General features: G+C 45.7%; 47 protein-coding genes, 1 pseudogene and 1 riboswitch (1 of these 49 only partly in view). Of the genes and pseudogenes, 36 read left to right on the forward strand and 12 right to left on the reverse strand.

Annotated elements, in window-relative coordinates; translation table 11 throughout:
- The 9 genes from HNQ81_RS10355 to HNQ81_RS10395 all read left to right on the forward strand — a co-directional run.
- Positions 1-298, forward strand: partial view of a hypothetical protein gene (locus tag HNQ81_RS10355; protein ID WP_183351059.1) — the 3' portion only. Its footprint begins 677 nt before the window's first position; the window shows 298 of its 975 coding nt (coding positions 678-975); the start codon falls outside the window, past its left edge; the stop codon is at positions 296-298.
- A gap of 105 nt (positions 299-403) precedes the next feature.
- Positions 404-805: a single-stranded DNA-binding protein gene (locus tag HNQ81_RS10360; RefSeq protein WP_183351061.1), complete on the forward strand. Its 402-nt coding sequence runs from the start codon at positions 404-406 to the stop codon at positions 803-805.
- Positions 726-1967, forward strand: coding sequence for a DUF6094 domain-containing protein (locus tag HNQ81_RS10365; RefSeq protein ID WP_183351064.1), 1242 nt, complete (start codon positions 726-728; stop codon positions 1965-1967). Before HNQ81_RS10360 ends, HNQ81_RS10365 begins: the two co-directional genes overlap by 80 nt.
- Before the next feature lie 77 nt (positions 1968-2044).
- Entirely contained in the window at positions 2045-2614 is a 570-nt protein-coding gene (locus HNQ81_RS10370) for a hypothetical protein (protein ID WP_183351065.1), read from the forward strand.
- Positions 2615-2703: 89 nt separating this feature from the next.
- Positions 2704-5079 carry an SNF2-related protein gene (locus HNQ81_RS10375; protein ID WP_183351068.1) on the forward strand — a complete coding sequence of 792 codons (2376 nt, stop codon included), beginning with the start codon at positions 2704-2706 and terminating at the stop codon, positions 5077-5079.
- 82 nt (positions 5080-5161) lie between these two features.
- A complete protein-coding gene (gene radC / locus HNQ81_RS10380; RefSeq protein ID WP_183351071.1) occupies positions 5162-5644 on the forward strand; it encodes a RadC family protein in 483 nt (160 codons plus the stop codon).
- 87 nt (positions 5645-5731) lie between these two features.
- Entirely contained in the window at positions 5732-6559 is an 828-nt protein-coding gene (locus HNQ81_RS10385; RefSeq protein WP_183351074.1) for a DUF932 domain-containing protein, read from the forward strand.
- A 181-nt stretch (positions 6560-6740) separates the two neighbouring features.
- Positions 6741-7511 carry a ParA family protein gene (locus HNQ81_RS10390; RefSeq protein WP_183351076.1) on the forward strand — a complete coding sequence of 257 codons (771 nt, stop codon included), beginning with the start codon at positions 6741-6743 and terminating at the stop codon, positions 7509-7511.
- Positions 7501-7785, forward strand: a complete 285-nt coding sequence (locus HNQ81_RS10395) for a hypothetical protein (RefSeq protein WP_183351078.1) — start codon at positions 7501-7503, stop codon at positions 7783-7785. Before HNQ81_RS10390 ends, HNQ81_RS10395 begins: the two co-directional genes overlap by 11 nt.
- Positions 7786-8060: 275 nt before the next feature.
- Here HNQ81_RS10395 and HNQ81_RS10400 read toward each other — a convergent pair whose 3' ends face one another.
- Positions 8061-8837: an NERD domain-containing protein gene (locus HNQ81_RS10400; protein ID WP_183351080.1), complete on the reverse strand. Its 777-nt coding sequence runs from the start codon at positions 8835-8837 to the stop codon at positions 8061-8063.
- A 119-nt stretch (positions 8838-8956) separates the two neighbouring features.
- Between HNQ81_RS10400 and HNQ81_RS10405 the strand changes: the two genes are divergently transcribed.
- From HNQ81_RS10405 to HNQ81_RS10475, 15 genes and pseudogenes are all read left to right on the forward strand, one after another.
- Complete coding sequence (locus tag HNQ81_RS10405; protein ID WP_183351082.1) at positions 8957-9139, forward strand: hypothetical protein; 183 nt, start codon at positions 8957-8959, stop codon at positions 9137-9139.
- Positions 9140-9344: 205 nt separating this feature from the next.
- A complete protein-coding gene (gene mads1 / locus HNQ81_RS10410) occupies positions 9345-9536 on the forward strand; it encodes a methylation-associated defense system helix-turn-helix domain-containing protein MAD1 (RefSeq protein WP_183351084.1) in 192 nt (63 codons plus the stop codon).
- Positions 9537-9586: 50 nt separating this feature from the next.
- Positions 9587-12859, forward strand: coding sequence for a helicase-related protein (locus HNQ81_RS10415; protein WP_183351086.1), 3273 nt, complete (start codon positions 9587-9589; stop codon positions 12857-12859).
- On the forward strand, positions 12856-13518 hold the full coding sequence (locus HNQ81_RS10420; RefSeq protein ID WP_183351088.1) for a DUF4391 domain-containing protein: 663 nt from the start codon (positions 12856-12858) through the stop codon (positions 13516-13518). The genes HNQ81_RS10415 and HNQ81_RS10420 overlap by 4 nt, the downstream gene beginning before the upstream one ends.
- A 32-nt stretch (positions 13519-13550) precedes the next feature.
- A complete protein-coding gene (locus HNQ81_RS10425) occupies positions 13551-15533 on the forward strand; it encodes a DNA methyltransferase (RefSeq protein ID WP_183351090.1) in 1983 nt (660 codons plus the stop codon).
- A complete protein-coding gene (locus HNQ81_RS10430; protein ID WP_183351091.1) occupies positions 15530-16567 on the forward strand; it encodes a virulence RhuM family protein in 1038 nt (345 codons plus the stop codon). The genes HNQ81_RS10425 and HNQ81_RS10430 overlap by 4 nt, the downstream gene beginning before the upstream one ends.
- Positions 16564-19653 (forward strand): type III restriction-modification system endonuclease, encoded by a 3090-nt coding sequence (locus HNQ81_RS10435; RefSeq protein ID WP_183351093.1) that lies wholly within the window; start codon positions 16564-16566, stop codon positions 19651-19653. The genes HNQ81_RS10430 and HNQ81_RS10435 overlap by 4 nt, the downstream gene beginning before the upstream one ends.
- Entirely contained in the window at positions 19641-21845 is a 2205-nt protein-coding gene (locus HNQ81_RS10440) for an ATP-binding protein (protein WP_183351095.1), read from the forward strand. Before HNQ81_RS10435 ends, HNQ81_RS10440 begins: the two co-directional genes overlap by 13 nt.
- Positions 21842-22243 (forward strand): annotated as a pseudogene (gene sbcD, locus HNQ81_RS10445) (exonuclease subunit SbcD); the annotation flags it as partial. The gene HNQ81_RS10440 and the pseudogene sbcD, both read left to right, overlap by 4 nt.
- Before the next feature lie 172 nt (positions 22244-22415).
- Positions 22416-23885 carry a DUF2779 domain-containing protein gene (locus HNQ81_RS10450; RefSeq protein ID WP_183351100.1) on the forward strand — a complete coding sequence of 490 codons (1470 nt, stop codon included), beginning with the start codon at positions 22416-22418 and terminating at the stop codon, positions 23883-23885.
- Positions 23886-23939: 54 nt separating this feature from the next.
- On the forward strand, positions 23940-25130 hold the full coding sequence (locus tag HNQ81_RS10455) for an SIR2 family NAD-dependent protein deacylase (RefSeq protein ID WP_183351102.1): 1191 nt from the start codon (positions 23940-23942) through the stop codon (positions 25128-25130).
- A gap of 10 nt (positions 25131-25140) precedes the next feature.
- Positions 25141-26913, forward strand: a complete 1773-nt coding sequence (locus HNQ81_RS10460) for an ATP-binding protein (RefSeq protein ID WP_183351104.1) — start codon at positions 25141-25143, stop codon at positions 26911-26913.
- Positions 26914-26935: 22 nt separating this feature from the next.
- Positions 26936-27148, forward strand: coding sequence for a KTSC domain-containing protein (locus tag HNQ81_RS10465; protein ID WP_183351106.1), 213 nt, complete (start codon positions 26936-26938; stop codon positions 27146-27148).
- 149 nt (positions 27149-27297) lie between these two features.
- Positions 27298-28542, forward strand: coding sequence for a metallophosphoesterase family protein (locus tag HNQ81_RS10470; RefSeq protein WP_205240123.1), 1245 nt, complete (start codon positions 27298-27300; stop codon positions 28540-28542).
- 4 nt (positions 28543-28546) lie between these two features.
- Positions 28547-30991: an AAA family ATPase gene (locus HNQ81_RS10475; protein ID WP_183351108.1), complete on the forward strand. Its 2445-nt coding sequence runs from the start codon at positions 28547-28549 to the stop codon at positions 30989-30991.
- Between the two features lie 314 nt (positions 30992-31305).
- Here HNQ81_RS10475 and HNQ81_RS10480 read toward each other — a convergent pair whose 3' ends face one another.
- From HNQ81_RS10480 to HNQ81_RS10530, 11 genes are all read right to left on the reverse strand, one after another.
- Positions 31306-34455 carry a conjugal transfer protein TraG N-terminal domain-containing protein gene (locus tag HNQ81_RS10480; protein ID WP_183351110.1) on the reverse strand — a complete coding sequence of 1050 codons (3150 nt, stop codon included), beginning with the start codon at positions 34453-34455 and terminating at the stop codon, positions 31306-31308.
- A gap of 7 nt (positions 34456-34462) precedes the next feature.
- On the reverse strand, positions 34463-35911 hold the full coding sequence (locus HNQ81_RS10485) for a conjugal transfer protein TraH (RefSeq protein ID WP_183351112.1): 1449 nt from the start codon (positions 35909-35911) through the stop codon (positions 34463-34465).
- Positions 35893-36828: a conjugal transfer protein TraF gene (locus HNQ81_RS10490; RefSeq protein ID WP_183351114.1), complete on the reverse strand. Its 936-nt coding sequence runs from the start codon at positions 36826-36828 to the stop codon at positions 35893-35895. Before HNQ81_RS10490 ends, HNQ81_RS10485 begins: the two co-directional genes overlap by 19 nt.
- Entirely contained in the window at positions 36788-37330 is a 543-nt protein-coding gene (locus HNQ81_RS10495; protein WP_183351116.1) for a S26 family signal peptidase, read from the reverse strand. Before HNQ81_RS10495 ends, HNQ81_RS10490 begins: the two co-directional genes overlap by 41 nt.
- Positions 37305-37637, reverse strand: coding sequence for a hypothetical protein (locus tag HNQ81_RS10500; RefSeq protein WP_183351118.1), 333 nt, complete (start codon positions 37635-37637; stop codon positions 37305-37307). The genes HNQ81_RS10495 and HNQ81_RS10500 overlap by 26 nt, the downstream gene beginning before the upstream one ends.
- Positions 37634-38407, reverse strand: coding sequence for a TrbC family F-type conjugative pilus assembly protein (locus HNQ81_RS10505; protein ID WP_183351119.1), 774 nt, complete (start codon positions 38405-38407; stop codon positions 37634-37636). The genes HNQ81_RS10500 and HNQ81_RS10505 overlap by 4 nt, the downstream gene beginning before the upstream one ends.
- Positions 38383-39342 (reverse strand): TraU family protein, encoded by a 960-nt coding sequence (locus HNQ81_RS10510; protein WP_221270858.1) that lies wholly within the window; start codon positions 39340-39342, stop codon positions 38383-38385. Before HNQ81_RS10510 ends, HNQ81_RS10505 begins: the two co-directional genes overlap by 25 nt.
- Positions 39296-39946, reverse strand: a complete 651-nt coding sequence (locus HNQ81_RS10515; protein ID WP_183351123.1) for a hypothetical protein — start codon at positions 39944-39946, stop codon at positions 39296-39298. Before HNQ81_RS10515 ends, HNQ81_RS10510 begins: the two co-directional genes overlap by 47 nt.
- The gene (locus HNQ81_RS10520) at positions 39936-42482 is read right to left on the reverse strand and encodes a TraC family protein (protein WP_183351125.1); all 2547 of its coding nucleotides are present in this window, start codon (positions 42480-42482) and stop codon (positions 39936-39938) included. Before HNQ81_RS10520 ends, HNQ81_RS10515 begins: the two co-directional genes overlap by 11 nt.
- A 3-nt stretch (positions 42483-42485) precedes the next feature.
- Positions 42486-42902 (reverse strand): TraV family lipoprotein, encoded by a 417-nt coding sequence (locus HNQ81_RS10525; RefSeq protein ID WP_183351127.1) that lies wholly within the window; start codon positions 42900-42902, stop codon positions 42486-42488.
- Between the two features lie 395 nt (positions 42903-43297).
- Positions 43298-44290, reverse strand: coding sequence for a sirohydrochlorin cobaltochelatase (locus HNQ81_RS10530; protein WP_183351129.1), 993 nt, complete (start codon positions 44288-44290; stop codon positions 43298-43300).
- A 116-nt stretch (positions 44291-44406) separates the two neighbouring features.
- A riboswitch (cobalamin riboswitch) is annotated at positions 44407-44591 on the reverse strand.
- A gap of 253 nt (positions 44592-44844) precedes the next feature.
- Between HNQ81_RS10530 and HNQ81_RS10535 the strand changes: the two genes are divergently transcribed.
- The 12 genes from HNQ81_RS10535 to HNQ81_RS10590 all read left to right on the forward strand — a co-directional run bounded on the left by HNQ81_RS10535 (position 44845) and on the right by HNQ81_RS10590 (position 57374).
- Complete coding sequence (locus HNQ81_RS10535) at positions 44845-45879, forward strand: energy-coupling factor ABC transporter permease (protein WP_183351131.1); 1035 nt, start codon at positions 44845-44847, stop codon at positions 45877-45879.
- 83 nt (positions 45880-45962) lie between these two features.
- Positions 45963-46772 carry a cobalt ECF transporter T component CbiQ gene (gene cbiQ, locus HNQ81_RS10540; protein WP_183351133.1) on the forward strand — a complete coding sequence of 270 codons (810 nt, stop codon included), beginning with the start codon at positions 45963-45965 and terminating at the stop codon, positions 46770-46772.
- Positions 46772-47533 (forward strand): energy-coupling factor ABC transporter ATP-binding protein, encoded by a 762-nt coding sequence (locus HNQ81_RS10545; protein ID WP_183351135.1) that lies wholly within the window; start codon positions 46772-46774, stop codon positions 47531-47533. The genes cbiQ and HNQ81_RS10545 overlap by 1 nt, the downstream gene beginning before the upstream one ends.
- 391 nt (positions 47534-47924) lie before the next feature.
- Entirely contained in the window at positions 47925-48503 is a 579-nt protein-coding gene (locus HNQ81_RS10550; RefSeq protein WP_183351137.1) for a DUF5666 domain-containing protein, read from the forward strand.
- Positions 48504-48566: 63 nt separating this feature from the next.
- Positions 48567-49241, forward strand: a complete 675-nt coding sequence (locus HNQ81_RS10555; RefSeq protein WP_183351139.1) for a response regulator transcription factor — start codon at positions 48567-48569, stop codon at positions 49239-49241.
- Positions 49238-50641, forward strand: a complete 1404-nt coding sequence (locus HNQ81_RS10560) for a sensor histidine kinase (RefSeq protein ID WP_183351141.1) — start codon at positions 49238-49240, stop codon at positions 50639-50641. The genes HNQ81_RS10555 and HNQ81_RS10560 overlap by 4 nt, the downstream gene beginning before the upstream one ends.
- Before the next feature lie 216 nt (positions 50642-50857).
- Entirely contained in the window at positions 50858-51523 is a 666-nt protein-coding gene (locus HNQ81_RS10565; RefSeq protein WP_183351143.1) for a cytochrome b/b6 domain-containing protein, read from the forward strand.
- Positions 51524-51584: 61 nt separating this feature from the next.
- Entirely contained in the window at positions 51585-51941 is a 357-nt protein-coding gene (locus tag HNQ81_RS10570; protein WP_183351145.1) for a hypothetical protein, read from the forward strand.
- Between the two features lie 7 nt (positions 51942-51948).
- Positions 51949-54504, forward strand: coding sequence for a cation-translocating P-type ATPase (locus HNQ81_RS10575; protein WP_183351146.1), 2556 nt, complete (start codon positions 51949-51951; stop codon positions 54502-54504).
- Entirely contained in the window at positions 54498-55289 is a 792-nt protein-coding gene (locus HNQ81_RS10580) for a hypothetical protein (protein ID WP_183351148.1), read from the forward strand. Before HNQ81_RS10575 ends, HNQ81_RS10580 begins: the two co-directional genes overlap by 7 nt.
- Before the next feature lie 4 nt (positions 55290-55293).
- Entirely contained in the window at positions 55294-56388 is a 1095-nt protein-coding gene (locus HNQ81_RS10585) for a metallophosphoesterase (RefSeq protein ID WP_183351150.1), read from the forward strand.
- Positions 56389-56714: 326 nt separating this feature from the next.
- Entirely contained in the window at positions 56715-57374 is a 660-nt protein-coding gene (locus HNQ81_RS10590) for a tellurite resistance TerB family protein (RefSeq protein WP_045706594.1), read from the forward strand.
- Positions 57375-57671: the final 297 nt, after the last annotated feature.

Raw genomic sequence — 57671 nt, forward strand, 5'->3', positions numbered from 1 at the left:
AGAGGTTCCGCACCTGGCAGCGAGTGTCAATGAATTGCGGGAACTGCAAGCAAACGAGAAGAAGTTCAAGGATAAGGTTAATCCTTGCAAGCAAAAGATTTTTGCCATTGTCCAGAAAAGAGGATCCATCAAATCAGGCGGTTGCGTTCTCAGAGCGGCAACCAGAACAAGAAAGCATCTCGTTACGAGTCGGCTTGATCACTTTTTGAGAGATCATGGCAGCTCCATCGACGAATTCCAAGAAGATCGGTCTTTCTCCTTTCTGGAGATAAAAAAAGCAAACACTGCCTCAGCGTAAGGCAAACAAAAACATCCCAGCTCGGGGAGATCCTTTTCCCACGGTGGGAATCTGCATTTCTCCGAAATTCTATGTTTTATCAATCTTTCATAAGAGGAGAACGACATGAACAAGACAATGATAATCGGAAACTTAGGCAACGATCCTGAATTGCATTACACCAAAAACAGTGCTGCTCCGGTGACAACGTTATCAATTGCCACAACCGAGCGGTGGAAAGACGCTGATGGTAACAAGCAGGAACAGACAGATTGGCATCGTGTCGTTGCCTGGGGAGGACTTGCCGTCGTGTGCGGTGAACATCTTCATAAAGGCGACAAAGTCTACATTGAGGGACGACTTCGTACACGGAAATGGGAAGATCAGGACGGCATCACCCGTTATACCACTGAAATTATCGCCAGAGAAATGGAGATGCTCGGTGGTCATGGCGACAGGAATGCTGGCAGCATTCCGCCGAACAGTGATACCGCCGAACCACCCCTGCCGGAAGATGTTCCTTTCTAACCGATTACATCAACCACAAGAAAAGGATAACGAAAGATCAGAGAAAATCCCGGCGGCATGCGCCATCACCTGCAATCTCAGGGCCGGGATTTTCATTTTCTTCACGCTGTCAGGAGGAAAAACAATGGCAAGACTCGCATCCCAGGCAAAAGCCGGCTTTTATCCAACTCCGGATAAAGTCTGCGACCTGCTGAAAACAAAAATATCATTTGAAGATGGTGCCAGACTGCTTGATCCATGTTGCGGAGAAGGGAAAACCCTTTCCAACCTGGCTCAGCAATCAATGGCTCTCACTACCTATGGAATAGAACTCGACCACCAGAGAGCTCAAAGGGCCAAATCGAGGCTTACCAAAGTGTTGTGGGGAGATGGTTTGACTGAAATGAAAATCTCACCACACTCATTTGGCCTGCTCTACCTGAACCCTCCCTATGACACTGCGATAAACCAAGATGGCAAGTCACAGCGGCTGGAAGCACAGTTTTTGCGGCGCTATCTTGGTACCCTGCAGCAAGGAGGCTATCTGGTCCTGATCATTCCCTACTATATCCTCAAGCACTGTGCCAAACCCCTGGCCAGGTATTTCAAGATCCAGGTGCTTGGCTTTCCTGAAGATGAATTCCTACCATTCAAACAGTGTATCGTGGTTGGCAGGAAACAATTGCTTGCTCCCAGGGAACAAGCGATACAAATAGAGTCTCATCTTGTAGAACTGTCGGACATGGATCCCGATGAATTTATGGATTCTGTTTTTACCCTGGAAGATATGGCGCCCATCATCGTGCCGGTCACGTCAAAGCCGCTTCTAAATTTTACGGCAAATAAGACAGATCCGCTTGAAGCCATCCCCCTTGTTCGTAAGGTTGGAGTGTTAAAAAACCTGCTAGAGGATCTTACGCCAAAGAAAAACACTGAAATCCGTCCATTGACCCCGCTGGAAAACGGCCACCTGGCCTTGATGCTGGCTGGCGGTTATATGAACGGAGCGATTGAAAAAGATGGTCGGCAACTGGTGATTAAAGGTGTTGTCCGTAAGTCTGAGAAAGTGATCAGTGTTCATGAGAACGAATCAGGCGAAGGCACTATTACGACACGAGACCAGTACACGCCAACCGTCAAGGTCATTGACATGCAGGCAGCTGAACTGCTCAATGTTCAGTAGTCGTTACCTCACACTTACCCATCTGGGAGAGCATCCCCCGCGTGGGGATCTCTCTCCCTTTCACACAGGAGAGATACATGTTTAAAAACGAAAAATATGTAACAGTGCAAACCGCTGGTTTTATCACCTACTGTGACGCTCTGATTGCAAGAGCCACCGGTGGTGAACTTGAGGCCTATTTATTCAGCCTTATCGGCACACCATCCCATATCAAAGCATCTTCTGCTGTTCTATTTGGCGGGGAGACCTGCCGTATATCAAGCCAGGATGATCTACCCCAAAACGTCAGTTTTTCTGGGGCAGTGCGAACCTGTCGGACCCGCAAGATTGGTGAAACGGTCAACAAGATTATGGTGAGTGAAAATCATTTTCCGGAAACTTGTAGCCAGGTCACCTCTTCAACAGTTGTCTTTGGTCCCGATATATCCCTGGTGCAAGAGCGCTCTTTTCTGCGGCTCGATGTGGCAACCAGTATTCCCTTGAAGCCGCAATGGCAAGGTTGGCTTTGGGATGAAATTTTGCAGCCCGAGAAACTCTACTCTTTTGGTGGAGACGAGCTTCGCGAGGCCTACCTTATAACATGGCCAGTGGATGACACGCTTCAAGAACAAATCCTTGAAGGAGTGAAACAGAGATATTTGACGTAATTAAAACGAACCTACCCATAGGAGGGCGAACAAAGCCCTTTGGGGGACATTGTTTGCCTTTCCCATAGCTTAAAAAAGGAAGGTGAACGATGGAAGTCAACACTCGTGCACTTGATCCGAAAGCACAGATCCAGAGTGCTCCTGATCAGGTAACAACCAAAACAGTAAAGCTGGCTGATTTCTTGGGTGATTGGGGCAATATCCTCAAAGCCCAGGTCATCAAGAATATGAATCCGGTCTATTCGCCCAAGGCGGAGGATGATTGGGACATAGCGGCCAGGAAAAAGCTACAACAACTGATTCGTCCTCCATTTGCCTCACAGACCAGGCGGGGAATTCTCCCTGTAGCCCGATCGTTTTACAAAGAAGATCACAAGGCTGCTTTCCTGGTTGGCGAGATGGGAGCCGGCAAGACCTTTATGGGGCTTGCGATGGCGTATCTCATTCCAAAATCATCCAAAAGAATCCTGATCCAATGCCCGGGTCACCTGGTCAAAAAATGGATCCGGGAGGCAGAGGAAACCATACCAGGTTGCTCTTGCTATAACCTGGATGACAAAAGTATGAAGCAGCTTCTTGCCCACAAACTGCATGCAACCAGGCCGTTTGGTACTGAGATCTGGGTTATCGGCAAAGAGCGGGCAAAGCTGCATTTTCAACGGAAACAAAATATCATCCTGCGACGAGGTGCCGAATGCTGCCCGGATTGCGGCAAAGCGGTTGAAGTATCGGAAACCGACAAGTCGCCAATCTGTGAACACTGCAGAGCAAGATTGTGGGCTGCAGACAGGGATAAGGTCCGGCGCTATGCCAAGGCTGAGTTTATAAAAAGGTTTTTTCCAAAGAACTTCTTTGATCTGCTTATTCTCGATGAGGTCCACGAACTCAAAGGCGGCGGTACGGCCCAGGGCCAGGCAATGAGTTGTCTGATCGCAAAATCCAAAAAGATACTGGCTCTCACCGGAACCCTCATGGGCGGTTACTCCAAAGACCTTTTTTATCTTCTCTGGCGGATGTTTCCAGGCCAGATGAAAGCAGCCGGCTTTGAGTATGGCCGTACTCTGCAGTTTGCCGAACGCTACGGCGTCGTCCAGCGTACCTATGACAGTAAAGACATAGCTGCGAGTCTGAATATCGCAAGTATCGGTCGTAAAATCGGTAGATCAAGAGTCAAGGAGGCACCGGGTATTTCACCGCTGCTTCTGCCAAATCTGCTGCTTGAACGTTCAGTCTTTGTACGGCTGGCGGATATCAGTGACGCATTACCGGATTATGATGAAATCATTGTGCCGGTGGCCATGAACGAGGACCAGCAAACAGAATATGACCAGTTGTCCGATAGTCTGATGTCAGCGACCAGGCAGGCCCTGGCCCGTGGCGACATGCGGCTTCTAGGCAAGATGCTCCAGTCATTACTGGCGTATCCTGATGGTTGCCGTGTCGAGGAACTGGTTACCCTTGACAAAAATGGTACTGAAGAAATCGTCGGCAGTGCACAGGCACTGGAGGATATCGACTTACTCCCCAAGGAAGCGCGTCTTCTCGAGATTCTTGCAGCTGAGAAGAAGCAGGGGCGAAAGGTTGCTGTCTTTCTGGAGCATACTGGAACGCGGGATTTGCTGCCGACCCTGCAAGAAAAACTCAGCACAAACGGTTTTTCTCCACTGGTAATGAGGAGTCAGGCCATAAGGCCCGAAAATCGTGAAGAATGGCTGAAAGACAAAATGACAACAGACAGGTATGACTGTCTGGTTTGTAATCCGAACCTGGTGAAAACCGGTTTAGATCTGCTGGATTTTCCTACCATCATCTTTTTTCAATGCGGTTATTCGGTCTTTACTCTGCGTCAGGCCAGCCGTCGTTCATGGCGTATTGGCCAGCATTTACCGGTACGGGTGTTTTATATGGCCTATGCTGGGACAATGCAGGGAAAGGCCCTCTCCCTGATGGCCCAGAAGATGGAAACATCGCTGGCTGTCGAAGGCGAGTTGTCCGATCAGGGGCTGGCTGCCTTGTCGGAATCCGATAACTCCATGATGTATGAACTTGCCAAGGCCCTCACCGGCAAGAAAACAGTGGGCTCCATGGACGATGCCTGGACCAGATACAAACAGCACCAGCTTATTTCGTGCCTGTCTCTTGATGATGATCAGGATGTCCGGGAGACCACAACAACCACTATCAAGACGACCACGACCATGACAACAACTGCCGGCTCCACTTCGATTACGCATGAATTCATTGTGCGTGGCAAGGTGTATGTCCAAAATGACGGTGCAGTTGTCTATATTGGCCGTAACCGATTTGATCTGAAAGCCGGGGCCGTCTATTGGGCCGGAAGAAAGATCGGTTGGTATGACCGCAAAGGATGTGGCGAGATAAACGAAAAACCAATCCGTATTTACCGGCCTGAAGAGTCGCAAGGCTTTGTGCTGGCGGAAATACGAAAGCGACAAACAGCGTAACACCAACAACCATTCACCTGACCAGGGGAATCAATTCCCTGGAACGGGGCATTGGTTTCTCTGGTCCCAAAGGAGGAAGCCAATGCTCTTTGTAAAAGATCAGGATGGTGAATATCATCCCGCACCGAAAAAGTTGGTTCTCACCGAGGCGAATAAGCTCATAGGCTACCAACTGCGACGCGGTGCCTCTATTCTCTCTTCAGAATGCGCCAAGGCGGTTATCGGCTGTAAGCTCCGTGGTAGACAGTGTGAAGTTTTTGCCTGCCTGTTTCTGGACTCAAAGCATCGGGTCCTTGCATTCAAGGAGATGTTCACAGGTACAATCAACCACACAACGGTCCATCCGAGAGAGATAGTCAAAGAGGCCCTGCAGCTCAATGCCGAGGCAATCATCCTGGCCCACAATCACCCCTCAGGTGGCAGTGAGCCAAGCACTCAGGATATTTCCCTGACGACTACCCTGACCAATATTCTGAAAATCATAGATGTGCGGATCCTCGATCACCTGGTAGTCGGTGATGAGGTTACCGCGTTTTCCGATCTGGGAATTTTACCGGAGAAATAACCACACATCCCATAACAAGGGGCAGACATGTCCCTTCGGGGGAGTGGCCTGCCCTATTGATAGACAACAAAAATCAAGGAGGCAGGTATGAACGTAATCAAAACTTTAACCAACGACAACATAATCACCCTCGCACCGGCAGCCGGATCTCTGGCACCCATTGGCACCGTTTCGTCAAGGTATTCATTTGTGCCGACTTTAACGGCGGTCGATCTGCTGCGTGAAGCAGGATGGTTTCCGATCCATGCGGAGCAAAGCATAGTACGCAAAACTGAGCGGGAAGGGTACCAGCGGCACCTGATTCGTTTTGCCAAAAATGGCTTGTCATTCGACGGTGAACGGGTTGACCTGGTTCTCTATAATTCCCACGACTGTGGCTGTGCCTTTAAGCTGATAGCTTCAGTCTGGCGGCAGATATGCGGCAACGGATTGATGGTTGCCTCGGAGTTTGCCAACTTCAGCCATAAGCATATCGGCTTCAGTCCGGATGCATTTATCCATTCAGCTGGCGAGATTGCATCTGCAGCCGGAACCATTGCCGAGCGGGTAGACGAGATGAAGGTAATCGAGATGACTCCGGACGAGCGAGGCGTTTTTGCCCAGGCAGCGCATAGCCTGATTTATGACGAGCCCGACCAGGCCCCCGTGCAGCCACATCAATTGCTTGATGAACGGCGCTATGACGACAAGGGTAATGATCTCTGGACAACATTCAACGTGATCCAGGAAAATGTCATGCGTGGCGGCCTCAAAGGCATTACCAGAGGCGGCGACGGACGACTCAGGAGAGCAACCACACGACCGGTCAAAGCACTTGATCGAAATATCAAACTGAACCAGGCGCTTTGGTTCTTGACGGAAAAAATGGCAGAGCTGAAGCAAGTCGAGGGGAATCTTTCGACTGTATCGGCTTAAGCAGCCATTTACCACTACACTAGCCGTCTCCTTCGGGGGACGGCTTTTTTGTTAGCAATGTTTATATCTTTTGTGCTATATAATGGTATGTGTTTTTCTCTACCTTTCAGTACATATATACTAGTATATTTAAATATTACAAAAAAGCTATACAAAATATTCTTTACTACAGGAAAATACGATGAAAATAATTATACTTAACCAGAAAGGTGGTGCGGGAAAATCAACGATTTCCACAAACATGGCCTATTGTCTGGCTATGTCCGGAAAGAAGACGCTTCTTATCGATATGGATCCCCAGGCACACAGCTCTGTTATCTTCTGCCCGGACATTCCCAGAGATCAAACGGTCAATGAGCTGCTCTTAAATAAATCGTTTAAAATTGACAGTGTCATTCGTCAGGCGGTGGCCGGTGAAGATGAAAATCCGGTTGGGAATCTTTTCATTATCCCCTCCAATATCCACCTGGCCATAACTGCCGAACAGATCACGACCAAAATCCACAGGGAAAAGCTTCTCCATAATCATTTGAAGAAGATTGAAAAGGATTTCGACTTCATCATCATCGACTGTCCACCTACAGTTAATGTACTCACGGTCAATGCTATCTATACCTCCGACCTGATTTTGATCCCGACCATTTACGGACGATATTCCCTGGATGGCATCGCCGACCTCTTCAAGTCGATTGAAGATGTGAAAGAGTCCAGCAACTTTAAATATGTGATTTTGAGAAATAGTCGTGACTCCCGTACCAAGCTTTCCAATCTGTACGTCGAAGAACAATTGGCACCCTATAAAGAGAATCTGCTGGAAACAGTGATTCGCAGAAATGAGGCCATCAATCAGGCTCAGATGAACAATGAGCCCGTAATGGTTTTTGACCCAAGATCTTACGGTGCCGAAGATTTCAAACAACTGACCGAGGAAATTCTCAGCTATGGCAACTAAAAAAATCACAGGGCAATCCAAGCTGGCTCAAACAGCTGAGTCGAAAACCGACACCAACGAACGTCTCGATCTGGTGACACCTAGAAAAAAGCCATCATTGAAGGCGTACCGGCTGTATGATGATGATATTGCCAGGCTTAAAGAGATTACCGCGACAATGAATAAAGAGAGCCACCGACACATCAGTGAAACTGCTGCAATTCGCGCTTTGATAGTGTTGGGGACGGGCACTACAGGGGAAAAGCTGTTGAAGGCCCTGCGGGAAACGATATAGAAATGTAGTTTATTTATGCTACATAAAGACGTATCAATTTTGCGAAGATAACGGGGCAAGGATGATAGACAACACCGGGCCGCTTGTTTTCAGGGAGACTTGAACAATTAATGAGAAACCCATAAGAAAAATATGTTTATCTTGAAATATGTTCAATTTATCCCAGATTAGTTGACGACAACGACAAAAAACGAGAAACACAAGAAAAGAAGAAACCGCGTGTAATAAGAAAAGAATAAACAAAGAAATCGACTGCTTGCTGTTCCTCCTTGAAATTAGAGAGCATTCTTGGCGTATCTACATTTTGGAAATCCAGAGCATGCCATGAATTCGTTGCCTTTATTGGTTCCTTTCTTGGCAATTCTCAAAACCAACTCACTGCCACATTTAGGACAGAGGTTGCTATTTTCCTTGTTTTCCAATCTCGATTTGACATTCTTCACATGTTGGCGCTGGGTTTCGAAAGAAGGTGTCAACCTGCCTCCTTCGATTAGCCGGACAATCCTGGACACCTCATCATTAGTCAGCAACACATTTTTTTTGGACTTGATGAAACGTAAATAGCCCCAGGCGTAAGTAACATTTTCAGGCATTTCTGTTTTGAAGGTACTATCACCGACAAAAACGATGAGTGAAAAAACTACGTCTTCGGGTAATCCCAAGCAGGATTGCAATGTCTTTGTATGCTTGTAGTTCTGGTGAAGAGGGTTTTGAAATTTACTGGTGTGCCTGTAAATCTTCTGGGTCCAGGTCTTCTGGCTGGGACTACCGAATATCCAGCCTTTCATGTTTTTTGTTTCAATGACAAAAAGTCCATATTTGGACGCGATGATATGGTCAATCTGAGTGGTTCCATCTTCAGTTGGAAGGGTGACATTTTTGATGAGATGGTAGTCGCTTTTGTTCAGGAATAATTTTGCAGCCAGGTTCACTTGTGCTTCACCAAAGATTCCTTTGAACCAAGGCGATTTGAATAATGCTATGAGAATGAATAAGGGGATAAAATACCAGAAAGAGGTCAGGAAGTTGATGAGTATCGGCGAAAAATCCATTTTTCGTATCACAAAGTAGAGATTGAAAAGCGGTTTAACTATTCAAAAGTAGATAAAATAACACTAAAGCCTACAACGCTATTGGTACTAAATGCAAACGATCTTTGATCCAGCATAATATGGTGGTTGAATACAAGGCTCCCCATCCGTTCAACATCGGCAATAAAAAAGATACCGATCTGGAAGAGTTTGCCACGGTGCTGGCAAGCACGCTGCTGCAAAAAATACTATCATCACGACGTACTCTAGTACGCCGAAATGATGGAAATATTCCGCGTGTCGCATATGAAGTTTTTACGTAGCCATCTGAAATTTGAGGTTTTTGCAAGTCCATCAATCCTGTAAAAGTAGTCGAATCAAGGAATTATCTTGCTACTTTTAGCTAATCTATATAGTTTAAACCCTGTTTAACCTAATCTGGCCGGATAGTGCATACATGGTTACGCCGTGGTAAAGCATCCAGACATGCTTGTTAGGCCGGTTCTCAAGAGAATGATGGAGTCGAAGATGGAAGACAGGTGGTTATCTGTTGACGAAATTGGCGAATATCTCGGTATTAAAAGAGATACGGTCTACAAGTGGATTAGTGAAAAAGGTATGCCAGCCCACAAGGTTGGTCGCTTATGGAAATTCAAAAAAGACGAAGTTGACGGGTGGGTACGCAAAGGAAGTGCTGACTTGTCTGGAGACAGCAACTGAACAAATGGGCAGAATATATTGAATTAAAATAAGATAGGCGGCAAGAAACCATGCAAATCCTGGACAATATCAATACCCTTTGGGGCGATGATCTGAAAAAGACTGTCAAGCCGGGTGCCAAACTGAAAATTGCAGCCTCTTGTTTTTCCATATACGCCTATGAAGCACTGAAAAAAGAGCTGGAGCAAATTGAATCGCTTGAGTTTATCTTCACGGCTCAAGCTTTTGTCCCCAATGAGGTTACCGACAAAGTCTCGCGTGAAAGAAGGGAGTTTCATATTCCTAAACAACAACGTGAAAGAAGTCTATATGGCAGTGAGTTCGAGATTCAACTGAAAAATAAGCTCACCCAAAGAGCAATCGCCAGGGAATGTGCAGACTGGATTCGACGTAAAGCAAGTTTTCGTTCAAATGTTACCAAAGCACCTATGCAGCAGTTTGCCTGCGTAAACAAAAGAGATAATGACTCTGCATATATGCCTTTGCATGGCTTTACAGCGGTTGATCTTGGATATCAGCAAGGGGATGCGGTTTCCAACTTTATAACCAAGTTTGAGGATGCTCCCTCCACTCAGACCTGGTTAAACCTCTTCACCCAGATTTGGGACGATGATACGAAGCTCAAAGATGTAACTGATACGATCTGTTCCCATATCGAATCGGTCTATCAGGAAAATTCTCCGGAAAAAATTTATTTCCTGATGCTGTACAACATATTCAACGAGTTTCTCGAAGATTTAAACGAGGATGTTCTGCCCAATGACCTCACTGGTTATAAAAACAGCGTAGTGTGGAATAAGCTCTTCAACTTTCAACGAGATGCCGCCACGGGCATTATTAACAAACTTGAAAGCTATAACGGCTGCATCCTTGCTGATAGTGTCGGTCTGGGTAAAACATTCACCGCGCTTGCCGTTATCAAGTATTATGAACTCCGTAATCGCTCTGTCCTGGTTCTTTGCCCAAAGAAACTGGCTGACAACTGGCTCAACTATAATCGGAACCTGAAAACCAATATTTTCGTTAAAGACCGTTTAAATTACGATGTCCTTTGTCATACAGACCTCCAGAGAACGAGTGGTGAGTCCTACGGTACCCCGCTAAATAAAATTAACTGGGGAAATTACGACCTTGTCGTTATTGATGAGTCGCATAATTTTCGAAACAATGACGCTTATAAGGACAAGGAAACCAGGTACCAAAAGTTGATGAACACCGTGATACGGGATGGTGTGAAAACGAAGGTTTTAATGCTTTCAGCGACACCCGTAAACAATCGGTTTAATGACCTCCGCAACCAGCTGGCACTCGCCTATGAAGGAGAATCGCAAAACCTCAGTACAAAATTACGCACCGAAAAAAGTGTCGAAGAGATATTCAGGCATGCCCAGACCGTTTTTAACTGGTGGTCAAAGTTGCCGGTCGAAGAACGAACAGCCCAGGCAATTCTGAATGCTCTCGACTTTGATTTTTTCGAGCTCCTCGACAGTGTAACGATTGCACGGTCACGAAAGCATATTGAAACCTTTTACGACACAACCGATATCGGGAAATTTCCGGTGAGAAGAAAGCCTCTCTCATTTCGTTGTCCATTAACCATGCGCGGAGATGTCATAGGTTTCAATGAAATCTACAAGAAGCTTTCTCTCTTAAAATTATCCGTTTATGCCCCGGTCAGCTACATTCTCCCAAGCCGCTTGAGGAAATATGAAGAGCTTTATGATACAGCGGTTGAAGGTGGCAAAGGAAAGTTGCGGCAGGCAGACCGTGAGAAAAGCCTGCAGTCCCTTATGACCACCAATCTATTGAAGCGCCTGGAAAGTTCAGTGGAGTCATTCCGGCTAACCTTGGGCTCTTTGGAAAAGAACCACCTGCGTATGCTCTCTCAAATAGAGCAATTCAGACAGTCCGGAGCAAACGTTTCCATCCATGATCTGGCAGACTCTCTTGGCGAACTCGAAGCGGAAGATGACGATCTGACCGGCCTGGGAGACTTTATGATTGGTGGCAAGGTACAGGTGAGTCTGGCAGATATGGACTTACCCTCATGGGAGTATGACCTGAAAGCTGATCTTGCCATTATCACCGAACTACTCAACGAAATGAGAAAGGTGGGGCCGAACGACGATTCAAAGCTGCAGCATCTCAAAAAGCATGTTGTCGATAAGATCAATACTCCTATCAACCATGGGAACAAAAAAATCGTTATATTTACCGCCTTTGCAGATACGGCAAACTACCTCTACGATAATCTGACTGGTGATCTCCTTGAAATGGGTGTCCACACCGGCAGAGTGACCGGCAAGGATGCCCCAAAGACCACCTTGAAAAGGGGTTTTGACTTTCAATCAATACTCACACTATTTTCTCCGATCTCCAAAGAAAAGGCGTTGATACTCCCTGGAGAGCAGGGTGAAATCGATGTGCTCATTGGTACTGACTGCATCTCAGAAGGCCAGAACCTGCAGGATTGTGATTATCTCATCAATTACGACATTCACTGGAACCCTGTTCGAATTATTCAGCGTTTTGGCCGGATTGATCGAATCGGTTCTACCAATGAAACCATTCAGCTTGTCAATTACTGGCCGGATATCTCGCTTGATGAATATATCAATCTTAAGGAGCGTGTGGAAAACCGGATGATCATTGCCGATGTTACTGCAACAGGTGATGACAATGTGCTCTCAGCTCAGGCAAACGATGTGAGTTACCGGAAAGAACAGCTCAGACGCCTTCAGGATGAGGTGATAGAGCTTGAAGATATGAAAACCGGTGTCAATATCACCGACCTGGGGTTGAACGATTTCAGGATGGATTTGCTGAATTATATCAAGAGTAATGGCGAGTTAAGCCATTTGCCCCATGGCCTTCATGCAATTATTCCCGCCAATAAAGACATTGGGTTAACACCGGGCGTAATCTTTACACTCCGCAATAGAAACTCCGGCGTTAATATCAATCAGCATAACCGACTACATCCATACTATCTCATTTATATCAGCGATAATGGTCAAGTGATTGCTGATCATACCCAGGTCAAATCCCTCCTGGATTTAGTGCGAACCAGTTGTAAAGGGTTGGCAACACCTCTTCAGGAGCTGTGCAGAAAATTCAATAGTGTCACGAGAGATGGCCGCGATATGGACCAGTACTCAGATCTGCTGGGAAAGGCTATCCGGTCGATGATTGAGGTAAAAGAAGACGAGGATATTGACAGCCTCTTTACTGGCAGAAGCACTACCGCACTGGTTGATACGATTACCGGGCTTGATGACTTTGAGCTGATTTCCTTCCTCGTTGTAAGAGAGGAAGTACCATGAACGCCTTGTACAGCTTTCCCAAAGCAGCTGCATTCGGACGAATGGTTGCCAAAGGAAAGATCTACGAACACACTACGCCAACAAAGAAGGTAAAGGAGCAGTTTATCACCCAGATAGAAAAAATCACCTGGGCCTATAAACTGTCTCCTGCAACAATAAACCTGCCGGCAAGTGCAGGTGTGGAAGAAATTCAGGTTTTTTCTGTTAGGCTGAGAACCGGTGAGTTGGCACATGAAGTTTTACTGACTATCGATAAGGCCATTCCTTCGCCTATTCTGTTTGAGCTGCAGTTTAACGGCAAAACCCGGTATGTGGGAGCATATAAGCGACCGAATGAAGCAGATAAAAACAAATGGGTTGTCAGCAGTTACTTTCAATCAACCTGGATGGACGATGATATTGAGAGAGTAAATCTTCCGGTTGTTCTCTATATGGGAGCATTGTATCAGGCTTTGTTAACGGCGATGAGCCCGCTCAAACTCAGGGAGGACGAAACCCTTAGTAACCTGGTTGCAAGAGTTGATCTTTTGCGAACAAAAGAGCGGGATGCACAACAGCTTGAAAAGCGGATGAAAATTGAAAAACAGTTCAATCGGCGTGTTGAAATGAACAGAGCGCTTAATGAACTGAAAAAAGAAATTGAGAATCTGAAAGACTGATAGATTTCAGCATGAAACTGAGGAGTTAAAAGGTGGAAAAGTTAAAGATGCACAGCCCGAATTTTACCGAAGAGAATATTGTAAAGCTTGCTGCTTTGTTTCCGGGATGTGTCACCGAGTCAACGGACGAAGATGGGAACCTGAAACAATCCATTGATTTTGACCAACTCAGACAGGAACTCTCAACACATATTGTGGAAGGTCCTCAAGAGCGCTACCATCTGAACTGGCCAGGAAAAAGGGAAGCACTGCTTACGGCTAATGCACCAATCGCCAAGACTCTTCGTCCTTGCCGTGAAGAGAGTGTCGATTTTGATAGTACCGAAAACTTGTTTATTGAAGGTGATAATCTTGATGCCCTGAAACTCCTGCAGGAGACTTATCTAGGCAAGGTGAAGATGATTTATATCGATCCGCCGTATAATACGGGAAAGGACTTTATCTATGCTGATGATTTTGCAGAAAATACTGAAGACTTTTTAAAACGTTCAAATCAAAAAGATGAGGAAGGTAATCGTCTTATTGCCAATACAGAATCAAATGGCAGATTTCATTCAGATTGGCTTTCACTAATGTTTTCGCGGTTAAAGCTAGCAAGAAATTTATTGAGTGATGATGGGGTGATTTTCATTAGTATCGATGATGATGAAGTTACCAATACATGTAAACTATGCAATGAGATATTTGGTGAACATAATTATCTTGCAACGTTAGTGTGGGATCGAAACAGAAAAAATGATGCTAAGTATTTTTCTGTTGGTCATGAGTATATGGTGTGCTATTTCAAGGATGCAGCATACATTCAAAACGATGGTATCATTTTTCGAGCTCCGAAGGAAGGAGTGGATGAAGTCCGAGATTTGTTCAATAGCTTACGAAAAAAATATGGGGATGATTGGGCGAGTATTACAGATAAAATATTAGAGTATTATGCCACCATTCCAGATGAAGATCCAAGAACACCCATTAAAAGATTTCGCAAAGTTGATGAACTAGGACCTTATCGAGATGATGGGAATATTAATTGGCCCGGGGGTGGAGGACCTCGCTATGAGGTCTTGCATCCTTTTACCAAAAGAGCATGTAAACTACCCAAAAGTGGTTGGCGTTATCCAACACCAAGTCGATTTTGGGAGGAGGTTGATAAAGGGCGAATTGTATTTGGAGATGATGAAACAACTGTTCCCAGGGTAAGGACTAATCTTTTTGATAACAAAGATCAGGTGATGAAAAGTGTTCATTATAGCTATGCTCAAACGGCCACAAATCAGTTCCTAGAGATATTCGATGGTGTCAGAGTTTTTGATAATCCAAAGGCTATATCCGATCTTGTTCAAATAATACGATATGTATCCGAGCCAGCTGATTTAATAATAGACTTTTTTGCCGGATCTGCAACCACTGCCCATGCAGTAATGCAGTTAAATGCTGAAGACGGAGGTAAACGGAAATTCATTATGGTGCAGCTACCTGAAGAATGCGATGAAAAGTCAGAAGCCTTCAAAGCAGGGTACAAAACCATCACTGAAATAGGTAAAGAACGTATTCGCCGAGCCGGTAAGAAAATCAAAAGTGAAAGTCCTATAACTACTCAGGAGCTTGATGTCGGTTTCCGTGTCCTCAAAGTTGACACGAGTAATATGGCAGACATCTATTACACTCCCGATGCAGTCGAACAAAAACAGTTAAGCCTACTAACCGATAACATCAAAGCCGATCGAAGCTCAGAAGACCTGCTATTCCAGGTTCTGTTGGACTGGGGTGTTGATCTGACTCTCCCAATTACCAAAGAGACCATCGAAAATCGTGAAGTGTTCTTTGTCGATAACAATGCACTAGCCGCCTGCTTTGTTAAGAACGGTCAGATTACGGAAGGTTTCTGCAAAGAACTCACCAAGCGTCAACCCCTCCGGGTGGTGTTCCGCGATTCAGGATTTAAAGATGACAGCGTGAAAATCAATGTCGAGCAGATCTTCAAACTGATGTCACCCCATACCGAGGTGAAGTGCATATGAGTAGCCTTGACAACAATGGAAAAGGTGAAATTCTGGTCTATCAGACAGAGGGAGGCCAGGTAAAGCTCGATGTACGCCTACAGGAGGAAACCGTCTGGCTGACCCAGCCTCTTATGGCGGAGCTTTTCCAAACAACCCAGCAAAACATCAGTCAGCATATTTTAAATATTTACGAGGAAGGAGAGCTGTCAGAAGAGGCAACTCACAAGAAATTCTTGTCGGTTCGTCAAGAGGGCAAGCGACAGGTCCAGCGTAATCTGGATTTCTACAACCTCGACATGATTATTTCCGTCGGCTATCGGGTGAAAAGTAGTGTTGCCACCCGGTTTCGCATTTGGGCAACCCAGAAGCTGACTGAATTTATACGCAAAGGCTTTGTTCTCGATGACGAGCGTTTAAAAGAACCGGAGGGTGGTCGTTATTTTGAAGAGTTGCTGGCCCGAATCCGGGATATTCGCAGCTCGGAAAAAATCTTCTGGCGTAAAGTGCTGGATATATATGCCACCAGTATCGATTACGATCCGAAGTCAGAAACGTCCAAACTATTCTTCAAACAAGTACAGAACAAGATGCACTGGGCAGCCCATGGACATACCGCTGCAGAGCTTATTTATCAACGGGCTGATGCTGAACAACCTCATATGGGTGTTACCAATTATCCAGGTTCCAAACTTCTCAAGCGCGATGTGGAAGTAGCCAAGAACTACCTGGCGGAAGATGAACTGAACATCCTCAACCGGATTGTGACCGCGTATCTTGAAATGGCGGAACTCCAGGCACTGAACCGTAACCCCATGACAATGCTGGATTGGACCGAGCGCCTGCATCAATTTCTGACCATGACCGGTCGGGAGCTGTTGACCCATGCAGGAACAATCAGCCACGAATCAGCTATGGTGAAGGCACATGAAGAGTACGAGAAGTTTCGCCTGAAACAACTGGAAGAACCGACGGAAGTGGAAAAGCATTTCATCGAAGTAGAGCAGGAAATGAAGCAGATCGAAGTCACGAAGAAGAAAGGGGGCTGTGAATGAAGCTGAAATTTAAAAAACAAGCCTATCAGACTCGCGCTGTTGAATCGGTAGTGGATTGTTTTAAAGGCCAGCCCAATATGGCAGGTATAAGCTACCGTATTGATCCGGGAGTAGCAAAAGCCGACTCACGCGGCTATCGGCCTACACATATGTTTGAAGGGTCCGGTTTTAAGAATAGTGACCTTGCCCTGACCGAACAACAGGTTCTTGAAAATATCCAGCAGATTCAACGACTCCAAAATCTCCCGCAGTCAACGAGCTTGGTGAAAACCAAAGTCTCTCCTGTGAACCTTGATGTCGAGATGGAAACCGGGACCGGTAAAACCTATTGCTACATCAAAACCATCTTTGAGATGAACAAGCAATTCGGCTGGACCAAGTTTATCATTGTGGTCCCGAGTATTGCCATCCGAGAAGGTGTGTATAAATCATTGGAGATTACGGCGGAGCATTTCCAGGAGACCTACCATAAAAAAGTCAAGTATTTCATCTATAACTCCAAACAGCTTCACAACCTTGAGAGTTTTTCGTCTGATGCCGGAATAAATGTCATGGTGATCAATGTTCAGGCATTCAACGCTCGCGGAAAAGATGCAAGGCGTATATACGAAGAGCTTGATGACTTCCAGAGCCGCCGTCCAATCGATGTGATCAAAGCCAATCGGCCTATTTTGATTCTGGATGAACCTCAAAAGATGGAAGGCGCAAAAACCCTGGACTCCCTCAAGGAATTTAATCCACTGTTTATCCTGCGCTATTCTGCAACCCATAAGACGCAGCATAACAAGGTACACCGGCTTGATGCCTTGGATGCATACAACCAAAAATTGGTAAAGAAGATTGCCGTGCGGGGGATCTCTGTTAAAGGGCTCTCCGGTACTAATGCCTATCTTTATCTTGAATCGATCGAAGTTTCCACACAGACTCCTGTTGCTCGAATTGAGATCGAGACCAGGCAATCAAGCGGAATAAAGCGAATAATTCGGAAGCTCAAGAAAGGAGATAATCTCTATGACCTCTCTGGTGAGCTGGACCAGTACAAAGGTTTTGTAATTGCAGATATCAACGCTATCACCGACACGGTCGAGTTTACCAACGGCCACCAGTTACAGGCTGGAGAGGCAACTGGGGATGTAAATGAAACGACCTTGCGACGGATTCAAATCCGCGAGGCAATTAGAGCGCATTTTGAGAAAGAACAGGTGCTTTACCAGCAGGGTCTCAAAGTGCTTACCCTGTTTTTCATTGATGAAGTGGCAAAATACCGTGTGTACACCGATGCTGGTGAAGCAGGTGGAGAGTATGCCAAGATTTTTGAAGAGGAATACACGGATATCCTGAGAGGGATCAAGCAGGATCTGTTCATGCATGAAGGGTACAAAAAGTATCTGGATGGTATCTCTGTTAACCGCACTCATAACGGATATTTCTCAATTGATAAAAAAAGCAAACGGATGGTTGATCCAGTCACCGGTAAAAAATCTACTGAAACCGATGATGTAGATGCCTATGACTTGATTTTAAAGGACAAAGAGCGTTTGCTCTCTTTTGCAGAGCCGACCAGATTCATTTTCTCCCATTCAGCTCTTCGGGAAGGTTGGGATAATCCTAATGTCTTTGTGATATGTACCTTGAAACACAGTGACAACAGCATCTCCCGCAGGCAAGAGGTCGGGCGCGGACTCCGTATTGCCGTCAATCAACTGGGTGACAGGCAGGATGATCCGGCAACAGTACACCAGACCAATGTCCTCACTGTTGTTGCCAGTGAAAGTTACCGAGATTTTGTTACCGCACTTCAGAAGGATATCAGCGAATCCCTTTCTGAACGCCCACGTGTCGCCGATGTGAAATATTTTTCTGGGAAGATTTTGCAGACCTCTTCCGGCGTTGTAGAAGTTACGCAGGAAATGGCAGAAGGGATAGAATTCTACCTTATTCAAAACGGCTATGTGGACCGAAAGAGAAACATTGCTGAAAAGTTTCACGAAGCAGTTAATAACGACAACCTTGCAGACCTGCCGGAAGATTTAACACCGTATAAAGAACAGATCTTTCAACTCATCGAAAGTGTCTATAGCGATGCACAGTTGCCTGAGATTGAGAATGATCGAGGTGCCAAAACAAACCCTTTAAATGCCAACTTTGAGAAGAGGGAATTCAAGGAGCTGTGGAACAGAATAAATCGTAAGGCAGCATACAGTGTTCATTTTGACAGTGCAGAGCTTGTCGAAAAATGCATCCAGACTTTGAATATGCAACTCAGGGTAAGCCCGCTGCAATTTACCATTCAACGGGGAGAACAGGCAGATGGAATCAGTTATGATCAAATGAAATCAGGTGATAGCTTTGAGGTGAGAGAAACATCTACTGAATACAACGGCCATTCTGTCCATTCAGCTGTGAAATATGATCTCATTGGTAAAGTCGCTGAAAATGTCCAACTGACCAGGAGAACTGTCACTGAAATCCTGGCGGGTCTTGAAAAGCCAGTGTTTGCTCAATTTAGAACCAATCCTGAAAATTTCATCTCAGAAGCTTCACGACTGATTCAAGAACAAAAAGCCACCGTTATCATTGAGCACTTAACCTACGATGCGATTACTGAAACCCACGATATAGACATCTTTACGGATAGTCAGAGTAAGCAGGATTTCAGCAAAGCTGGAGACCCACTGAAACGACATATCTATGATTATGTCATCACTGACTCGAAAACAGAGCGCACCTTCGTACAGGAACTTGATACCAGCTCGGAAGTGGTTGTCTATGCCAAACTGCCCAAGGGTTTTTCCATTCCAACGCCGGTAGGGAGCTATAACCCTGACTGGGCCATCTCTTTTAAAGAAGGAATGGTCAAGCATGTCTATTTCGTTGCTGAAACAAAGGGTTCCATGTCCACGATGGAACTGAGAGAAATTGAAAAAACCAAAATCGAGTGCGCGCGGAAATTTTTTGATGAGATAAACCGTAAGATCAATCCGGAAAATGTGAAATATGATGTGGTCAATAGCTACGGCAAGCTTATGGAAATTGTGGCTGCTGAGGCAATCTCTGAGGATGGGAGCGAGAAATGGACCAATTAAAGATTAAACTTCAGAACTGTTATGGTATCCAGTCATTGGATCATGAATTTAATTTCAGTATTGGTTCTAATCCAGCAAAACCGCTGGCAAAAGCCTATGCGATCTACGCTCCCAATGGTCTGATGAAATCTTCTTTAGCTAAGACCTTCGATGCACTCTCTAAAGGAGAAGTACCAAAAGAAGAGCGTTATCAACGCACCTCAACGTATCTTGTCGAGTCGGACGGAGTTACTGTCGCAGAGAAAGCTATCTATGTCCTCAAGGCCGAAATCGACATAAGCGCCGATACTCCAGCCATAACTGATATACTTGTTAATCCTGAAAATAAGGCCAGATACGATGAGCTGCTTGTTGAACTCGACAAACTAAAAAACAAGCTCATCAACTCACTTCAGAAAGTTTCGAAAGTCAAGAAAGGCGACATCGAAAAGATAGTTATTAATGACTGGAGCGATACCGATTTTCCTGCTTGCATTCAGAAAATTAAAGCAGCCTCTATTGAGGATGATTTAAGTTGTTATGAATACGCGACTATTTTCGACCCTAAAGCTATCGAAGTTCTGAAAAGTCAGGAATTTATAGCTAAGGCGAGTGAATTCAATGAACGTTATCAAAAGCTTTTTGATCAGGCTGGAACGATTTACAAAAAGGGTGTATTCAATCCCACAAAGGCAGAAACATCATTTGGGACATTAGAAAAACAAGGCTTCTTCGCAGGTGGTCACCGCATTCATTTTCGAGGAGAAACAACTTCGATCGACAAGACAGAGCTGGATCAAAAACTCCAGGCTATTCATGCAAGCATTGACGGTGATGAAACATTAAAAAAACTGCGCGCCAGCTTAGCAAAGAACGCACAGACCCAAGCGTTGACCGACCTTATAGAAGGCCTTTCTTCAACCCAGGTCGAATTTTTGCTTGAAAAACTCAAACCAGAAAACCAGGCCAAATTCCGAAAGGAACTTTGGGCATATTACATTAAGGACAACACAGACGCTAAAGCTTATCTGGAATCGTATGGCACAAGTAAAGACGAAATCAACCTCATTGAGGCTGCTGCCGCGCAAGTCGCACCGAGATGGACTAGGGCAGTTGAGCTCTTCAATGATCGTTTCGTTGATATGCCATTTACGCTTTCTGTTGCCAATCAAACTCAAGCTGCCCTCGGCAAAGAGAAAGCCAGGCTGAAGTTCATGTTCAGCGACGGAAATGACAGTGTCGAATGGTCACGATCTGAGATCAAAACCTTAAGCCAAGGCGAAAAGAGAGCTCTCTACCTGCTCAATTTCATTTTCGAAGTAGAAGCCCGGATAATTGCAAATCAAGAAACACTTTTCATTATTGATGATGTCGCCGATTCCTTTGATTATAAAAACAAGCATGCCATCGTCCAGTATTTGAAAGACCTTGGTAATTCAGAACTCTTTCATCAAATAATTCTTACCCATAATTTTGATTTCTTCCGGTCTCTCGTAAATAGTTTTGTTGCATATAGTAGATGCCTAATGGCGAACAAGAGCGCTGATTCCATTGCTCTTGAAAAAACAGAAGGCATAAAAAATTACTTCATAGGTAAATGGAAGAACAATGTGGTCAATGACGATTGCATTCTTTGCGCCACTATTCCTTTTACGAGAAACCTTATTGAATACACCAAAGGTGAGCAAGATGCAGACTACTTGACACTCACCAGCTTACTGCATTGGAAAAATGATACAGAACAAATCACTGTTGGCAATTATCTGGAAATTTACAATCGACTTTTTGGAACAGGCCATGATATCAACAACACTCAGGCGATAAACTCACTTCTCTTCTCCAAAGCTGAGGAAATTTGCGCCCTTGGTGAACATGAAGGCTTGAATCTGGAAGACAAAGTTTTGCTTTCTATGGCTATACGCCTGCAATCCGAAATATTTGTAACTAACAAACTTCGGACACTAAAAAACGATGAAAACTACTGGTGCCAAACAAAAAATCAGTTTGGCTCCCTCATGAAAGAGTACACAACTTTGGCACCTTCCGCGCCTGAGATACGCGTCTTAGAGAAGGTAAGTATTACTGTCAGCTCAAACATCCACCTCAATTCATTCATGTATGAGCCGATACTGGATTTGACCATTGAACATCTCATTGATCTTTATGAAAAAGTTAAAGGTTTAGGTGTACAGGCGACCAACGGGGGCTTATGAGAATTCTTCACACCTCAGACTGGCATCTAGGACGCTCTCTTTATGGCCGGAAGTGTTATGAAGAGTTTTCAGCGTTCCTTGATTGGTTGAGTGAAACTATTCAGAAAAAAGAAGTCGATGCATTACTGATTGCTGGAGATGTTTTCGATACAAGCACTCCAAGCAATAAAGCCCAAGAGCTTTATTATCGATTTCTTTGCCGGAACATCATTGTCAGCGGGGGAAACCACGATTCCCCCTCATTTCTTAATGCTCCAAAAGAACTGCTGTGTGCACTCAATGTTTTTGTGGTTTGGGCAATGACAGAGAATATGGAAGACGAAGTTATTGTTCTTCATGATTGCAATCAACTTACCCTAGCCATTATCTGTGCAGTACCGTATCTCAGGGACAAGGATAGCGCTGATTTATCCAAAGCAGCAATGGCTGCAAGAACCAGTAGAATTACTACTTCAAGGGTCAACTGGCACGCTGAAGATTATTCCATGTGATGTGATTGCCCATAAAGGGTCAGTAATAAAGCCATATAAAAAATATAGATGAGAGATGCTGTCTTAAAGGAGAGATTCAATGGGAAATGGTGGTAGCGGATCAGGTCTCAGCAAGACTTCCCTTTTGAAGGGAATACAATGTTCAAAAGCGCTTTACCTCACCAAAAATCCCCCTGATTTTGAAATACCATCAGCTCCTGATCTCGAAGCTAAATTCGAAACCGGTAAAGAAGTTGGCTTCCTAGCCCAGCAGCTCTTTCTAGGAGGCACCGAAGTACCTTCTTCAGGTTTGACCGTTAAAGAACAGATTTCTAGGACCCGTGAACTCATCGATGCAGGGGCTAAGGTTATCTATGAGGCGTCCTTTGCCTTCGACGGTATCTTTATCAAGGCGGATATCCTAGTCAGAACCGGAGCGACATGGGAAATCCATGAAGTAAAGATGTCCACCAAGGTAAAGGATCCAAATTACGATGATGCGGCAATACAGTATTACGTTATAGCTAATTCGGGACTGACGGTTTCTAAAGTATTTCTTGTCCATATAAACAACCAGTATGTGCGGCAGGGCGAGATTGATGTGCATCAATTGTTCGTAAGTGAGGATATAACCGATCAGGCTTTTGCAAGGCAGAAAGGGATACAGGCGATTATCGCTGAATTGCGTAAAGCTTTGCAAGGCGATGAGCCGTCTATCGATATCGGCCCGTATTGCTCAACTCCTTACGAGTGCGAGTTCATTCCTTACTGTTGGCAACATATTCCTGAAGATTCAATCTTCTCCCTGAAAGGTCGAGGGATCAATAAGTTCGACTACTACAACCAGGGCATAGTTAGGCTAGAAGACTTGCCGTTGGATAAATTGAACGCTGCTCAAAAGTTTCAAGCTATCGCAACCATTAGCAAAAAAGACAGCATTAAACTCTCCGCTGTTAAAGGTTTTCTCGTTAGTCTCTGGTATCCACTCTGCCATCTCGATTTTGAGACCTTTGATACGCCCATCCCACCCTTTGACGGAACCCGGCCCTACCAGAAGATTCCGTTTCAGTATTCACTGCATATCCAACAAACAGAAGGGGCTGAACCGGTACATTACGAATATCTTGCCAATCCAGGCGAAGATCCCCGTCGAGAATTGGCCGAAAAGTTGCTGTCCGAAATTCCTAAAGAGGCTTGTCTTTTGACTTACAATCAGGTTTTTGAAAAAGGCGTGCTTAAAACTCTGGCAGAGTTTTTCCCGGACTTAGCTGCTGCGATTAATGGACGAATTGACAATATCCGTGATCTTATGACCCCTTTTAAAAAGAGAGATATATACCGTTGGCAGATGCGAGGTTCTTATTCAATAAAAGAAGTTTTACCTGCCTTGGTGCCTGAACTCTCCTATGATGGATTAAGTGTATCGGACGGCATGATGGCCATGCGAGTTTATCATGAGATGTGCAAGACCGAAGATACTGCAAAAGTCGCCAAACTTCGACAAGGATTGCTGGAATACTGTCGCTTGGACACTTTGGCGATGGTTAAGATACTTAACAAGTTGTTGTAAACAATCAATAATAACAAAAATTGATAATAAAAGCCTATTGGGAGCAATGAAACGATGGGAACACATGACCCAAAACAAGTTATTGAAAGATTGCAAGTGATATTAAGTAATCCTGCAAAAAAAATCGGTTTTTTGTTTGGTGCAGGGATCTCAGCTCAAGACAAAAAAAAACAGTGTTTAATTGAGACAAGTCAAGGAATGATAAAAACGGTTGTTGGTCACTTTAGCGGAGTGACAAACACAGCAATAGAACAGATAAAAGTTGAAATAGAAGCTAATGATGAAAAGTTTAACATTGAAACATTACTCACAAAAATTTCAGAAAAAGAAAGAGCGGTTGGAGATGAAGCTTTGTGTGGCTTAAAAAAAAATGAACTAACAGCTTTAAGGAAAGATATTGAAAAAATAATTAAGAAAATCGTTTCTGTTCACAACCAGCCATCTTTTTCAGATAGGGAATTGAGTCATGACGATTTTGCAAAATGGATAAAGAATGCGGATAGAAAGTTCCCAGTAGAAATATTTACAACGAACTATGACTATCTCTTGGAAGCAGGCTTAGAGAAACAAAAAGTCCCATATTTTGATGGATTTATTGGGAGTAACAAAGCCTTCTTTTATCCAGAATGGATTGAAGACAGCAATCCAGATCCGGTCAAATATTGGACCAAACTTTGGAAGCTACATGGCTCTCTTGGATGGGCTCTTGAAGATAAAGAAATCATCAGAGTGTCAGACGCAATAGATAGCGCAATGATTTATCCTTCATTTTTGAAATACGATCATTCCCGTAAACAACCATATTTAAGTTATATGGACAGATTGTCATATTTCATAAAGCAAGAAGATTCAGTTCTTTTTGTGTGTGGTTATTCTTTTGGTGACGATCATATCAACGGGATGATATTAACAGCTCTTGCACAATCGAGATCTTCACATGTTTTTGTCTTGAAGAGAGGCGAAATGCAAGAGACTGATGTCTTGTCGAAATATGCTAAAGGTAGTTCAAAAATATCAGTTTATGCAAAAAAAACAGCTGTTATTGGTTGTGAATATGGAGAGTGGAAATTAGAAAAAGAGCCAAATAGGAATGAATCCTATAATCTTTTAGATTATGGGTTTGATGAAGACGCTGTACTAAAAGATGATACTTGGACAGGAAAAGGTGATTTCAAGCTAGGCGAGTTTGAAAAGTTCTCGGATTTTTTAGCACTTTTTTATGCTAATTCAAGGTTTAGTATTTAAGGATATTCCTATGAGTAATAGTGCGTCATATATTGGGAAAGTTAGAAGTGTTACAGGCAGTACCCTTGCTATTGAATTAGACGCTAATATTGGCTCAACTCTTCCAATTATAGATGGAATCCTCTATAGAGTAGGGCAAATTGGCTCTTTTGTTAAAATTCCTTTTGGATATGTCGATTTATTCGGAGTTGTGACCCAAGCAGGATCAGATGCTATTCCCGAGAAATTAATAGATCAAGAAGGAATTGGAACTGGTTCCCGATGGATAAAAGCGACTTTGATTGGTGAAAGAACAGGAAAAGAATTTGAGAGGGGCGTGGTTCAGTTTCCGATTGCCGATGATGAAGTCCATTTAGTTACGTCAAAAGATTTAAAGTTAATTTATGGTGGTTTTGATGAGAAAAAATCGATTGTAGTCGGTCAGGTAAGTGCCTCGGAAGGTTTGGCGGCAAGAGTTGATCTAGATAGGTTGATTAACAGGCATTGTGCAATATTAGGTTCAACTGGCAGCGGAAAATCTAACGCTGTTTCAGTGGTATTAGAGGCAATTGCTACAAAAGAAGGTCTAAATAATTCAAGAATTCTTCTCATCGATCCTCATGGTGAGTATGGGAAAATTCTAAAATATCATAGTCAGATTTTTAAAGTTGGAGCTGACACAGCAAAAGGCGAGAAAGAGTTATATATTCCTTTTTGGGCTATGACATTTCATGAATTTATCAATAGTTTCCCCGGAAAGTTAAACGAAAAACAAGAAGAATATATCAGAGAAAAAGTTCTAGAGAAAAAAATCGAATCTTCGAAGAAATTGGCGACTATCTCAAAAGAGGAAGCCATTACAGCTGACAGCCCAATCCCATTCAGTATTAAAAAATTGTGGTTTGAATTAGACGATTTCGAACGTCAAACCTTTATGCAAAGAGCACAACCGGAAACCAATACGCTTGATAAAACAGATCCTGGTGATGCAGAAGCATTAAAATCAAACAAGTACACCCCTGCCGGAAATGGAGGGGCTGCACCTTTTATGAATAATTCAGCACAAGGGATATTGGGGTTCTTGAATTTAATGAGAAATCGATTACTAGACCATAGGTATCGGTTCTTGTATAAACTTGGTGATCTTACTCCGAACCTAGATGGAAAGATAGCAAGTGACCTAGATATTTTAATAAAAGAATGGATAGGAGCGGAAAAGCCAATAACCATTCTTGACTTATCCAGTATCCCATCAGAAGTAACAAGTTCCATTTCGGGGTCAGTTTTGTCGATTATCTATGAATTTATCTACTGGGGACAGGATCTCGATGTTGGTGGGAGACAAACACCAATACTATTTGTTTTAGAAGAAGCACATAGCTATTTGAAGGCGGGTGAAAAATCAATATCTTCGCGTATAGTCCAAAAAATAGCAAAAGAAGGTAGAAAATATGGAGCAGGTCTTTTGCTAGTAACACAAAGACCTTCAGAATTGGATGAAACGGTTTTGAGTCAATGCGGATCTGTAATAGCTTTGAGGATGACCAATTCAAATGATCGAGGCCATATAAGGAGTGCTGTAGAAGATTCATTGAGTGATTTAGTAGAACTATTGCCAAGTTTAAGGACGGGAGAAGGCTTGGTTATGGGTGAATGCGTTAAGTTACCAATGCGAACAAAATTTAGCAAAGCAAGGGAATCAAAAAGCACGGATCCCCTTGTTTCTGAGCAATGGGTAAAAGGACCACTTACAGACAGCAACTATCAGAAAGTCATTGTAGGGTGGAGAAATAACGAATTTTGATAACAATACAAGGAGGTTTATTATGGATAGGCAACCAGTATCTTCTTCGAATATCGCAGCAATTGGATATGATAATACTACAGAAATATTGGAAGTGGAATTTTTAAGCGGGGCTATATATGAATATAAAAATGTTCCATTAGTGGTGTTTGAGGAACTTATGAATGCAGCGTCACACGGGTCCTATTTTAATCGAGAGATTAGAATGACATATCCTTATGAAAAAATAGGATGATTGCATATATTAATCCGTACGTCGAACAGAAGACATTGATAATGGCAGAAAATATTGTGTTTTCAGTTTGTTAAGACTTAATAATCAATATGGTTATGTCTACTAATCAGGTTTCGTCTTAGTAGCAAAATAGACAAAGGGCAATCTTAATGTATTTCATCCACACAGCCGACATTCACCTTGGGAAAACGTATCGTAACTCTCCGAGTGAAATTGAGCGATATGAAGATTTTTTCCGCTGCTTGGCTGGTATTGTGAAAAATGCACTTAAAGATCAGGTTAATTTTGTTTTAATTGGTGGAGACCTATTCCACACAGGGCAGATCTTGCCTAAAACATTTGCCAAGACCATCGAGACTCTCCAGCCGCTAAAAGAAGCGGGAATTCCTTGTATTGCTATTGAGGGAAATCACGACTGGATTCACCGGCGAGATAATATTTCCTGGATGGAGGCTCTCTCCGAGATGGGATATATTCGTCTGCTTCGCCCTTCTCGGACTGAAGACGGTGGCTATTTTTTTGATCCTTTCGATGATGTTACAGGTATGGGAGGGCACATTGAAATAGGCGGCATCAATATATACGGCCTAGGCTATATCGGCGCCCAGGCAGGAAATCATGTAGAGAGGATATGCAACGCGGTAACAACAAAAAATAACCTGTTGCTATTTCACGTTGGTATCTGGAAATATTCGCCGGTTGAAATCGGCAATATGAAGCTTGAAGAGGCTCATCCTCTCGCAGAAAAATTCAGTTATGTCGCTCTCGGACATGGTCATAAACCATATGTCATTGAAACTCCGGAGGGACGAGCCTATGCCTACAACCCAGGGGCACCAGAACGGGTAAATTTCGGTGAGGAAAAATACGACAAGGGATATTACTTTGTCACGATTGATGATGGCAGGTTCTCACCGGAATTCAGACCGACCAACCCAAGGCCAATGCTGGTTGAGGTAATTAATCTTGAGGGAGCTGAAAACGCTGATGATGCTCTGAACTTGTTTAGAGACCAAGTAAAAGAGAAACTGGCCCGATTAGCTGACGAGCGGGCGCCATTGTTGGAATTAAAGCTGGCAGGTAGAATTGGCTTCCACCCCTTTGAGCTAGGGCGGGATCGCTTGCGATTGGCCCTTGAAGAATTTGCTAGTCTACTGCACATCGAGATTAAAAATCATCTTTCAATGGTCGCTAAAACTGAAGGAGAGGAGGTCGTTAAAAAATCCCTTACTGAAATTGAGAAAGATGTGTTGCAAGATCTGGTCGGTGCGCACACCAAATATAAAGATCGTGAGGAAGAGTTGACCCGGCTTTCCTTGGCTATCCGTGATCTGGTGCTGAAAGGAGATGTTGATGATGAAGAGCTATTAGGGCTCATTCCGGAAGAGGATTGAAAATATGCAGATTACTTCGGTCTCTCTCAAAAACATAAAATCCCATCGTGACAAGGATCTTCATTTTGTTAATGGCATTAACGTGCTGTCTGGGGCTAATGGTGCTGGCAAGAGCACTATTTTCGAGGCAATCGGTTATGCCCTTTTCGGAGTAGATGCCAGGGACTTTGTTGGCAATATTGAACGTTTCATTTCCATTGGGGCAAAGAAAGGTGAAATATCCGTTGTGTTTTTAACGGATGCAGGCAATAGGTATCGCGTGTCCCGAGGCGTAGGAGCGGGCTCAAAGTGGCTTCTTGCCACTGAAGTTGGTGGCATCTTCGAAGTGGAGGACCATGCCGGTGCTCAGGAGACAGAGGAGAGGATTAGACAACTGCTGGGATTAGACAGTGGCCGATCACTTGCGGACCAGTTTAAATTAGTCATTGGGCCCTTTCAAAACGATTTTCTTGGTCCTTTTGTTTTGAAACAATCGACCAAGCGCCAAGAGGCTTTTGATGAAATCCTCGGTATTGACGCTTGGCGAAAGACATACAAGGGAACCAGTTCTCTTGTGGCGACCACGAAGAATAAAATAGAAATCTTGAATGTCGAGATTGCAGGAAAGCAGGAGCAGGTAGCCTCTTTGCCAGACAAAAAGAAAGAGTTGGTAGAAATAATCAAAGATTCTGGAGCTCGCCAAAAAATACTTTTAGAAAAAGAGGGGGCACTGAAGAAAATAGACAAGCAACTTGTCCAACTGGATGGCCAGGAAAAGACAATCAACACCAATCAGGCTGAAATTAAGGTTCTTGATAACCGTATCCGTGATGGCGAAGGGAAAATTGCAGATCAGAAGCAGCGGGTAATCGAGTCAGAGCAAGCACAGGCAATGCTTGAAAAAACGAAGACTGGCAAAGAGGCGTTTGAGGAGGCCGAGAAAGAGCTTAAAAATTTACGGATGCAGGAACAGCAGCGTCGGGCTGTTGAAAAAGAAATTAATGAACTGGAAAAGAAAAGAGCCAAATTGAACCAAACCATTGAACATGAGCAGCGCGAGGTGGTCAATGCTGAAAAGCAATTAGCAGAAGAGGAACGCCAGTTGCATTCAATTCGTAAAGGATTAGCAGCAGACAAAAACACATCTGATAGTGCAGCCAGGTTGCCAAAACTTCGAGAGGATATTGAGAAATTACGAGCGGTTCTAGGCCTTCTTAACGGTAAGCAAGCAGGGCTTCAGGAGGGTAAAGAAAAGCTAAGGGAAGGAGTGTGTCCTTTTTTTAAAGAATCCTGCAAGAACATCATCGGTAAAAAACCGCGAGATGTATTCACTGAAAGACTTGAAGGTCTGGAGAGGGAAAAAAATGAATTCAACCATCAGATTGAGGCGCTGAATAGAGAAATTGAAACGGCAGAGAAAGCCCAGCAGGAGTTGAACTCTCTTAAAGTTAGGGGCGAGGAAATTGAAAAACAAATCAAGACGCTTGAAAAGAAGAGACAAGACAATGATAAGCGTAAAAGCGGCATTTCTGGGTTAAAAGTACAGCAGATAGAAGCAGATAAAGCGACAGAGGCACGCAAAGAAGATCTAAAGGTATTTCAAGACCTCGACACTAAAATTAAAACCTTGGAAGGTATTAAAGCAAAGCACCAATCTGACCGTGATGCCTTTTTTGCCAACCAGAAGGATGCCCAGGATCTTAAAAACCGCCAAGAAGTCCTTAAAAAAATGTTGGTGCTTTTGGACGAACTCGCAAAGACACTTACCGAAAAGAGAACTGAGATTGCGCAACTTCAAAAGGTCTATGATGCTAAAAAACATGCTGAGGAAAGGTCAAAAAAAGAGGAGCTTGTGGCTGAAAATGCCACCCTTCGGCAGCAAATAGAAAACTTGGGAAAAGAACAGAATCGAATTGAAGGGGAAGTCAAAAAGCTGAAAGAGATCAGAAAAGAGATCGAAGCTAAACTTGCTGAGAGAAAAAAAATTGAGAAAAAAGAATCACTGATCAAATTTTTACGCAATCAGATTTTCAAGAATGTCTCAACCCAGCTTTCTGACAGGTTTCGAGAGGAAATCAGCCTCCGGGCTGACAGGATATACCGCAACATAGCCGAGACAGATGAAGAACTGTACTGGGGAGATAAATACCAGATAGTTCTGCGGGATATGGTTGATGGACAAATCAGGGAACGTACAGATGATCAGTTGTCAGGCGGCCAGATAATGAGTTCTGTAGTTGCTCTTCGCCTGGCTCTACTACAGACAATTGGGGCTCGAGTGGCTTTTTTCGATGAACCTACATCCAATCTGGATGCTACCCGGAGAGAGAACCTTGCCCATGCCTTTCGCGCAATTGATGTTGGCCGAGAAGAGTTGACAGAGCACTGGTACGACCAGCTTTTCCTCATAAGTCACGATGTGGCCTTCACTGAAGTGACAGACCAGATTATTTCACTTGATGCCGATTAATCTGGCTTGGATAGGTGTACAGCCTGTTTGACATATTCATAGAAAGTGCTAAGCATTAGTATGAGGCTTGTCGTGATATTTTGCCTCTAGCGTTGAGGAGAGTGATGACTACAGGAACTATCAGCATAATTATAGGGGTGGTAATCCTTGTCCTTGTCAAGTTGTTGGTTAAGGATGAGAAAAGTTCTAGTCATAAGATAGGCCTATACGAGAGTGATCAGGAAGATTTGTTTAAAGAAGAACCCGAATTTGATCGCACTTGGTCTATTCTTCCTGGGAACATTTTTCATCGTTCAAACGATGATTGAGAGGGGCTATTTTTTCTCAAACACACTGCCTTTCCAAAAATCTTCATCGTTTGTTGGTGGGGAAGAAGCTGCATCACCATGAATGACCCTGCCGGAAGGCAGCACGATTCCTCCATCTTGTTTCTGTGGCTCAACGAGATTGCCTTCGTAATAAAAAGTTGGGTTCCTGTAGAAATCGTGAGTTGGTCTCGGGGGTGCACCTTGGTTCAATCCGGCCATGTCTTTCATCAGGTCTCCTGCAGTGGTATGAATTCCACCTTGGCCAGATTCCTCGATACGATTTCTGTTGCGAATGTCGTGGGCTGGATCAGTGACGGAAGGTGCATTGGGATTGTCCATTGGAATGTCTGAGTGTGGCTTCGCGAGAGTGCCATCTTTGATTCCATAGGTTTTTGATCCGGCAACGCTTGCAGCCATTCCAATGTCTTGCTTAAATTTTTGGTCTTGGACGCGATTTTTTGTGCCGGCAATGGTACTGCCTACTGTATCGGCAGTGCTTCCCCAACCATAACCATTCCCACTGACAAAGCCGGTAACAATGGCTTTCATATTGTCAACTCCCTGACTTCCCTGCTGGGTCAGAAAATGATTGAAGTCGCTTATGGTGCGCCGTATGTTTTCCGGCGATTCATCTCCATAACGTTCTATGGCGTAATTTCTGACTAGAGCTGTGGTAAGGTCGGCCCCGTACGATTCTGTGGAGCTTCTCATTTCTCTAGCATCATTTAGGTACGAATATGCCTCAGTGGCACCAATCTGTTTTGCAAGTTTCGTCATGTAATCGAGGCTTTTGGAATCCTGCAAGGTTTGTTGAAGAGATTCTGAACGTACCTGGGCCGCAGTATTCTCAAATGCTTTGGCAGTCTCTTCGGATACATTGAAGTTTACTGATTCACCATTGTTGCCAACCACAGTAAGCTGACCCCCACTGCTGAATATTCTTTTGAAACCAGCTCCTACACTACTTTGAAATTGTGTTCTAACATCCTCACTCATCGAATGAACGAAACTGGACTTATCGCTCATTGCTCGTTGCCAGTTCTCACGAGTCGCATTATCAATCCGAGTCGTGAAAGCACTGGCTTCACTGCTGGAAAGACTGGCCCTTTTCGCTGCATCCATAGCCAGTTGCCAATTCTGACTCTTGCCAAGACTGTTTGAAGCAGCGACAATCTGTTGCTGTTGGGCCATGGCACCAACGGTGACGGGATTGAGACCATTGACGGCTGCGTGGGTGGTGTGATGATTACCGGAACTGTCGACCGAGTAGGCAGCTCGGCCCTCGGCCATAGTGTCAACGGCGACTCCTTCGCCACCAGCGCCGGTGGTGGTGACAGTGGTGGAACCATCCGGATTGACGGTTTCTGATTTTGTTCTGGTGGTACTGCCGTCCGGACCGGTTGAAACTTCGACAGGACCTGAGCCTGTCCCCGCACTCACCCTTGCTGAAGCCATCATGGTAGCCATTTCACTGTCTGATGTTCCCGGAGGTATCTGTCCAGATTCCTGCAGGGAGTTTTTCGTGTTCATTGCAGCCGTGTAACCACCAACCGAACGGTGAGTGTTCCAGGCTTGCGCAGCTGCCATGTTGGAAAACCGGTGCTCCGGCATACCGGCAAGGAGTCCGGCGGCACGTACCTGCTGGTTCATGGCTGCAGATGTTCCTTCCGGGGTGAGCAGTTGCCCGGCTTGTGCGCCGGCAGATTGCACTATTCTGCTGAGGTTGCCGGCAAGCATGGCCAGGGCATGACCGCCGAAGCGAATAAGCATCATCGAGAAAAAACTCGCCAGCATAATACCCGCTGAGCGGATCACCCCAAACATCGACAGCAGCTTGATGGAGATGGTCGGAAATGCAGCCATGGCATAGACGCCGAGACTCGATTGGCGCATATCTTCAAAGGCGTAGGAGGCATAATCCATTGCCGCTCCGTGGATCACGGCATCGGTAATCCCCCAGGTGGTGAGAAACACAAAAAAGCCGAACATCACCGATACAGCCTTGCCGACAACAGGGGTAAAGAGAAAGAGGACCAGAAAGGGAATAACACCGATGGCAATGGCGGTCATGACAGCCCGGATGATTGGGATCCACTCGTTCATGGTGAGGCCGATGCCGAGACCGGTGGAAGTGATTTTGCGGTTACTCTCCATGAGCATGGATGTCTCGTAATCGTCCTGGAAATAGAAGTTGTAGAGGATTTCGGCGATCTGGCGTTGCTGGATGATCTTTTCCGGGGTGGTCGCGGTGCCGGTGGTAAAATTCAGGGTACTGGTGAGCAGTGCTTTGCAGGTGTTCAATTCAACCGCATTGGACGGATCAAAATATGCCTTGCTGCAGACCTTCTTTATGGCTTCATCGTAATTGGTGGGATTGGCATAAATGGGCTGCAAGCTGTTCCAGGCATCGGTGCAGGTGACATTGGACCCTTCCGGGTGAGTGGCATCATAATAGACGGTATAGACTGCCGGATTGACCGCTGCGCTCAGGTCGCCCAGAAAATCCGAGGTGTTGTTGCGCAGATCATCAAGTGACAGTGTGGTGCCTGGGCGCAATAGCTCAAAGGTCACACAATCCTTGACGTAGCGGATCATGCTTGTTCTGGCGTAGTTGTTTTTTGGGGCTGATCCCTTGACCGACTCCAGGGCCTTGAAACCAATACCACCGGCGGTCGAGCTAAACTGGGCATCAGGGGCGGCGGCGGTATCGATAATGTCGACCATTCCTCTTTCGATCTTGTTGAGAAAGCCTGCGGTAAAGACCACTGCATCCGGTACCTGGCCGATGGTCTGGAATCTGTTCAATACTGGATCGTAGACCGTGATATTGCCCTTGGGAACAAAGAGAGCCAGATAGAGGACTGCGCCAAACAGTACCGGCACAGCCCACACCAAGGGGATGACCTTTGCTCCCGTGGCGGCACGTGCCAGCCAGGCGCTGACCCCGGCGATAAGACCAAGCACCATGACGACAAAGAGCAAACCCTGGTAGCCCGAATCGCTGAAAATGAGGGCGATCTTGGTGAAGGCCTGGGTAATGGGATTGAATCCTCCGTAGGTATAATATTCCATATCCAGGGCAAAGGCGGGTCCTGCTGAAAGAAGGGACAGGCAGGTAGCCGCTGGTACGATAATTGGGAGTCTGATGCTCTTCATACGCCCGTCACATCTGCAATCTTGCCGCGACATCTTTACCATAGCGCCGGGTAATCTCGGCAGTTATCTGCTGCTCGACCTTCTGCATGTGCTCAAGGTAATCCATGATGGTCGACATCTCTTTTGCCGAAGCCACATAACTTGCCCGGGCAGCGTCTTGAAGCCGCCTGATTCGCGCCTGCATAAGAGAGATATTCTGGTCTGCATGTTCGGCAAAAATGACAGCCGCACAATTCTCCGATGGTTGGCCGGTGGCGGCCTCTGCCTGTTTCTCGAGCATCTCTCGTGCCTTCCAGGCAATGGTCTCGGCCCGCACGTACAGATCGGACAGCATCTGCAGGGCGTAGGCATTGGCGGTGATATCGGCAAGACCGGCTACAGCGGCTTCTTTCATACCTGAACCCACAGCCGTTTTAAGGATGGGAAGGGCGGACAGGGGGCTTGCGGCCAGAAATGTCTCTTCATCCCCGCTGAGGACACCTTTGTTTTCGATTTTATCAGCAATAGAGCTCAGAATATTCTGGACGTATTGACGTAAGTCACGGTTGGTATCGGTAATCTGGCTGCAGGTTCCACCAGAGTCTTTGGCGAACACCTCGCCACTGGTAAATGCCTTGATATCGTCCGGGTTATTCTCCGAGCATGGCGGTTCATAGGATATCTTGTAGGCGTTGGCAGAGCCCTCGAGGTTGACGTCGCCAACCAGGCCGCGAATAAGACTGGTGTAATCGGCAGGCAGGCTGATTTTGCTGCCGACATTGTCGAGCAGGGATCCACCCGAGAGGAAGGTCGCTGTTATTTCGCTGTTACAGCCACTGGTCACCCTTGAGACATCCGCCGGCTGCGGAACGTTATTGTTGGCTTGATCCTCGGTGGTGATTATATCCCACATTTCGGATACACCCTGGCTCAGCTTGTTTTCCTTTATGGAGGTGCCGAGTTTTTCCTTCATCACCTCGCTGGAGTGAAAACCGTTTTCATCCATGACCACCCCGACCAGTTCCTTTGCCGCCGCGCATTCATCGAGCTGCATGGAGTTGAGCTTATCGGAGATCGCCTCAAAGTTTTTGATGGTATTGGCGCATTGCTCGCAAAGTGTTTTCAGGCCAAGATCAAAGGCCACCGCCGCTGCACCGGAAAGAATGCCCTGGAGCTTATCCACCAGGTAGTCGGTATTCATGAAGGAGAACCCACCCATGAACACATCGATTCCACCGCAACCGCTTTTGATGCGGGGCGTTTCGATCGTAACCGGATATGAGACACTGCTTGGCCACCGGGCGTTGAAGCTGCCTCCGGAATAGTAACCTCGCTGTTGTCCGGAGAGGTAATTGGGGGAGGTGGTGGTTTTTTGATCAAGCCAGTCGTCTACCCAGGCGGATGACGCAACAACGGGATACAGTAAAAGCGATATTGTTAGAATTACAGCGGGGATGGCTACTCGGCGTTTTTCCATGGCTGTTTTCCCTTATCTAAGATTGATGTTGGATCGAACGCTGAGCCTTTTTGAAAGTCATACATCAGGAAGTTGTCTCCCCGGGTGTTACCCTGCAGCAGACGGATGGCTCGGTAGAGCTTTCTTTCCAGCTCTGACATTGCTATGACTCCGCTTGCTACCGTCATGTAGTTGTCCTGCCCCTTTTTGATAAGGAGCAGGGTTGGGGTGATGGTGATGTTGAAGCGACTAGCACTGTTGATATTCCTGCTGATATCCACGGTCTTTATCTGCCAGCCGTATTTTTCGACAAAATAGCCCAGTATCCCTGCCTGTTTTTCACAAAAGCCGCAGCCGGGGCTGACGAAAAATAGCAGGGCATGATCGTTGCCGGCGCGATTTATTGTCTGGGATATTTCATCCTGCTGCATGCTGACTCTGGCGGTGACCCCAGGTCCCGCAGTCGGATACACATGATTCACATTGAACAGCTCACCATATTTCTGGGTGACGTACATGGTGGCATTGGTGTAGGCGAGGGCTTTGCGGCGGGCTATATCCTGCATGGTCAAATATTCCAGAATGTGTTGCTCGGATGGGGTTTGGACAGCTTTTTTCTGCAGGACATTGAGGAGTTCCTGAAAATCGTCCGGGTACATATTCCACAGCTCTTCGATGGAATATGAGTCCAGATTTGGCGCTGTCTTTGGCTCATTTGCGGATAACTCCGGTGGCCTTTTCGTTTCCATGTCTTCCGCTGGCGGATTTTCGTACCAGAACCAGCCGTGTTTGGTGTCGTTGTAAAATCTGTTCTGCTGTTCGGATTTCGCATTGAGATCGGCAGCCGTGGCATTGCCGGCAACGATCAACAAACACACCGACCAGAGCAGGAAGAGATCACCAAATTGGCAAGGCTTTATAGAGGATGTCGTTTGCATGGACAAAACCGAAATATTTGGAATCAAAACTGCGTGGATTTGTCCCAACCATGAAATAGCTGTCCTCCGGCACCGGTCCGGAGAACTGAAACAGCGGCAGGGAACGACCTTTACTGTCTTTCTTGAGCGCTACTCCCAACAGTTTGTGACCACAAAAGTAGTTCCTCTCAACATCGGTGGAGAGAATATTCCCTGGACGGCAACCGACCTTTTTGATCATACGGTCATTTGCCGGATCCAGCCCTTTCTGGACAAAATCTGAATCCTTATGTCTGAACACCAGGTAATCGCCAAGTTTGATCTCGCTATTCGCCCTGGTGAGGAAAAATATCCGATGCTCGAGCGATGGACTGGTGGAAACAATGATCCGTTCCGGCAGCCAGGCACCTACTAGAAGGGCTGCCAGAATGACAACAGCCAGCGTCTTTTCCCGGTTGTTGAGCCTGAGATTTTTTGTCTCAAACTGTAGGGAGCAATTACTTGATCCGGATCTCGTCTCCATTCCTCAACACCACATCTTTCAAAACGATGACATGATTAGGGTGACTCGCGGCCTCACTGTTTAAAATCTGTTCAACGGTATCCAGCTTCATTGTCCACTGCTGTTCGGTAATTTCACCGGCTGCAAGGAGTGCCTTTTGGGTGCGAAGGTATCCTTTCAAGTCAAGGACCCTGATCTTTTGGGCAAACATTCTGTCATAGCCCATCACCATAGCAGCAGAAAGTATCAGGGCAAGAATGATCACCTCAAGATAACCAGGCCCGGTGCTTGCCGGTTTTTCAGGTTGTGTGGTGTTTTCTTCGCTCAAAGTGTGCCCCGTATTTTCTTGATCAGCTTGGTCATACCGGTGCTCTTCACTTCCCGGTTGATTCGTTCCAGGAGAAAATCAAGTCCGGCATCTCCCTGGATTAAAAAGGCATTGCCTTCATGTTCATAGACAACAGCCGGTACTCTAGTGATGCCGTATCTGGTGAACAGTGATGGTTGCAGGTGGATCGGTACTTCATAGCGCTCACATGGTTTTTCCGTTCGAGGGCAATTCAGCTCTTTTTTTAAAATCCTGCTGAAATACGATTGTCCCTTATTGGCCCTCGCAGAAGACATTCCTCCGACCATCCCACGCATTACCAGCAAAATATTGGGTTCAGCGGCTTTATCCAGACCTGCGATATAGGCATGAACGGTTTCATCCGGTACCGAGCTTGAGATAAAGAGAAAAACCTTTTCCCCAGCTGCGAGACTCCCCTGCGGACCCGCCTGTTCCGCTGCCGTCTGTTGGCTCTTTCTTTTCCATGGAGCTGTATATTGACCAAAGACCTCCTTTTCCAACCGCTGCTGCTCACATTGGACACGTTCCTGAAACTCAGGAGAGTGGAAGAGCCGAGACGTTTCCTCTGCCGCCTTCAACCCTTCCTCATCATATTTGTTGACCGGAAGGGCCATTTTTGCTGCATCCTCTCTGGCCTTTTTCATGATCAGAGACACATCGCTTTCGGTCAAATCCTGGGCATGGCCTGGCCATGGAAATGAGCAAAGGATGAAACTTGCAAAAATCAGCTGTCGCAGCAGGTACAGCATCGTTGTTTCCTGTAGACCACCCATAGAAATTCATCGTTTGAACCTTTAGCTCCCCGGTAAGGCACATTCAGGCCGGAGTCGTAAAATTTAGCTGCCTTGCCCACGGGATAGGCTGGAGATCGGTCGTCTGGTCTGACGACGTGCATCTTGTAATGGCTCTTGATCCAGACAGGCGTATAATTGCATCCACAGAGGTTATCCGCAGGATCGCAGATCATGAAAAGCCTGTTGAGTTTATAGAGCAGTCGTGAGGCAACCGCGTTGTTGGCCTGAACGATATTGTCATTGTCCACATGGCCGGTCATCGGGTAAGCGGATCCACTGCTGCCGATACACCAGGGCATAAAGTCGAGAGGGTAACCAAGGTTGACTGCAGCGGCATCGGCCATGCACGCCATTTGCATAGCCTTGTTGGCATAGAGAGCTGCTTCAGGCGTGATGATGGCGGACAGTTCGTCATTCTGCCACATGGAGTCGTACTCGCTCCACCACATGCCGTAATCTTTATGTTTGCAAAAGCCGTACATCATGGGGAAGAGATAGGCATGTCCCTGGGCAAAGGTTGATTCATTGGCTATATCCACTGAATCCGAACTTTTGTTCTTGCCGCCGAGTTCATCTATGAGTGATGATCCTGTTTGTTTCCCCAGGTATGCAGAATAGTTGGCCATGGAAACGGTACCTTCCACCAGGAAAGGCTCCCAGTATTCCCATATTTCCCCTTCTTCATAGTAAATGGGCGGTGGTCTGGGGCAGATACAGATGCCCTCAAATCTCAGCTCGATTTCATCCCAATGGACGTCTGATGCAATATTGAATGAATCACCGGACTTCGCTGCCCATGCAGAGAATGGGAGCGAGAGCAACAGAAAGATGAGGAGAATGGTTCTATCTTGACGCATCGTTTTCTTCAGTAGTTCTTTCTTGAGGTACAAAAAATTCCCGTACCTGCAGCATATTGTTTTTTTGTATGACCAGGGATGGTGCCGCTGCCAGCTGCAACCGCTCTGCAATTTCGTCGACCAGGTAAAACACCGAACGTTTGAGCTGTTCAGTGAGCTGGAAAGCATAGCCACCAGCGAGCAGCAGCCGAACCTTATGATTAGTGGCATAAGGAGTTTGCCTAAACCATTTGATCTGGGAGGGATCATCACCGTCAATAACCAGCAACCCTCCAGGGAATGAGACATAATCAAGGGGATTGAAGGTGAACCCCCTGGGGTAAATCACCTTGCCGTTGCCGTCGACCAAGTCCTGGTCAAGGGTATAGGTCATATCAACCAGAAAGGTTCTATCCTCTGTTGCCCGTGGAAGTGGATGAAGATCCTCAGGCTGATATGTTCTTACTCGATCGAGGAACTCATCCTCCTCAACATGATTCTTTGCGACGGCCTGTTGTTCCAGCTCTGTTGCAATATCCGGCTCGACTACCTGATACAACTTACCGGCAACACCTAGGTGCTTGGCCTCCCCAAAGACCGGCCAAGCACCAAAAACAACGTAAATGGTAGAGAAAAGAATAGAGAGTTTACAATTCACCTTGCTGCCTCAGGTTAACCATTTCCTGGATTGCTTCATGGTAGGTTTTGCCATGAGCAACCATCTGCTCGATCCTCGCTATTTCACTGGCCTTGGAAGTGTAGATGAAATAGGCATAATCGTTGACCACCAGTCGGGCCACACCCACCCCAAAGGGAGTATCAAAAAAGAGTTCGGAGTATTTGGGCGGATTGGATTTGACGCTTTTCAAAAGCTTGAGGGTGAAGTTGTCATAATCGATCAACCCTTTCTTCTGCGCCTGGTCAAAGTCGGACGATTCCAGGTAGATTTTAAAGGCCGAATTGGAGTTGATGACATTGCCGACTTCACCGAAGTTTTCCAGGTCGAGCAGGGACTGGGTGATGACCATGAAACTGCCGTTGTATTTCCGAGCCCGGCGGTAGCCCTCGTTGATGACCGGGGCGATCATGGCACCTTTATCGAGAAACTGCCAGGCCTCGTCAAAGATGATAAGTCGTGGCCGGGAGCGGTCGGAAAGATAGAGATCCTGGGTAACACCATTGATGATCAGGAGTGTTACGACCCGGTACAGGTCTGGTTGAACTTTCAGGTTCTCCAGCTCGAGTACGACAAATTCATCTTGGCGGATGTCAAAGGTGCTTGGGCCGACAAAGAATTTGCCGTGGAAGCCGTGGCTGGTGAATTCACGGATATTGAAGGCCATTTTTCTGGCAACTTCGATAAGTTTGCTGTTGTCGGCCATTTCGTCCAGATCCGATTCTGGTGCATTGGGGAATTTCATGAGAAATTCATAGACGGTGTCTGCATCAGCTGCTTGCCCCTTTTGTTTCCAGGCCCAACGCACCGCATTGCGGATCAGGTTCATCTCGGTGTCGTTGCATTTTTCCCGGTCAGAGTTGGAATAAGCCATCTGGGCAAAGACTGCGGCGACGCTTTTCAGCTCTTCGTCGGGCTCCTTTATATGGGTAAAGGGATTGAGGCAGATGTTGATATTGGGTCCAAAATCGAGGTATTTGGCACCAAGCATATTGGCTATTTTCTTGTATGAGCCGCCGATGTCGATGATTCGTACCAGGGCACCGCAAGAATAGTAGTTGAAGGCAATGAAGTTGACCTGGAATGATTTACCTGAGCCAGAGGTGGCGCAGCAAAAGACATTTTGGTTGGTAGCGTGAGCATCAAAAAAATCAAGCGACACCAGCTGTCCCTTTCTGCCGGTGAAAATCAGCTTTGGCTCACCACCGGAACCGGCAAAATCACCTTGAACCGGCAAAAGCGGGGTGATTGATGGAACTGGAGCAATAAAGTCTCGCTCCAGGTTTTCGATATTTTTCCCAGTGGTGTAGAGTCCAAAAGGCAGAGAGGAGAGAAACAGGATTTTGAGAATTATGTTATCCTGTTGCATGACGTAGCCGTTGTTTTCCCACAAGCGCCTTACCCGAGTGCAGGAGTCCTTGGCCTGTTCAAGATCATCACTCCATACCCAGAATATCGGCAATATCTTGACGAACTTTTCCCCTCGTTCGAGATCGTCGGTTGCGGCCAGATACTCCTCCTGTTTGCGTCGAAGAGTAGGAGAAAGAGAACCAACGGCCTGCTGGTTGAGCGTCAGGTTGCATTTGGCATGGAGCTTCATCTCCAGACCTGCCTCGAAAACGATATTGAAACCGTATAAAAAATCGGTCTTGACCTGGTCGGCATCGGATATAACGCCCCATATTCCACCAAAGAGAGAATTGGTTTGCAGCGGATCGATATTGATGGGGATCACCTTCGGGGTTGTGCAGCAGAAATAGTGGTTGCCTATCTGCATATGATCTGACTCTTCCCGAATGACCGTATCGCTGTTGATGATCTGCTTGCGTATGGGAATGGTCGGATTGTAGGCATGGAGGTTTTGTTCCGGATACTCTTTTGGATAGCTGTTGAAGAGCCTGCGACTCCATTCCAGCAAGGCTTTTGGCGGCATATGGCGAGGGGAGAGGAGTGCAGCTTTTAAGGTTTCATGTATTTGCCGTTTGATATCCAGCAGGGGATCTGTTTTCTCTTTCTTTGCAAAATCTGTGGAGACTTTGAATTCCTGAGTGTCGCCAGGCATCTTGACGGCGACAAACAGCCTGAAATTGCGAACAGGTATATTGGAGCAGGCTTTCAGACCTTTCTTCCCCTCAACGAGGAATGACACCACGGCATTGGTATTTGTGCTGACAATGGTCTCAGGCCTTGTTCGATTATCCTGGTAGCGTGCAAGGATTGGTTCGATATAGGAATCGGCATGAAAGAGAAGCTGGATAACACTGTCTTTTGGTAAACCGGCACGAAACAACCCTTCAAGCGCGGTAATGGTCTTTGGACCTGCGTAGATCACCGGGGAGCATTCCCATAACAAGCCAAGGCTGCCGTCCTGGTTGAGGTATATTTCCAGTGCCGGGTCATATGCCAGGTAGTTGAGATAGGAAGAAAACGGCGATCGGCTGGTCATCTTTGCCAGATCGCTGTGTTTTAAATATTCCCTTGGACCAAGGAGAGCTCTCTGCAGGAACTCGGAAAGCATAGGCTATTGCTCCTCGAGGTCAGTGAGAACCCACTGGGAGTCCTCAATTTTGAGATAGACATAACGGCTCATAAACAGCTCTTCGTCTTCTCCTTTATAGGGGAGCAGAAGAACCCGAAGGATTTTGGGTGGCTGCAGGAGCGGCTTTGTTTCTTCTTTAAGAAGCTCGGCAACTATCCTGTACCGATTGTCTTGCACCTCTTGCTGGGCATTTTCTGTAAGTGTTGGGACAACCTCAATCTCTGTTTCTGGATGCCTTGCTTTCTGATAGGCGGTGGGGGTGTCGATACACTCCCCGGCATCGTCCTTTGCCCTACATTTAAAATCCTCATTGTAGGGATTGAGGACAGGGCCACATCCGGCGAGGAGTAGCATAAAGAGGAGAAAGAGATGTCCGAGGATTTGGTTCAAATTGTTCACAGGTGCATTCCCAAGATTCGAATTATCACACTAACGGAGAGTGCAAGGATCGTCTTTTTTCTTACTATCTATTTTCTCAGGGGATGACTTGTGAAATGGATGGGAAGTAGCGGAGAAAGCGTTGAAGGGATCAGAGGGCTGGTTCTGAGTGCAAAAGAGCCGCTATGTCAAAGTTGATAATAGGCGAAAAGCAATCAAAATTAACATGATATAGTAACACTCACACTGAGCAGTGTGGCATTTGGGTAGTTTTGAGCGGCAATCGCGTTCTAATTTGATTTACTTCCAGAGGTATTCTCGAGGCAGGTGATGCATGCCAAGAAAGAGGCTCCACTAAAAGAAAATACCTGGAACAATATGATATTGGACCAGGTAGCTTCAACTTGGTAAGGAGTTTACTTGAGTGTTATCCCAGCGTCCTCGGCAGCATCAGCGGCATGATTAACAAAGATATCGGCAAAATTGTCATTTTCGCCAAGCCCTTCCGTTACAACAATAACTTCAAAACCATTTTTCTCTAAAATAGATTTCCATGAATCATCTTCGGGGCCGGCCATGTCATTAATTGTATGATCACCGGCAACCACCATAAACGGTTTAAGGATTACTTTTTTGATCCCATACAGATTCAAGGTTTCAATAACATCTTCAATGGCAGGATATCCCTCCACATTTCCGATAGCCGTTACAAGATCAGGATACATCTTCCGCATCTTGGCCGCCAGCTCTAGATATATCCCTCCATTACCAGGAAAAAATTCATTGCCATGCCCCATGTAAAGAAGCCCTGCTTTTTCGTTGATTGCACGCTTAACATCCGGCTCCATTATCTCTGCTACCGCATTAATGTCTTCGGCATAGGGGTGTTTCAGACCATATGTTCCCAGTGCTGGTCTCCCTAAAGCCACTTTATAAAAAGGTTTATACTTAGCCTTTTTTAAGGAGCCCATGTTCATCAGTGCATCTACGTAGGTATGCAGGTCAAGAAATTCCTCTCCCATGGAAATATGTGTTGGCTGTATGACTATGGTGTCATAGCCATCGTTCTGCAAATCAGCAATCGTGGCAAGTGGCGTCTTTACGTGGAGGATATCTGCGGGTATTTCTGGGTGAGCTTTAATATATTCTGCATCTTCTGCTCGATGCTGCCATTTTTTTCGAATAATATTTGAGGTAAATGCTATCCGCACTGTTGTGTCCGGATATTTGGTGATGATTTTAGAGCGGATATTGAGTAATCCTTGTAGCGCGGGCTCCACGGTGGTGCCAAACATTGCGAGAACAATGGCATTTTTATGTGTGACGTCATAGGCACCGCTTGCTTGACAATGTGTTGTCACAGCCAGGAACATAACGACAACCGCGAAAAAAAATGACTTCAACTTCATAATAACCTCCTTCTTTTCACGGTCTGGAAAACAAAAATCCCAGACCAATTAAATAATTGATCCAGGATATCCCTATCATCTCCCAGATTACACTTTGTTCGTTTCTTTTCCGGAGAACACGAACAGAAATTCAGGTAGGTCTTCTGACTCTCGGATCTTTCTCCTTCCACACCTTCCCATTCCTTAAGAACAGTGGCTTTATCGTGGAATTCGTCCCCGATTACAGCGGCGGGCCCGTCCCGGATTTACACCGGGTTCCCTTTTCAGCTTGTTAGCAAGCACCTGAAAGTATCAGAAATATATACAAAAAGATAACGTAACGTCAACATGTTAATTGATCTCAAGCGTTAGGCTACTGGCCCACGATTATTGACGAAAAGAACCGAAGAAGGGTTTTTGTTGATACAACCTTTTGTGTTGACACACGAATTTGAGTTTTGTAACATCTTGGTAATACTTATATGAGATTAGTGTTACTTTGGTGTTTAGCTATTTTTTCTATAAGAAGAAGTATATCAAATCATGATCACTTTTTTATCAGGAGGTACAACCAAATGCATATGGCCGACGCACTTTTATCACCTGCTGTAGGTGGCACCATGTGGGTAGCAACAGCTGGAACAATTTTCTATTGCTCCAAAAAAGTCAAACAAGATCTTGATGACCGTAAAATTCCTCTCATGGGGGTTCTTGGTGCTTTTATCTTTGCTGCCCAGATGATTAATTTCACCATTCCTGCAACGGGTTCCTCCGGCCACTTGGGCGGAGGTTTGCTCCTCGCTATTTTACTTGGCCCGTATGCGGCATTTTTGACGATAGCTTCAGTACTGGTGGTGCAGGCATTGTTCTTTGCGGATGGTGGTTTGTTGGCGTTGGGCTGTAATATCTTCAACCTTGGCGTATTCCCATGTTTTATTGCCTATCCATTTATTTATAAACCGATTGCCGGAACAAATCCGACACCACTGAGAATTGGAATTGGGGCAACGCTTGGAGCGATCATTGGCCTGCAGCTTGGGGCGGCAGGAGTTGTTTTGCAGACGGTTGCTTCTGGTATTTCAGAACTGCCATTGAGTGCATTTATTTCTGTGATGCTTCCGATACATCTTGCAATTGGTCTTGTGGAGGGGCTTGTTACCGCAGCAGTAGTCTCTTTTATCTGGAAGTCGCGGCCCGAATTACTTGACCTGACGGCTGCTGCTCGACCTTTAGGAGACATATCGCTAACAAAAGTTATCGCCACTCTTGGAGTAGTCACAGTCATCACCGGGGGGGCTCTTTCCTGGTTTGCATCTTCCTCTCCTGATGGGCTGGAGTGGTCGATGTTTAAAGTTTCCGGCCACGAAGAACTGGAAGCACCGGAAAAAGGGATACATCATACCCTCGCTGTTTTACAGGAAAAAACATCCTTCTTGCCTGATTACGGCTTCAAAGCAGGTGAGCCTGAGGCTGAAGGCTTGGTCGAAACGGCGTCTTGGCCGGCAGTTGACAGTGGCACGACAACTTCCGGGCTGGTTGGAGGTTTGATGACTCTGGCCCTTGCTCTTTCAATAGGTCTTCTCTTTAGAAAACGCAGCAAGACAGCTTGATATGCGCCTTTCAAATGGTAGGGGGGAAGGAATGACTCTCCTGCCATTTTTTATGCATGAGATTGCAACAGAGAAAAACAGGCATGGCTAAAATTGATACCGCATTTTTTGATCTCAGCAAATTAGAGGAGATGGCGAACAATGACACGGTCATTCACCGAATTGATCCAAGGATAAAAGTTTTAGTTGCCTCAATGTTTGTAATTTGCGTTGTTTCATTCCATAAATACACAATTTCCGCTATCTTACCTTTTGGTCTTTTTCTTATCATTGTGATGGGACTGGCAGAAATTCCGGCTTTTTTTCTGCTGAAAAAAATAGTACTGGTGTCACCTTTTGCTATCATGGTCGGCATCTTTAACCCCTTGTTCGATCAGCAACCGATTATGGTTCTGGGAGCAATTACCATCACGGGTGGATGGGTTTCCTTTGTGTCTATCTTGTTGCGTTTTGGTCTCTGTGTCGGTGCAGTGTTAGTTTTGATTGCTTCTACAGGTTTTAATACGATCTGTTTAGCCATGGTTAAGCTCGGGATGCCGAAGATCTTTGCAGTACAGTTGCTGATGCTTTACCGCTATATCTTTGTTTTGATCGAGGAAGGGCTGCGTATGTACCAAGCTATGACCCTCCGCACTTTTCATGGACGAGCTATAGCTATGAAAACCTATATGCATCTGGCAGGTCAGCTACTACTGAGAACTCTTGATAGAGCTCAACGGATTCACCTTGCTATGCTTTGCCGCGGATTTGATGGAAATATCCGGATTCGTCAGTCATTACGAATGGCCAGGCTAGACATCTTTTTTCTTGCAGCATGTTTTGCAATTCTTCTACTTATGCGCTGTTATAATATCCCTGCGATGTTTGGGCGATTGATTACTGGAATAACATAATGAGCCATCACATCGTTGAAGTTCAAAATCTTAGCTATACCTATGCAGATGGCACAAAGGCAGTAGACGGTATCTCATTTCTTATCCACCATGGCGAATCGGTAGCCGTCGTTGGGGCCAATGGTGCAGGGAAGTCGACCTTGCTATTGCACCTGAATGGATATCTGACTCCCCAGAAGGGTAAGGTTCGGATAGGTGATTTTCCGCTTACCAAAAAAACTATAAAGGACATTCGAAAAACAGTGGGAATGGTATTTCAAAATTCTGACGACCAGCTCTTTATGCCGACTGTCTACGATGATGTCGCCTTTGGTCCTCTGAACTTGGGGCTGCCAGCAGAAGAAGTAGAGCAACGAGTTCTAGAAGCGCTTTCCAGAACAAATTCAGAACATCTCAAGGACCGTCCGCCATACAAGCTCTCTGGTGGAGAAAAACGAGCGGTAGCCATTGCAACTGTTCTTGCTATGAGTCCAGATATTCTTGTTATGGATGAACCAACCTCAAACCTCGACCCCAGAGCTCGCCGTTCTCTTATTGACCTTTTATCTGGTTTTCATCATACCAAGATCATCGCTACTCACGATCTCGATATGGTCCTTGACCTCTGCGAGCGTACCATCGTTATCCTGGATGGTAAAATAATGGCCGATGGTCCAACGTTGGAAATTTTTCAGAACACGGACCTTTTGGTTACCTGCCACCTAGAAAAACCTCTCCGAATGCAGCCTTGCCCAGTATTAAAACCTAAAGTACTCAAATAAATCCGCGTGCCACAAAAAAGTATCTGGCTTTAACCTTCCTTTAATCCTGCCCTTGTTATTTTAAAATCAAAGATGGATCAAGGTTTGCGGATCTGAACATTGACTTTGCATCTACATTCTTTTGCTATTCTTTCTATTTTTTTGCATTGGCTTGAACTGGCTTTGATTTATTTTCCACCATCGGTGTCAGACTCATACTCGCCGGCAGGTTGTTATCTGCGCCAACCAAAAAAGTTATTGGGTACGAGACGAGAAGTCTAGAGAACGGGAGTGAGAAGTAGCATCATGACGATGATTAATGCCCTACCGAGGCAGAGAGGGGAAGTGCAGGAAATAAAAAGAATGTTTTTCGAAAGAGCGGCTCTTATTGTTAAATCTCTTGGAGGCGATTATGAAAACCTTAATGATGACTTTGGTAATGGGGCTGGTCCTTGGTTGTATGGCTTGGCCGGTATTCAGCAGCGAAGATGATTGCGAGAATGGCAGGCGCATAGTCGATGGTGAGCGTGATTCTGCAGGGTATCGGAGCAAGATCTACGGTACGGTGGAGAAACTTCCAGAGACCGGACTCGCTGGGATATGGATCGTTAATGGACGAGAATTTGTTGTAACAGAGCGAACCCGCCTGGAGCAAAAACATGGGCTAATTGAGCCCGGTGCCTATGTCGAAATCAAAGGTATAAAATTGGATAACACCTTTACTGCCGATAAAATAGAAGTCAAAAGAGCAAAAGCCGGTGCTTTCTACGGTGCAACCGAGCAAAAAATCACAGGTAAGGTAGAAAAAATACCAAAAGGGACCCTGGGCACCTGGGTTATAGGAGATAAAGAGGTTCTTGTCTTAAAAGACACTGTATTACAAGAAAAAAATGGCAAAGCTACACTTGGATCTCTTGTGGAAGTGGTTGGTATCAAATCGGGAGAGACCTTTAAGGCCGGCAGGATAGAGACACAACAAGCCATAAAGTAAGGGGTGTGTGGGGCAAGGAGGGTTTTGGCCATGACGAAAAAGGATATCAAGAGGTGAGACGTTATGAGAATTCTGGTCATTGAAGATGAGAAAAGACTTGCCGCGATTCTAAAGAAGGGGCTTGAGGAGAGCGGTTTTGTCGTCGATGTGGCCCTTGACGGTGAAGATGGACTCTTTATGGCTAGAACCTATCCGTACGATGCTGTACTCCTCGATATACTTCTTCCAAAGGTCGATGGACTTACTGTTCTCAAGAAACTCAGGGCCGAAAAGATAGGGGTTCCGGTCCTGATGCTGACGGCAAAGGGTGAGCTTGAGGACAGAGTACGAGGCTTGAACCTCGGGGCTGATGATTATCTTGTAAAGCCATTTGATTTTTCAGAGCTGTTGGCACGCTTGAATACCGTTATACGAAGAAGCATGGGCAAGGCGTCTCCCATCATCATTATAGATGATCTGTCCCTAGATATGAGTGCTAAGACTGTCACCAGGTCGGGAAAAGAGATCAATCTTTCCGCCAAAGAATACAACCTCCTCGAGTATCTCGCATTGAACAGTGGCCGGGTGGTCGGCAGAACCGAACTGACCGAGCATCTGTATGACACGGAGTTCGACTTAGATAGTAATGTTATAGATGTTTACATTAATTACCTTAGAAATAAGATAGATAAGGGCTGTGACAGGCAATTGATTGTGACGGTAAGGGGTGCTGGTTATGTCTTAAAGGGGGAGCAATGATCTGGTTGAAATCGATTAAGGGTAGACTTTTTGGGTGGTCTTTCTCCTTCATCGCTACCATGCTCCTAGCCATGGGGGTATTTTTGTATAATGAAGTTGAAGAGATAATACTGGAATCCGTCGACAAGGCTCTCCATTCAAAAGAACAACTCATCACTGGGCTTTTACACGAAGAGAACAACAACATTGAGATTGAGCTTTCGGAAATCATGCTCGGTGAATATTCCCTACCGAGATCCGGCCATTACTATAAAGTACTGATGAACGGCCTTCTCCTGGCTGCCTCTCCTTCCATAGTGGAGGATGATTTTGACCTGGCATCTGGGAGTATTGTTTCCTCGGATGCTGAGAAGAGCCAAGAAATCTATATGGCCACAGGGCCCGACAAAGAACCGATCAGAACTCTTCACCATAGTTTTAGGACCTACGGTCGGTCCTTTGACATATTTGTCGCCGAAAGTATCAGGGAACATGTTGGGATGATACATACCTTCCGGAACTTTTTGATGATAATTATCCCCGCAAGTATTCTGATCGTTTGCCTTGTGAACAGATGGATAATAACACGCTCCCTGCTGCCTCTGGATGTCTTTGCGACATCAATCAGTAAGATCACTCACAGGAGTCTGGACAACAGACTAGGGGTAAAGACTGAAGTTCAGGAGTTGGATGGGCTTGCGGAGTCGTTCAACGATATGTTGAGCAGACTGCAGAGGGCGTTTGAATCGGAGAGGAGGCTGGTGTCCGATGCCTCCCATGAGCTCAAGACACCTGTGTCGGTTATCAAGGCCCATTGCGATGTGCTTCTTCTTAATGATCGCAGCAAAGAAGAGTACCGTGAAGCTCTAATGACGATCCAAGACGTCTCTGCCAATATGGGCAGGCTCATAAACGACTTGCTTTCGCTTGCACGACTCGATGCTGGGGCACTGTCAACGTCCACCTCGAGAGATGTCTCCTTGAAAACCTGTATACATAATGCTCTTAGGTTGGTTCAACCTCTCGCTGAGCAGAGGGCCGTCAGTGTCAGGGTATCTTCTTCGAATGATCTTTTACTGCAGGGTGACGGCGACAGGCTGACGGAAGCCTTGCTCAATCTGATCGAGAACGCGGTGAGGTATAACAAAGAGAACGGTGTGGTGGATGTCTCCTACATTCAAAAAAACGGAGCAGTGCATGTTATGGTTTCGGATACTGGAATTGGCATCGCCGAAGAAGACAGGAACCGAATATTCGACCGCTTTTACAGGTCTGACGCCGTCAGAAATAGCGACGGAACTGGTCTTGGCCTCAATATTGTCAAGTTAATAGTTGAAGGCCACCATGGAACGATCATGGTGGACAGTACAGTGGGTCAGGGCAGCCGTTTTTCGATTACCCTTCCTCTGTCGGCGTCGTGATAATCCTCTTGAGAGCGTTTATCCGAAAATTATTGATGTGTTGCCTTGCGATCGATTTCTGCTAGCCACCGACGGTTTGCTCGATACGGTTTCCTATAAAAAAATTGAGTCGACCAAAAGTGAAGAATCTCATCCTGAAGCGACAGCTAGCCGGCTGTTATCGACAGTAACGGATAGGGTGAACAAAACGACACAATATTATTTCTGGAGAAAGAAATGAACGAAAAAAAACAGGTAGTCGTATGGGACTCGTTTATACGAGTTTTTCACTGGTCATTGTTGCTGCTCTTCTTTGTGGCATATCTTACTGGAGATGATAAAGGACCTCTTCATCGTTATGTTGGTTATGCAGTCCTGTTGCTAGTGATAGCCAGAATATTTTGGGGTTTTTGGGGTACAAAACATGCTCTTTTCAGTGATTTTATATGTTCTCCTGCAAAGGGTCTGAACTACCTGAAAGAACTTGTGACCGGCAAACCAACACACTATATCGGTCACAATCCCGCAGCTGCCTGGATGATTCTCTTGTTACTTGCAAGCAGCATAATAGTCTGTCTGACTGGTTATGCGGCGCACACGACCAAGAGAGGACTGAATTCAATAGGTTCCGGTAATACAATCTCGATTGTTGGAAACGCCTACGCCGATGACGACAAAAATGAGCGGCATGAAGATAAACATAAAGAACGTGAAAGGCATAGCGATAGAGAAAATGATGATGAGAGCGACAGCGTCTGGAGCGACATTCATGAAATATCAGCACAATTCATGCTGATTTTGATTTGTTTACACATTGTTGGAGTTGCTGTCTCAAGTAAAGTGCATAACGAAAACCTGGTGAAAGGAATCATTACAGGAAAAAAAGATATAACAACCGAATAGCTGTTCAACTAGAAATTTCATCAACCAAATATCACCTGGCACAAAAAGGAAGGGTATATAAGTGAACCAATCAGAGTTACAAAAAGCATTTAATAATTTTAAGGCCAATGATCAACTTAAGAAAAAGCTCAAAATATTTTTCACCATTGGTTGCCTCGGTATGGTGCTGGTGGGTGGTCTCATCCTTTGGGCAGGTGTCGCGACCGTTCAGCAGGTGGCAAAGATTGGAAGTAATGTAAACGTCCAGGAGCAGGTGGAAAATCTCAAAGGGGGCATTCCAAAAATTCCAGCCATTGTTAAGGTTGGTTGCTGGGAAAAAGTGCAGAGTCTGATGAGTATACAGGTTTGGCTTGAGACTCCTCTTGGTGAGAATATCACGACTTTACAGAATGCGTGCTTTGGAACGGATAGCAAATAAATACCCCATGAATGTCAACACTCAACCAGGTATGTCTTTGGGCCTCAGCGAAACTCAGGCCCAAGCAAAAATTGCCAGGGAAGGATTTAATGAACTCCCTTCTTCCAAGCCCAGGAATCTTTTTGCAATCGCCTTGGGAGTAGTTCGGGAACCTATGTTCCTGCTGCTGGTGGCCTGCGGAACACTGTATCTGATCCTGGGCGACCTGCAGGAAGGGGTCATGCTGTTAGGTTTTGTCTTCGTGATAATGGGGATAGAACTCTACCAGGAAAAAAAGACTGAGAAGGCTTTAGATGCCCTGAAGGATCTGGCGAGCCCCCGAGCCCTCGTTATTCGCGATGGAAGCGAAAAGAGAATTGCCGGGAGAGAAGTGGTAACCGATGATATAATTATCCTCCAGGAAGGAGACAGGGTGCCGGCGGATGCCACTGTTCTGACATCCGTTAATCTCTTGGCAGATGAATCCTTACTTACCGGAGAATCAGTGCCGGTTCGAAAAAACGAATGGGACTCGCATTTAGAAAAAACGCATCCCGGTGGTGATGATCTCCCTTTTGTCTATTCCGGCTCCTTGATTGTTCAGGGCAATGGCATGGCAAAGGTGACCGCTACCGGCATGAATACAGAAATCGGCCGCATCGGCAAAGCCCTGGAATCGGTAATGCCAGAGGACACTAAACTTAAGCGTGAAATGGGTTCGCTGATCAAGAAACTGGCGCTTATCGGGATTTTTCTTTGTCTCCTGGTGATCGCGGTCTACACCATATCCCGAGGCGATTTACTCAAAGGCTTTCTTGCGGGTCTGACCCTTGCCATGGCCATGTTGCCCGAGGAATTTCCTGTTGTCCTTGCTGTGTTTATGGCACTTGGTGCCTGGCGTATGTCGAAACAGAGAGTCTTGACCAGAAGACCTGCAGCTATTGAAACTCTTGGCTCCGCGACGGTGTTGTGTTCAGACAAAACAGGGACCCTCACCCAAAACAAAATGACCGTTGCCTGGTTGTATAACGGTTCGGAGTTCTTCTCACTGGCGGACGACAAAAGCTTCCCGGGAAATTTCCATGAAATTTTCGAATACGGCATGCTTTCGAGCCAGACCAATCCCTTTGACCCTATGGAAAAAGCCATCTTAAAGATGAGTGAGTTGCATCTTAATGGAACCGACCATATCCATACCGACTGGGAGATGTTGAAAGAATATCCTCTTTCAAAGGATTTACTGGCCATGTCGAGAGTGTTTCGGCAGACGGGGAAAGACGAAAAAACCATTGCGGCAAAAGGTGCTCCTGAGGCAATTTTTGATCTATGTCACCTGGATGAGCAACAACAGCGGGAATTGGCGTCCGCCGTCGAACATCTCGCCGAGAAGGGGTTGCGGGTCCTTGGCGTTGGCAAGGCAAGAATCGAATCATCAGACTTACCTGATATTCAACATGATTTTGATTTTGAATTTGTGGGTCTGATCGGGTTATCCGATCCTATCCGGCCAAATGTGTCGGAAGCAGTCGCAGAATGTCACCGGGCAGGCATCAGGGTAATTATGATTACCGGGGATTATCCTATAACGGCAATGAATATTGCCAAAGAAATAGGCCTGCAAAACCACGAAGTCTGCATTACCGGTCAAGAACTGCAGGTGATGTCCGAGACTGAGTTGTGCGAAAAAATTCAACATATTAATGTGTTTGCCAGGGTTGTACCAGAACAGAAACTGAAAATTGTTAACGCGCTCAAGAAAAACAATGAAATTGTCGCCATGACAGGAGATGGCGTCAATGATGCTCCCGCGCTAAAGGCTGCCAATATTGGCATTGCCATGGGAGAAAAAGGCACCGATGTCGCGCGGGAGGCCTCTTCCTTGGTGCTGATGGATGACAACTTCGCCTCTATCGTTGGTGCCGTAAGGATGGGACGGCGAATTTTCGATAATCTCCAGAAAGCACTGGGGTACATATTTGCAATCCATGTACCTATTGCCGGACTTTCACTTATCCCTATATTTTTTGCCGATTTACCATTGATCCTCTGGCCTGTTCATATTGTGTTCATGGAACTGATAATAGACCCTGCCTGTTCCATAATTTTTGAGGCGGAAAAGGAAGAGGCCAACGTCATGTCCAGGCCACCGGCAAAATTTGATGAACCCTTTTTCGGAGGACGGAAGATTCTTCTCAGCTGTCTGCAGGGGGTTGGTGTACTTATCATTGTCATGGCGATTTATGGACTTGGCTTGTCTCAGGGGTATTCAGAAAAAGAGGTCAGAACCTTCTGTTTCATCACCCTTATATCCTCGAACATTGCCGTAATATTGTCCAACCGGTCCTGGACGAGAAATATTTTCCAGATCCTGAATACTCCTAACCCAACCGTAAAATGGGTAGTCGGCGGCGCGATACTTTTCCTCGCACTGGTATTAAATATCCCATTTCTGACGGGAATATTCCTTTTTGAAAAGGTGGATTTGCTGGAGATCAGCATCTGCGCTGCAGCAGGTTTATTGAGTATTACGGGCTTTGAGATTTTTAAACTGGTAGCCAACCGTTCCAAAAGAGAGTTATGGTAAGCAATGAAATCAGCTACAGATTGGACGAATTTGTAATTATAGAGCACAGTAGCGTCGTACTGACCTGGGTAAAGCATATGCCATTTGGCGGCCAGCGCAGCGGGCAATGCCATCGCCTTGACAATATACTTGTAATGCTTCCCTGGGACCATGAAGGACCAGGTTACCTGAAATGGGAATTTCATGAATATTCTATGCAATTGCCCAGATGGACCAAGACACATTATTACTGTTTTGCTTCCTCTCTTTGTCAAGTAGGCATTGCCCAAGGTCTTTCTACCGAGGAAATAAGGCAGATAGCTGGTGGCGAAAGCAGTCATGAACTTGTCAAAGTGCCAGAGTCAGGTTCTTTCCAACTTGGTCGATACAAAATCACCATCCATAGAAGTAACTTCATTTCTTGGCTAACTATAGGAGGATTAAATAAAACGATAGGCGGAACATGTTTTATCGAATCCGATATTATTTTTTTAGGTCCTCAAGAAAATGAATCTGAAACAAAACAGAGGCGACTCTTTTTTGCCGAACTCAAGTTGCTTCCCTTGTGGGATAAAACTGTTGCATGGGGGCACGCTGGATCTCTTAAAATTTGTGAGAAGTTCAAAAATCAATCGCCTTCATATTCTGCTCCCTGGAATCCTGAACCTAAAAAGATCTCTATCAAGGACAATCTCATTTTTTTGCAGAGTGAAGGATCGAGCGAAGAAAAGTTCAGAGAAATCAAAGAATCAGGCATTGACTGGTTAAAAAATATATGGACTCGTGTTTACCGAGTAGTCTGGTGACCCAATGTTCGGAATCGGTCTGACCGTTATTTCAACTCTTCTCCTTGCCTATATTGTGTGGAGAATATCCTCAATCCAAAAACTCATTGAGGTTACTTCAAAAAAAGCTATCCTTTATAGTGGTATTGTTATCTGGATTATCCTTGTCAGCGGACGATTATTTGGGCATGGAAGCGGTTCGCTATGGGCCTCAACAGTCGAATTCGTAGGAATCACGATTACAGCCGTTCTTTTTCTTATTTTCTCCTGCCTTTTTCCGATAGATCTCGCCACCGGATTTGGTCGTTTCTTTCCCCGCCTGGCTCCTCGTCTTCGGGGGTGGGCAGTGATAGGAGGTTGTCTACTTTCGGCGGTGGCGGTAATCCAAGGAATCCGTCCCCCTGTAGTATCTCATCACGAAGTGAAATTGAAAAATCTGGCCAAGGTGCTTGATGGCACCACTCTGGTCGCTCTTTCCGATCTCCACCTGGGATCAACCCTTGGTCCTCGGTGGCTCGGGGCCCGTGTTGCCCAGGTCCAGGCACTGGAGCCGGACATTATCCTGTTGCTCGGGGATATCTTTGAAGGACACGGAGAAAATACTGAAGCCTTTTTACCAGCGTTCCGAAAATTCTCAGCGCCTCATGGTATCTGGTCTGTGGATGGAAATCACGAAAATCATGGGAGGACCAGAGAATCCGGATCATCTCTTGAAGGAACCCACATTCTCACCCTGCAAAACGAGTTGACACAACCCCTTCCTGGTTTGCTCCTGGCCGGCCGAAGTATTCCACGTGGGCATGACCAAGTACCGACAACTCCCCCCTGGAATCCTCCAGAAGATCGTCCGCCAGGTGGCCTCATCTTGCTTTCCCACATCCCCGAAGATTCTCAGGAAGCAGCAGACACAGGTGTCAATCTCATGTTGTCAGGACACACACATGGTGGCCAGATATGGCCTTTTAGTTTCCTTGTGGAGATGGTTCATCCCCGGTTCGGAGGGATTTACAATATAGATGATATGACCCTGCTGGTCTCACGTGGTACCGGCACCTGGGGCCCCAGAATGAGGCTATGGCGCACCAGTGAAATCCTTCATATCACTCTTCGGTCTGAGTAAAAAATCTACGGTTGCAAGGCAACAAAGATGGTTATAATGGAGGCGGCTAAACAAAGACAAAGCCTTAATGAAGTAACGAGGTTCGCAGCAGATACAGTTGACACGGCAAAGACTTGCGAAGATGCTAAGATTAGCAGAACAATCATACGATTGTATACCATAACCGTATTCCCCATCTTCAAGGATCAAGTTTTCCAGTGACAATATGTTGTTTCAACATCACAAAAAAGTCACTTCTACATACGCTTCATAAGAATGAAAGGTTTTACGATAATTGAGAGGAACAGAAGTTTTGAAGATCAACCTATATTAAACAGGAACCAACGATGATTGACATGAATAAACTCCTAGGTCAACTGCTAGGCAGCGGTGCGGCTGGTGGTTTTGCGGGAGGTTTGGCCGGTGGACTTGCGAGCAGCATGCTGACCAGTAAGAAAGGACGTAAGCTGGGTACAAAAGCGCTCAAACTGGGCGGGGTTGCTGCAGTAGGCGCGCTGGCTTACACTGCTTTCCAACGTTACAACCAGGGTGCCACGTCGACCCTGCCAGCCACAGCGGCAGATCTCACTCTGGCGCCACCCGGCACTGCATTCATGCCCAAGGAGAATGATGATGCGGCCAATGAAGCATTGGGACTTACGCTGGTACGAGCTATGATTGCTGTAGCACGAGCTGATGGACGGCTTGATACAGAGGAAAGCCAGTCTATTTTCCAAAAGATTCAATCCCTAGGGCTGGACAGTGAAAGTCAGGCTTTACTGGTGGAAGAAATGGGCCATCCTGTTGATATGGACGCTATTGTCAACAGCGCCACCAGCCCAGAGATTGCCGCAGAAATCTACACAGCATCACTACTGGCTGTCGATATCGACACCGCTGCTGAAAAAGGCTATCTCGCCATGCTGGCCGCACGTCTACGACTGCCTTCTGAGTTGGTCGTGGAGATTGAGCGACAAGTGGCAGCGCAAAAATCATTTGCTCAATAGATTGTTCTGCAATCTACCAGCGGCATGTCAATGCCGGTAGATTGCAGTATTGGAAGCTGGGTAACAAGTTTACGCCCACCACAGACAGCACACTTAGAAAATGAAGGCCTTTCTTACAACTGTTTAGCCACAGATAGAACACAATTATAAGATCGAAACATGGATTGAGTAGAAAGTTTATGTTCCTGATGAAATTGCGGCCCGATTTCATCGTTGTCATCTCAATGCAAGTCGCAATTCTCGATACGTTCGACTTATGACAGATTTGTTGCTTGTGTATATTTTTGATCTGTCTCG

The organism is Desulfoprunum benzoelyticum (genome assembly GCF_014201505.1).
GTDB lineage: Bacteria > Desulfobacterota > Desulfobulbia > Desulfobulbales > Desulfocapsaceae > Desulfoprunum > Desulfoprunum benzoelyticum.

Excerpts from the sequence above, each read along its gene's own strand:
- HNQ81_RS10360 (WP_183351061.1), top strand. The coding sequence starts at position 404 with ATGAACAAGACAATGATAATCGGAAACTTAGGCAACGATCCTGAATTG.
- HNQ81_RS10365 (WP_183351064.1), top strand. The coding sequence starts at position 726 with ATGGCGACAGGAATGCTGGCAGCATTCCGCCGAACAGTGATACCGCCG.
- HNQ81_RS10370 (WP_183351065.1), top strand. The coding sequence starts at position 2,045 with ATGTTTAAAAACGAAAAATATGTAACAGTGCAAACCGCTGGTTTTATC.
- HNQ81_RS10375 (WP_183351068.1), top strand. The coding sequence starts at position 2,704 with ATGGAAGTCAACACTCGTGCACTTGATCCGAAAGCACAGATCCAGAGT.
- radC (WP_183351071.1), top strand. The coding sequence starts at position 5,162 with ATGCTCTTTGTAAAAGATCAGGATGGTGAATATCATCCCGCACCGAAA.
- HNQ81_RS10385 (WP_183351074.1), top strand. The coding sequence starts at position 5,732 with ATGAACGTAATCAAAACTTTAACCAACGACAACATAATCACCCTCGCA.
- HNQ81_RS10390 (WP_183351076.1), top strand. The coding sequence starts at position 6,741 with ATGAAAATAATTATACTTAACCAGAAAGGTGGTGCGGGAAAATCAACG.
- HNQ81_RS10395 (WP_183351078.1), top strand. The coding sequence starts at position 7,501 with ATGGCAACTAAAAAAATCACAGGGCAATCCAAGCTGGCTCAAACAGCT.
- HNQ81_RS10400 (WP_183351080.1), bottom strand. The coding sequence starts at position 8,837 with ATGGATTTTTCGCCGATACTCATCAACTTCCTGACCTCTTTCTGGTAT.
- HNQ81_RS10405 (WP_183351082.1), top strand. The coding sequence starts at position 8,957 with ATGGTGGTTGAATACAAGGCTCCCCATCCGTTCAACATCGGCAATAAA.
- mads1 (WP_183351084.1), top strand. The coding sequence starts at position 9,345 with ATGGAAGACAGGTGGTTATCTGTTGACGAAATTGGCGAATATCTCGGT.
- HNQ81_RS10415 (WP_183351086.1), top strand. The coding sequence starts at position 9,587 with ATGCAAATCCTGGACAATATCAATACCCTTTGGGGCGATGATCTGAAA.
- HNQ81_RS10420 (WP_183351088.1), top strand. The coding sequence starts at position 12,856 with ATGAACGCCTTGTACAGCTTTCCCAAAGCAGCTGCATTCGGACGAATG.
- HNQ81_RS10430 (WP_183351091.1), top strand. The coding sequence starts at position 15,530 with ATGAGTAGCCTTGACAACAATGGAAAAGGTGAAATTCTGGTCTATCAG.
- HNQ81_RS10435 (WP_183351093.1), top strand. The coding sequence starts at position 16,564 with ATGAAGCTGAAATTTAAAAAACAAGCCTATCAGACTCGCGCTGTTGAA.
- HNQ81_RS10440 (WP_183351095.1), top strand. The coding sequence starts at position 19,641 with ATGGACCAATTAAAGATTAAACTTCAGAACTGTTATGGTATCCAGTCA.
- HNQ81_RS10450 (WP_183351100.1), top strand. The coding sequence starts at position 22,416 with ATGGGAAATGGTGGTAGCGGATCAGGTCTCAGCAAGACTTCCCTTTTG.
- HNQ81_RS10455 (WP_183351102.1), top strand. The coding sequence starts at position 23,940 with ATGGGAACACATGACCCAAAACAAGTTATTGAAAGATTGCAAGTGATA.
- HNQ81_RS10460 (WP_183351104.1), top strand. The coding sequence starts at position 25,141 with ATGAGTAATAGTGCGTCATATATTGGGAAAGTTAGAAGTGTTACAGGC.
- HNQ81_RS10465 (WP_183351106.1), top strand. The coding sequence starts at position 26,936 with ATGGATAGGCAACCAGTATCTTCTTCGAATATCGCAGCAATTGGATAT.
- HNQ81_RS10470 (WP_205240123.1), top strand. The coding sequence starts at position 27,298 with ATGTATTTCATCCACACAGCCGACATTCACCTTGGGAAAACGTATCGT.
- HNQ81_RS10475 (WP_183351108.1), top strand. The coding sequence starts at position 28,547 with ATGCAGATTACTTCGGTCTCTCTCAAAAACATAAAATCCCATCGTGAC.
- HNQ81_RS10480 (WP_183351110.1), bottom strand. The coding sequence starts at position 34,455 with ATGAAGAGCATCAGACTCCCAATTATCGTACCAGCGGCTACCTGCCTG.
- HNQ81_RS10485 (WP_183351112.1), bottom strand. The coding sequence starts at position 35,911 with ATGGAAAAACGCCGAGTAGCCATCCCCGCTGTAATTCTAACAATATCG.
- HNQ81_RS10490 (WP_183351114.1), bottom strand. The coding sequence starts at position 36,828 with ATGCAAACGACATCCTCTATAAAGCCTTGCCAATTTGGTGATCTCTTC.
- HNQ81_RS10495 (WP_183351116.1), bottom strand. The coding sequence starts at position 37,330 with ATGGAGACGAGATCCGGATCAAGTAATTGCTCCCTACAGTTTGAGACA.
- HNQ81_RS10505 (WP_183351119.1), bottom strand. The coding sequence starts at position 38,407 with ATGCTGTACCTGCTGCGACAGCTGATTTTTGCAAGTTTCATCCTTTGC.
- HNQ81_RS10520 (WP_183351125.1), bottom strand. The coding sequence starts at position 42,482 with ATGCTTTCCGAGTTCCTGCAGAGAGCTCTCCTTGGTCCAAGGGAATAT.
- HNQ81_RS10530 (WP_183351129.1), bottom strand. The coding sequence starts at position 44,290 with ATGAAGTTGAAGTCATTTTTTTTCGCGGTTGTCGTTATGTTCCTGGCT.
- HNQ81_RS10535 (WP_183351131.1), top strand. The coding sequence starts at position 44,845 with ATGCATATGGCCGACGCACTTTTATCACCTGCTGTAGGTGGCACCATG.
- cbiQ (WP_183351133.1), top strand. The coding sequence starts at position 45,963 with ATGGCTAAAATTGATACCGCATTTTTTGATCTCAGCAAATTAGAGGAG.
- HNQ81_RS10545 (WP_183351135.1), top strand. The coding sequence starts at position 46,772 with ATGAGCCATCACATCGTTGAAGTTCAAAATCTTAGCTATACCTATGCA.
- HNQ81_RS10550 (WP_183351137.1), top strand. The coding sequence starts at position 47,925 with ATGAAAACCTTAATGATGACTTTGGTAATGGGGCTGGTCCTTGGTTGT.
- HNQ81_RS10555 (WP_183351139.1), top strand. The coding sequence starts at position 48,567 with ATGAGAATTCTGGTCATTGAAGATGAGAAAAGACTTGCCGCGATTCTA.
- HNQ81_RS10560 (WP_183351141.1), top strand. The coding sequence starts at position 49,238 with ATGATCTGGTTGAAATCGATTAAGGGTAGACTTTTTGGGTGGTCTTTC.
- HNQ81_RS10565 (WP_183351143.1), top strand. The coding sequence starts at position 50,858 with ATGAACGAAAAAAAACAGGTAGTCGTATGGGACTCGTTTATACGAGTT.
- HNQ81_RS10575 (WP_183351146.1), top strand. The coding sequence starts at position 51,949 with ATGAATGTCAACACTCAACCAGGTATGTCTTTGGGCCTCAGCGAAACT.
- HNQ81_RS10580 (WP_183351148.1), top strand. The coding sequence starts at position 54,498 with ATGGTAAGCAATGAAATCAGCTACAGATTGGACGAATTTGTAATTATA.
- HNQ81_RS10585 (WP_183351150.1), top strand. The coding sequence starts at position 55,294 with ATGTTCGGAATCGGTCTGACCGTTATTTCAACTCTTCTCCTTGCCTAT.
- HNQ81_RS10590 (WP_045706594.1), top strand. The coding sequence starts at position 56,715 with ATGATTGACATGAATAAACTCCTAGGTCAACTGCTAGGCAGCGGTGCG.